The organism is Microvirga splendida (genome assembly GCF_016427565.1).
In the GTDB taxonomy this organism is placed as follows: Bacteria; Pseudomonadota; Alphaproteobacteria; order Rhizobiales; family Beijerinckiaceae; genus Microvirga; species Microvirga splendida.
In genome coordinates this window covers 168,556-225,040 of the sequence record NZ_JAELXT010000006.1, presented here as the reverse complement: position 1 = coordinate 225,040, position 56,485 = coordinate 168,556, and the positions used below count along the sequence as shown (strand labels likewise).

General features: G+C 65.3%; 52 protein-coding genes (2 of these 52 running past the window's edge). 18 read left to right on the top strand and 34 right to left on the bottom strand.

The window, feature by feature from the left end:
* The 3 genes in view from JAO75_RS08920 to coaD are tightly spaced (at most 31 nt apart) and all read right to left on the bottom strand, a layout consistent with a single transcriptional unit that may run on beyond the window.
* A protein-coding gene (locus JAO75_RS08920; RefSeq protein WP_199048425.1) for a hypothetical protein crosses the window boundary here: on the bottom strand, positions 1-12 show its beginning. The gene continues 498 nt to the left of window position 1, outside the view; 12 of the gene's 510 nt are visible here — the first part of the coding sequence; its start codon is at positions 10-12; its stop codon lies beyond the left edge, outside the window.
* A complete protein-coding gene (locus JAO75_RS08915; protein WP_199048424.1) occupies positions 12-560 on the bottom strand; it encodes a peptidylprolyl isomerase in 549 nt (182 codons plus the stop codon). Before JAO75_RS08915 ends, JAO75_RS08920 begins: the two co-directional genes overlap by 1 nt.
* Positions 561-591: 31 nt before the next feature.
* Positions 592-1,092, bottom strand: a complete 501-nt coding sequence (coaD, locus tag JAO75_RS08910; protein WP_199048422.1) for a pantetheine-phosphate adenylyltransferase — start codon at positions 1,090-1,092, stop codon at positions 592-594.
* Positions 1,093-1,370: 278 nt separating this feature from the next.
* On the opposite strand from coaD, the gene JAO75_RS08905 reads away from it, so the two are divergent.
* The gene (locus tag JAO75_RS08905; RefSeq protein WP_199048421.1) at positions 1,371-1,916 is read left to right on the top strand and encodes a hypothetical protein; all 546 of its coding nucleotides are present in this window, start codon (positions 1,371-1,373) and stop codon (positions 1,914-1,916) included.
* Between the two features lie 93 nt (positions 1,917-2,009).
* Here JAO75_RS08905 and gyrA read toward each other — a convergent pair whose 3' ends face one another.
* A complete protein-coding gene (gyrA, locus tag JAO75_RS08900; RefSeq protein ID WP_246742429.1) occupies positions 2,010-4,691 on the bottom strand; it encodes a DNA gyrase subunit A in 2,682 nt (893 codons plus the stop codon).
* 1,585 nt (positions 4,692-6,276) lie between these two features.
* Positions 6,277-7,131: a PP2C family serine/threonine-protein phosphatase gene (locus tag JAO75_RS08895; RefSeq protein ID WP_199048419.1), complete on the bottom strand. Its 855-nt coding sequence runs from the start codon at positions 7,129-7,131 to the stop codon at positions 6,277-6,279.
* Positions 7,132-7,200: 69 nt separating this feature from the next.
* On the opposite strand from JAO75_RS08895, the gene JAO75_RS08890 reads away from it, so the two are divergent.
* Positions 7,201-7,839, top strand: a complete 639-nt coding sequence (locus tag JAO75_RS08890) for a MarC family protein (protein WP_199048418.1) — start codon at positions 7,201-7,203, stop codon at positions 7,837-7,839.
* A 9-nt stretch (positions 7,840-7,848) separates the two neighbouring features.
* Here JAO75_RS08890 and JAO75_RS08885 read toward each other — a convergent pair whose 3' ends face one another.
* The 3 genes from JAO75_RS08885 to JAO75_RS08875 are packed head-to-tail and all read right to left on the bottom strand — an operon-like array spanning position 7,849 to position 9,940.
* Positions 7,849-8,358 (bottom strand): RNA pyrophosphohydrolase, encoded by a 510-nt coding sequence (locus tag JAO75_RS08885; RefSeq protein WP_199048417.1) that lies wholly within the window; start codon positions 8,356-8,358, stop codon positions 7,849-7,851.
* Positions 8,355-8,816, bottom strand: a complete 462-nt coding sequence (locus tag JAO75_RS08880) for a GNAT family N-acetyltransferase (protein WP_199048416.1) — start codon at positions 8,814-8,816, stop codon at positions 8,355-8,357. The genes JAO75_RS08885 and JAO75_RS08880 overlap by 4 nt, the downstream gene beginning before the upstream one ends.
* A 5-nt stretch (positions 8,817-8,821) precedes the next feature.
* Positions 8,822-9,940, bottom strand: coding sequence for a M20 family metallopeptidase (locus JAO75_RS08875; protein ID WP_199048414.1), 1,119 nt, complete (start codon positions 9,938-9,940; stop codon positions 8,822-8,824).
* 196 nt (positions 9,941-10,136) lie between these two features.
* Between JAO75_RS08875 and JAO75_RS08870 the strand changes: the two genes are divergently transcribed.
* Positions 10,137-11,567, top strand: coding sequence for a calcium-binding protein (locus JAO75_RS08870; RefSeq protein WP_199048412.1), 1,431 nt, complete (start codon positions 10,137-10,139; stop codon positions 11,565-11,567).
* 224 nt (positions 11,568-11,791) lie between these two features.
* Here the strand turns inward: JAO75_RS08870 and JAO75_RS08865 are convergent, their stop codons facing one another.
* Positions 11,792-12,019 (bottom strand): DUF6894 family protein, encoded by a 228-nt coding sequence (locus JAO75_RS08865; protein ID WP_199048410.1) that lies wholly within the window; start codon positions 12,017-12,019, stop codon positions 11,792-11,794.
* Positions 12,020-12,230: 211 nt separating this feature from the next.
* Entirely contained in the window at positions 12,231-12,761 is a 531-nt protein-coding gene (ssb, locus tag JAO75_RS08860; protein WP_199048408.1) for a single-stranded DNA-binding protein, read from the bottom strand.
* A 223-nt stretch (positions 12,762-12,984) separates the two neighbouring features.
* On the opposite strand from ssb, the gene JAO75_RS08855 reads away from it, so the two are divergent.
* Positions 12,985-14,316 carry a calcium-binding protein gene (locus tag JAO75_RS08855; RefSeq protein WP_199048406.1) on the top strand — a complete coding sequence of 444 codons (1,332 nt, stop codon included), beginning with the start codon at positions 12,985-12,987 and terminating at the stop codon, positions 14,314-14,316.
* Positions 14,317-14,546: 230 nt separating this feature from the next.
* Here the strand turns inward: JAO75_RS08855 and JAO75_RS08850 are convergent, their stop codons facing one another.
* Complete coding sequence (locus tag JAO75_RS08850) at positions 14,547-16,571, bottom strand: PD40 domain-containing protein (RefSeq protein WP_199048404.1); 2,025 nt, start codon at positions 16,569-16,571, stop codon at positions 14,547-14,549.
* Positions 16,572-16,862: 291 nt separating this feature from the next.
* Between JAO75_RS08850 and uvrA the strand changes: the two genes are divergently transcribed.
* The 4 genes from uvrA to JAO75_RS25345 all read left to right on the top strand — a co-directional run bounded on the left by uvrA (position 16,863) and on the right by JAO75_RS25345 (position 24,900).
* Complete coding sequence (gene uvrA, locus JAO75_RS08845) at positions 16,863-19,859, top strand: excinuclease ABC subunit UvrA (RefSeq protein ID WP_199048402.1); 2,997 nt, start codon at positions 16,863-16,865, stop codon at positions 19,857-19,859.
* Between the two features lie 1,098 nt (positions 19,860-20,957).
* On the top strand, positions 20,958-21,698 hold the full coding sequence (locus JAO75_RS08840) for a DUF4336 domain-containing protein (protein ID WP_199048399.1): 741 nt from the start codon (positions 20,958-20,960) through the stop codon (positions 21,696-21,698).
* A gap of 77 nt (positions 21,699-21,775) precedes the next feature.
* On the top strand, positions 21,776-22,585 hold the full coding sequence (locus JAO75_RS08835; protein WP_199048397.1) for a class I SAM-dependent methyltransferase: 810 nt from the start codon (positions 21,776-21,778) through the stop codon (positions 22,583-22,585).
* 185 nt (positions 22,586-22,770) lie between these two features.
* Positions 22,771-24,900, top strand: coding sequence for an ATP-binding protein (locus JAO75_RS25345; protein ID WP_199048395.1), 2,130 nt, complete (start codon positions 22,771-22,773; stop codon positions 24,898-24,900).
* Positions 24,901-24,932: 32 nt separating this feature from the next.
* Here the strand turns inward: JAO75_RS25345 and JAO75_RS08825 are convergent, their stop codons facing one another.
* Positions 24,933-25,160, bottom strand: a complete 228-nt coding sequence (locus JAO75_RS08825; protein ID WP_199048393.1) for a DUF6894 family protein — start codon at positions 25,158-25,160, stop codon at positions 24,933-24,935.
* 208 nt (positions 25,161-25,368) lie between these two features.
* Positions 25,369-25,764: a hypothetical protein gene (locus tag JAO75_RS08820; protein WP_199048391.1), complete on the bottom strand. Its 396-nt coding sequence runs from the start codon at positions 25,762-25,764 to the stop codon at positions 25,369-25,371.
* 457 nt (positions 25,765-26,221) lie between these two features.
* Between JAO75_RS08820 and JAO75_RS08815 the strand changes: the two genes are divergently transcribed.
* Positions 26,222-27,955, top strand: a complete 1,734-nt coding sequence (locus JAO75_RS08815; protein ID WP_199048389.1) for a glycosyl hydrolase family 28-related protein — start codon at positions 26,222-26,224, stop codon at positions 27,953-27,955.
* 22 nt (positions 27,956-27,977) lie between these two features.
* On the opposite strand, the gene JAO75_RS08810 is transcribed toward JAO75_RS08815, so the two are convergent.
* Entirely contained in the window at positions 27,978-29,102 is a 1,125-nt protein-coding gene (locus JAO75_RS08810; RefSeq protein WP_199048387.1) for a GGDEF domain-containing protein, read from the bottom strand.
* A gap of 197 nt (positions 29,103-29,299) precedes the next feature.
* Here JAO75_RS08810 and JAO75_RS08805 point away from each other — a divergent pair, with 197 nt between their 5' ends.
* The 4 genes from JAO75_RS08805 to JAO75_RS08790 all read left to right on the top strand — a co-directional run bounded on the left by JAO75_RS08805 (position 29,300) and on the right by JAO75_RS08790 (position 31,728).
* Positions 29,300-29,851, top strand: a complete 552-nt coding sequence (locus tag JAO75_RS08805) for a DUF2231 domain-containing protein (RefSeq protein WP_199048384.1) — start codon at positions 29,300-29,302, stop codon at positions 29,849-29,851.
* 55 nt (positions 29,852-29,906) lie between these two features.
* Positions 29,907-30,206 carry a hypothetical protein gene (locus tag JAO75_RS08800; RefSeq protein ID WP_210340205.1) on the top strand — a complete coding sequence of 100 codons (300 nt, stop codon included), beginning with the start codon at positions 29,907-29,909 and terminating at the stop codon, positions 30,204-30,206.
* A gap of 93 nt (positions 30,207-30,299) precedes the next feature.
* Positions 30,300-31,418: a mechanosensitive ion channel family protein gene (locus JAO75_RS08795; RefSeq protein ID WP_199048380.1), complete on the top strand. Its 1,119-nt coding sequence runs from the start codon at positions 30,300-30,302 to the stop codon at positions 31,416-31,418.
* Between the two features lie 154 nt (positions 31,419-31,572).
* Positions 31,573-31,728 (top strand): DUF1127 domain-containing protein, encoded by a 156-nt coding sequence (locus JAO75_RS08790; RefSeq protein WP_199048378.1) that lies wholly within the window; start codon positions 31,573-31,575, stop codon positions 31,726-31,728.
* A gap of 68 nt (positions 31,729-31,796) precedes the next feature.
* On the opposite strand, the gene JAO75_RS08785 is transcribed toward JAO75_RS08790, so the two are convergent.
* Positions 31,797-32,555: a glucose 1-dehydrogenase gene (locus tag JAO75_RS08785; RefSeq protein WP_199048376.1), complete on the bottom strand. Its 759-nt coding sequence runs from the start codon at positions 32,553-32,555 to the stop codon at positions 31,797-31,799.
* Positions 32,556-32,782: 227 nt separating this feature from the next.
* On the opposite strand from JAO75_RS08785, the gene JAO75_RS08780 reads away from it, so the two are divergent.
* Both JAO75_RS08780 and trmFO read left to right on the top strand, forming a co-directional pair.
* Positions 32,783-33,355, top strand: coding sequence for a calcium-binding protein (locus JAO75_RS08780; RefSeq protein ID WP_199048374.1), 573 nt, complete (start codon positions 32,783-32,785; stop codon positions 33,353-33,355).
* A 153-nt stretch (positions 33,356-33,508) separates the two neighbouring features.
* Positions 33,509-34,927, top strand: a complete 1,419-nt coding sequence (gene trmFO / locus JAO75_RS08775; RefSeq protein WP_199048372.1) for a methylenetetrahydrofolate--tRNA-(uracil(54)-C(5))-methyltransferase (FADH(2)-oxidizing) TrmFO — start codon at positions 33,509-33,511, stop codon at positions 34,925-34,927.
* Between the two features lie 264 nt (positions 34,928-35,191).
* On the opposite strand, the gene JAO75_RS08770 is transcribed toward trmFO, so the two are convergent.
* The 5 genes from JAO75_RS08770 to yajC all read right to left on the bottom strand — a co-directional run bounded on the left by JAO75_RS08770 (position 35,192) and on the right by yajC (position 39,350).
* Complete coding sequence (locus JAO75_RS08770) at positions 35,192-36,034, bottom strand: phytoene/squalene synthase family protein (RefSeq protein ID WP_199048370.1); 843 nt, start codon at positions 36,032-36,034, stop codon at positions 35,192-35,194.
* Between the two features lies 1 nt (position 36,035).
* The gene (locus tag JAO75_RS08765; protein WP_199048369.1) at positions 36,036-36,422 is read right to left on the bottom strand and encodes an Mth938-like domain-containing protein; all 387 of its coding nucleotides are present in this window, start codon (positions 36,420-36,422) and stop codon (positions 36,036-36,038) included.
* 4 nt (positions 36,423-36,426) lie between these two features.
* Complete coding sequence (secF, locus tag JAO75_RS08760) at positions 36,427-37,365, bottom strand: protein translocase subunit SecF (protein WP_199048368.1); 939 nt, start codon at positions 37,363-37,365, stop codon at positions 36,427-36,429.
* A 12-nt stretch (positions 37,366-37,377) separates the two neighbouring features.
* Positions 37,378-38,985 carry a protein translocase subunit SecD gene (gene secD, locus JAO75_RS08755; RefSeq protein WP_199048367.1) on the bottom strand — a complete coding sequence of 536 codons (1,608 nt, stop codon included), beginning with the start codon at positions 38,983-38,985 and terminating at the stop codon, positions 37,378-37,380.
* Positions 38,986-39,071: 86 nt separating this feature from the next.
* Positions 39,072-39,350 (bottom strand): preprotein translocase subunit YajC, encoded by a 279-nt coding sequence (yajC, locus tag JAO75_RS08750; RefSeq protein ID WP_199048366.1) that lies wholly within the window; start codon positions 39,348-39,350, stop codon positions 39,072-39,074.
* Between the two features lie 352 nt (positions 39,351-39,702).
* Here yajC and JAO75_RS08745 point away from each other — a divergent pair, with 352 nt between their 5' ends.
* On the top strand, positions 39,703-40,593 hold the full coding sequence (locus JAO75_RS08745) for an ATP-binding protein (RefSeq protein ID WP_199048365.1): 891 nt from the start codon (positions 39,703-39,705) through the stop codon (positions 40,591-40,593).
* An 86-nt stretch (positions 40,594-40,679) separates the two neighbouring features.
* On the opposite strand, the gene JAO75_RS08740 is transcribed toward JAO75_RS08745, so the two are convergent.
* The 14 genes from JAO75_RS08740 to JAO75_RS08675 form a co-directional block, all read right to left on the bottom strand.
* Complete coding sequence (locus tag JAO75_RS08740) at positions 40,680-41,696, bottom strand: peptidoglycan DD-metalloendopeptidase family protein (protein ID WP_343234577.1); 1,017 nt, start codon at positions 41,694-41,696, stop codon at positions 40,680-40,682.
* A gap of 279 nt (positions 41,697-41,975) precedes the next feature.
* Positions 41,976-42,662: a protein-L-isoaspartate O-methyltransferase family protein gene (locus JAO75_RS08735; protein WP_199048362.1), complete on the bottom strand. Its 687-nt coding sequence runs from the start codon at positions 42,660-42,662 to the stop codon at positions 41,976-41,978.
* A gap of 16 nt (positions 42,663-42,678) precedes the next feature.
* Complete coding sequence (surE, locus tag JAO75_RS08730) at positions 42,679-43,440, bottom strand: 5'/3'-nucleotidase SurE (protein WP_199048361.1); 762 nt, start codon at positions 43,438-43,440, stop codon at positions 42,679-42,681.
* A 2-nt stretch (positions 43,441-43,442) separates the two neighbouring features.
* Entirely contained in the window at positions 43,443-44,804 is a 1,362-nt protein-coding gene (gene serS, locus JAO75_RS08725; RefSeq protein WP_199048360.1) for a serine--tRNA ligase, read from the bottom strand.
* A gap of 101 nt (positions 44,805-44,905) precedes the next feature.
* Positions 44,906-45,709 carry a twin-arginine translocase subunit TatC gene (gene tatC, locus JAO75_RS08720; RefSeq protein WP_199048359.1) on the bottom strand — a complete coding sequence of 268 codons (804 nt, stop codon included), beginning with the start codon at positions 45,707-45,709 and terminating at the stop codon, positions 44,906-44,908.
* The gene (gene tatB / locus JAO75_RS08715; protein ID WP_199048358.1) at positions 45,706-46,266 is read right to left on the bottom strand and encodes a Sec-independent protein translocase protein TatB; all 561 of its coding nucleotides are present in this window, start codon (positions 46,264-46,266) and stop codon (positions 45,706-45,708) included. The genes tatC and tatB overlap by 4 nt, the downstream gene beginning before the upstream one ends.
* A gap of 74 nt (positions 46,267-46,340) precedes the next feature.
* Positions 46,341-46,586 carry a twin-arginine translocase TatA/TatE family subunit gene (locus tag JAO75_RS08710; protein ID WP_199048357.1) on the bottom strand — a complete coding sequence of 82 codons (246 nt, stop codon included), beginning with the start codon at positions 46,584-46,586 and terminating at the stop codon, positions 46,341-46,343.
* A 58-nt stretch (positions 46,587-46,644) separates the two neighbouring features.
* The gene (locus JAO75_RS08705) at positions 46,645-47,769 is read right to left on the bottom strand and encodes an ABC transporter ATP-binding protein (RefSeq protein ID WP_199048355.1); all 1,125 of its coding nucleotides are present in this window, start codon (positions 47,767-47,769) and stop codon (positions 46,645-46,647) included.
* Entirely contained in the window at positions 47,766-48,485 is a 720-nt protein-coding gene (gene scpB, locus JAO75_RS08700) for an SMC-Scp complex subunit ScpB (RefSeq protein ID WP_199048353.1), read from the bottom strand. Before scpB ends, JAO75_RS08705 begins: the two co-directional genes overlap by 4 nt.
* 1 nt (position 48,486) lies before the next feature.
* Positions 48,487-49,287: a segregation and condensation protein A gene (locus JAO75_RS08695; protein ID WP_199048351.1), complete on the bottom strand. Its 801-nt coding sequence runs from the start codon at positions 49,285-49,287 to the stop codon at positions 48,487-48,489.
* 154 nt (positions 49,288-49,441) lie between these two features.
* Positions 49,442-50,461, bottom strand: coding sequence for a beta-N-acetylhexosaminidase (nagZ, locus tag JAO75_RS08690; RefSeq protein WP_199048349.1), 1,020 nt, complete (start codon positions 50,459-50,461; stop codon positions 49,442-49,444).
* A gap of 74 nt (positions 50,462-50,535) precedes the next feature.
* On the bottom strand, positions 50,536-51,978 hold the full coding sequence (locus JAO75_RS08685; protein ID WP_199048347.1) for an SPOR domain-containing protein: 1,443 nt from the start codon (positions 51,976-51,978) through the stop codon (positions 50,536-50,538).
* Positions 51,979-52,085: 107 nt separating this feature from the next.
* Positions 52,086-53,846 (bottom strand): arginine--tRNA ligase, encoded by a 1,761-nt coding sequence (gene argS, locus JAO75_RS08680; protein WP_199048345.1) that lies wholly within the window; start codon positions 53,844-53,846, stop codon positions 52,086-52,088.
* Between the two features lie 48 nt (positions 53,847-53,894).
* Positions 53,895-55,109, bottom strand: a complete 1,215-nt coding sequence (locus JAO75_RS08675) for a deoxyguanosinetriphosphate triphosphohydrolase (protein WP_199048453.1) — start codon at positions 55,107-55,109, stop codon at positions 53,895-53,897.
* An 88-nt stretch (positions 55,110-55,197) separates the two neighbouring features.
* Here JAO75_RS08675 and erpA point away from each other — a divergent pair, with 88 nt between their 5' ends.
* Complete coding sequence (erpA, locus tag JAO75_RS08670) at positions 55,198-55,524, top strand: iron-sulfur cluster insertion protein ErpA (RefSeq protein WP_199048343.1); 327 nt, start codon at positions 55,198-55,200, stop codon at positions 55,522-55,524.
* Between the two features lie 83 nt (positions 55,525-55,607).
* Positions 55,608-56,485: the start of a hypothetical protein gene (locus JAO75_RS08665; RefSeq protein ID WP_199048342.1), read on the top strand. It continues 1,003 nt past the right edge of the window; the window shows 878 of its 1,881 coding nt (coding positions 1-878); its start codon is at positions 55,608-55,610; its stop codon lies beyond the right edge, outside the window.

The following is a 56,485-nucleotide window of genomic DNA, read 5'->3' as shown; positions in this document are numbered from 1 at the left end:
CCCGTGCCGCATCACTTCGCGTCGGCGGCGAGCTGCATCTTCACGATCTTGTCGGGGTTCGACACCATGCCGTTGGCAGCCTGATTGCCCTTCTTGATCTTGTCGACCACGTCCATGCCGGACACGACTTCACCGAAGAGCGTGTACTGGCCGGTGAGCGGGCCGCAGCCCTCGTAGCAGATGAAGAACTGGCTGTTGGCCGAATCCGGGCTCTGGGACCGGGCCATGCCGACCGAGCCGCGCTTGAACTGGGTCTTGGTGAACTCGGCCGGGATGTTGGGCAGGTCGGACTTGCCGGTGCCGGTGCCGGTCGGATCGCCGGTCTGGGCCATGAAGCCGTCGATCACCCGGTGGAAGACCACGCCGTCGTAAAAGCCGCGCTTCGTCAGGGCCTTGATCTGCTCCACATGCTTGGGGGCGAGATCCGGGCGCAGGCGGATGGTGACGCGACCGTCCTTGGTGTCGAGGAAGACGGTGTTCTGCGGGTCAGCGGCCTGCTGGGCGGCGGCGGGAACGAGGCCGGCGAGCACGAGCGCTCCGGCTGCAAGCAAAAGCTTCATGGGTGGGTATCTCCCTGTGGATGGTAAAACCTTATGGCCGCCTGAATTTGGCCTTCAGGCGCTCGGCGACAAGCCCCGGCACGAAAGCCGAGACATCGCCGCCCATCCCGGCGATCTGCCGCACAAGCGTGGCGGTGATGGGGCGCACGGCAGGCGAAGCCGGGAAGAAGAGGGTCTGGACCTCCGGCGCCATGGTGGCGTTCATGGACGCCATCTGGATCTCGTAGTCGAAATCCGTGCCGTCGCGCAGGCCGCGCACGATCAGCGTGGCGCCGTGCCGGCGGGCGGCGTCCACGGCGAGGTCATTGAACGTCACCACGTCCAGCGCCACGCCCCGCGTCTGCAGCATCGGCCCGCAGACCCCGCGCAGCATGTCGGCCCGCTCATCCGCCGAAAAGATCGGAGCCTTGGAGGAATGGACGCCGATGGCCACTACGATCCTGTCCGCCACGCTGCAGGCCTGGCGCAGGACGTCCAGATGGCCGTTGGTGACGGGGTCGAAGCTGCCGGTATAGAGGGCGGTGCGTGTCATAAGGCCAAGGCGTAGCCGGATTGGGGCCGCCCGGCAAGCCGTGCGTTGGCGCACGGCGGGCTGGACAGCGGCGTGGAATACTCCAACTAACCTAAAGTCAAGGTTTCAGGAACGCCGCCATGATTGTCCGCCTCTGCATCGTCTTTGCCACCGCCATCGCCGTGCTGAGCCCGGCCGCGTTCGCGAGCTTGGCTGTCCAAAGCTTCTAAGACTAGCCTCAGCGAGACTCGCCAGCGCACTCGCTTCCCTATAACTTAGTTACAAATAGGGGAGCTGCGATGCTGAAGTTTCTGCGTATGTCCGTCCTCGGCGGCTGCATTCTCGCCGTCCTGCTTGTGGCAGCGGTTCTCCCCGCCCAGGCGCAGCCCGTCCGCAGCGCGATCTCTCCTGCCCTATCGGTGGCGGAGATCGAAGGTTTCTCCTTTCCAAAGACTCTCGGCAATTTCACTCGCCAGTCGAAGGTGGACTATAAGACGCCGGGACTGGGCTTCAGCGTGACCTATCTGGCCCCCGGTGGCGCCTGGGCCGACATCTATGTTTACGACAAGCAGCTCAAGCTGCCGACCGGTCCCGCGCTGCCACAGGCCAAGCGGGAATTGGATGTGGCGATCAGCGATGTCGGCAGCGCCTTGAAAAGCGGCGCCTACCAGGATGCCGAGCTTCTCGACAGCTCCACATTCGGCTCCTTTGCCATGGCCCACATGAAAATCACGCAGCGCGGGACGGAGCGTGATTCCTACATCTTTGTCACCCTCCACAAAGGCATGTTCGTGAAAATCCGGGTGACGGCAGATGCCGGCGCAGGTGCGCGCCGGATGGCATAGGGCTTGGCGGCGGACTACGGGCGTATTCTCGATAAACGATAAAAAGAAAGGGCGCCGAATGCGCCCTTCCCGTTTGAAACTTAGATAAATTACTTATTCCTCGCCGCCCTCGGTCGCAGCATCGTCGAGACCTTCGACGTCTTCGGCGTCCTCGCCCTCGATGTGCTCCACCGAGACCACCTTCTCCTTGTCGCGGGTGGAGAAGACGGTGACGCCTTGCGAGTTGCGGCCGACGACGCGGATGCCGTCCACCGGCACGCGGATCAGCTGACCGCCGTCGGTGACGAGCATGATCTGGTCCGAGCCCTCGACCGGGAACGAGGCCACCAGCTTGCCGTTCCGGCTGTTCACCGCCATGGCCGTGATGCCTTTGCCGCCGCGGCCGGTGATGCGGTACTCGTAGGAGAGCGTCCGCTTGCCGTAGCCCTTCTCGGACAGGGTCAGGATGCACTGCTCCTGCGCACTCATCTCGGCATAGCGCTCCTGCGAGAGCGAGACGTTCTCGGCCGAAGCCTCCTCCGCCTCGTCAGCCGCATCGGCATCCGAGCCCATCTGCTCGCCGGTGACCGCGCGGCGCATCTTGAGATAGGCCGCCCGCTCCTCGCCAGTCGCTTCCACGTGGCGCAGGATCGCCATGGAGATGATGTCGTCGCCCTCGGCCAGGTTGATGCCGCGCACGCCCATGGAATCGCGGCCCTTGAAGACGCGCACGTCCGTGACCGGGAAGCGGATGCACTGCCCCTTGGCCGTGGTGAGCAGCACGTCGTCGTTCTCCGAGCAGATCTGCACGTCGACGATATGCTCGCCCTCACCCAGCTTCATGGCGATCTTGCCGCCGCGATTGACCTGGACGAAGTCCGACAGCTTGTTGCGGCGAACCGTGCCGCGCGACGTGGCGAACATCACGTCGAGCTTGTCCCAGGACGCCTCGTCCTCGGGCAGCGGCATGATGGTGGTGATGCGCTCGCCCTGCTTGATGGGCAGCATGTTCACCAGGGCCTTGCCCTTGGCGTTGGGAGCCGCCAGCGGCAGACGCCACACCTTCTCCTTGTAGGCCTGACCCTCGGACGAGAAGAAGATCACCGGCGTGTGGGTGTTGGCCACGAACAGGCGGGTGACGAAATCCTCGTCGCGCGTCGTCATGGCCGAGCGGCCCTTGCCGCCGCGGCGCTGCGCCCGGTAGGTCGAGAGCGGCACGCGCTTGATGTAGCCGGCATGGGACACGGTGACGACCATGTCCTCGCGGGCGATCAGGTCCTCGTCGTCGAGGTCCGATTCCCAATCCACGATCTGCGTCTTGCGCGGGGTCGCGAAGGTGTTGCGGACTTCCGTCAGCTCGCCCTTGATGATGCCCATGATCCGCTCGCGCGAGCGCAGGATCTCGAGGTAGTCCGAGATCTCGGCCGCGAGCTTCGACAGTTCGTCGCCGATCTCGTCCCGGCCGAGTGCGGTGAGGCGCTGCAGGCGCAGGTCGAGAATCGCGCGGGCCTGGGTCTCGGAGAGACGATAGGTGCCGTCGTCGTTGATCTTGTGGCGCGGATCGTCCACGAGCGCGATCAGCGGCGCGATGTCGTGCGCCGGCCAGTCACGGCCCATGAGGGACTCGCGGGCGGCGTTCGGATCCGGCGCCGTGCGGATGAGGCGGATGACCTCGTCGATATTGGCCACCGCGATGGCAAGGCCGCACAGCACGTGGGCGCGCTCACGGGCCTTGTTGAGCAGGAACTTGGTGCGACGCGACACGACCTCCTCGCGGAAGTCGACGAAAGCCTGGATCAGGTCCTTCAACGTCATCAGCTCGGGACGGCCGCCGTTAAGCGCCACCATGTTGCAGCCGAAGCTCGTCTGCAGCGGCGTGTAGCGATAGAGCTGGTTGAGCACCACGTCGGCCATGGCGTCGCGCTTGATCTCGACCACGATGCGCATGCCGTCGCGGTCGGATTCGTCGCGCAGGTCCGCGATGCCTTCGATCTTCTTCTCGCGCACGAGCTCGGCGATCTTCTCGATCAGCGAGGCCTTGTTCACCTGATAGGGAATCTCGGTGAAGATGATCGCCTCGCGGTCCTTGCGGACCTCCTCGATCTCGGACTTCGCCCGCATGATCACGGAGCCGCGGCCCGTCGTGTAGGCAGAGCGCGCGCCGGAGCGGCCGAGGATCAGCGCGCCGGTCGGAAAGTCCGGACCGGGAATGATCTCGATCAGCTCTTCCGCCGAGATGCCGGGATTGTCGATAAGCGCCAGGCAGCCGTCGATCACTTCCCCTAAGTTGTGGGGAGGCATGTTGGTGGCCATGCCGACCGCGATGCCGCCGGCGCCGTTGACGAGCAGGTTCGGGAAGCGCGCCGGCAGAACCGACGGCTCGTCCTTGGACTCGTCGTAGTTGGGGGTGAAATCGACCGTGTCTTTGTCGATGTCGTCGAGCAGCGGCATCGCCGCCTTGGCGAGGCGGGACTCGGTGTAGCGCATGGCCGCCGGCGGGTCGCCGTCCACGGAGCCGAAATTGCCCTGCCCGTCCACGAGCATGAGGCGCAGCGAGAAATCCTGCGCCATGCGCACCAAGGCGTCGTAGATCGCGCTGTCGCCGTGCGGGTGGTACTGACCCATCACGTCGCCGACGATGCGGGCGGACTTCACGTATTTCTTGTCGGGCGTATAGCCGTTCTCGTGCATCGAGTAGAGGATGCGCCGATGCACGGGCTTGAGGCCGTCGCGCGCATCGGGCAGAGCGCGGCTCACGATCACGCTCATGGCGTAATCGAGATAGGAGCGCTTCATCTCGTCGACGATGGAAATCAGCTTGATGTCGCTGGCCGGCTGGTCCCCGCCGGGGCCGCCGGAGCGGATATCGTTCGGATCGGTCAAGGTTGGTCTTTCTTAAAACGGTCTGCCCTTTCGCGAGAGGCGGCTTTTTTCGTGCCGCTTCGTCAAGCCATCCGGCAGGCCCGCGAATCCAATTGAAATCAGGCTCTTACATGGGGGAGAACGCCGCCTTTTTCAAGCGTTTTGACGGGTTTTCCAGAGGCAACGGGAGAGCCGAAATTCTTTTACGTTTCAGCAACTTATTGCGGGGTCGAGCGTGACCTGGGGAAGCTTTGGACGCGCGGCACTTTCGCCGGGCCGGCCGGATGGGAAGGCAGCGGCGGAGGCATACCCTCTAATTCCTTGTCCGGATTAGGCTTTTTCACCTCCGTCATCCCGGACGCCGAAAGCGACCCGGGATCGCGCGCAGAATGAGGCGCTCGACCCTCCGCAGTGTCATCCCCGCTCAGGTGGGGATCCAAAACCACAGCATTTCAGGAAAGGACGATCGGCGTCGCGCTTCTTTCGGGGCCGTCAGCGGTTCTGGATCCCGGGCTCGGCTGCGCCGCCCCGGGATGACAGTGCTGGAGTGGTATGCCCGATCCCGGATCTGCGCTGCGCTTCGTCGGGAATGACCCGCCGCTCGTCATCACCGGCCTTGTGCCGGTGATCCCTGTCGGTGAGGCGCGGCGCCTGAGAGGATCGGGATGGCCGGCACAGGGCCGGCCATGACGCGGGTGGGTCGAGGACGACGCCTGTGTCAAAGAGCCAGCACCTTGTGGCCCGCAGCTTGCGCTGCGAGCCTGAAGGTCAGTCGAGGGTGGCGTGCTGGGCAGCCCGGCTCGCTATGTGATGGTGAATGGAAGAGCCAGACTGCTCGTCACGCGCGGTTTGTTTCAGCGGACCTGGTCGGAGCCAGGATCGGCCACCCGCGATCACAGGCGTGCGAGACCTGCGGCGGGACCGCTTCCCACCCCACCTCTGCGACGCCTCGCGAGCGCGCCCCTCGAAGGGCGGGAATGCACAACGATATAGCAGAGCTTGCAGTAGCTGTCAAGAACAAAGTGAGAACATTGCTCCTGCCGCCCCGGTGTCATTCCCGGAAGGACGCGTCAGCGGAGGGGAAGGGAATCCACTCACACGCACACCGCCATGGATCCCCTTCCCGGTCCTGCAGACCGCCGGGGATGACACCGGAGAATCCCCTCTCCCGGGCGGGAGAGGGGCAGGGGTGAGGGCGTGCGGCCTCACCAGCCAAGCGCCGTCGTCTCCGCTGCAGCGCGTCACGCGCAGCATCTTCTCCGGCACCGGACTTCCCTCACCCCAGCCCTCTCCCACACGGGAGAGGGAGACGTGCCATGCTGGTTCCAGGCTCCGCCAGGTCGAGGCACCCCATCAACGCCTCATCCTGCACCCGATCCCGGATCGCCGCTGCGCTGCGTCCGGGATGACGGCGGAGGGGAAGGGAAGCTACGATCAGGTACCGAGCTATGGATCCCCTTCCCGGCCTGCGGCCGCCGAGGATGACAACCCCATCATGGCCGAACATCCGCGAGGAAGCTCAAGCCCTCAGCAAAATTGCCGTCGTGTCGTCGCTCAGCTTGAAGCGCGGATAAAGCCTCCCGTCGGGATCGCGCTCCGTCTCGATCTCGCGCGCCAGCCTCGCCAGGGGTTCGAGGCCGGAGGTCAGGGCCGCTTCCATCAGCGCGGCGGCATCCAGGGCGCGGTAGAGATCGACCAGGGCCGAGAAGCCGTCGGAGGCCAGCAGGATCGCCGTGCCGTCCTCGCACGGCGCCGTCTCGTGCCGCAGCCTCTCAGTAGCGTCCGGGTTGAGGCTCAGGAGGGCCGCCGGGATGCCGCTTTTGCGCTTGCGCTCGCGGCGCTCCCCGAGCCAGGCGAGGAAGACGGGCTCGTCGAGGATGGCCGTGGGCCTGGAGCCTGCCTGCCCCATCAGCTCCGCCGCCTTGGCGGACTCGAAGTCGCGCAGGCCGGGCGCATCGCCCAGGACCTGCACCGTGCCGTCGGGGTGGCGGAGATAGGCCGTGGTGTCGCCGAAGGTCCAGGCATCGAGCACGCTGCCCCTGCGGCGCACGAGGGTCATGGCCCCGAGGGGCCAGGTGACGAAATCCTCATGCCGCTCCACGGGCGCGACGGCCCGGTAGGCCGTGCGGGCCTCCTCCATGACGCGGCGCAGGAGGGTGGCGCCGTCCTGCGCCTGGGGCGCGAGGTCGGAGAGCCGCTCGTCCGCGAAGGCCGCGAGCCAGGCGGCATCGCTGGCCTTGTGCATGACGGGGGCGGTGCCGGGGAAGATCGAGGTGTCGATCACCCAGGCCCAGGCTCCGCACGCGCCGCAGATGTCCTCGTTGGGCTTGTCCGGATGCCCCGGCCAGCTGATCCGATCCAAAACCGTGAACATCGTTGCCCCGCCCCTCGCCAAACGCCGCCGGGGACGCCATAACGCAAAGCTTGCGATAAGGTCCAGCCGATGCTCTTCGACTACATCTCCGCCGCCCTCGTGACGCTGCTCGTCACCCTCGACCCGCCGGCGCTCGCGCCCATGTTCATCTCCCTGACCCGGGGCATGAACGCCGAGGAACGCCGGCGCGTGGCGCTGAGGGCCGCAATCATCGCATTCAGCATCCTGGCCTTCTTCGGCCTCGGCGGCGAGCTTCTGCTGCGGCTTCTCGGCGTCGGCATTCCCGCCTTCCGCATCTCGGGCGGCCTGCTGCTGTTCTGGATCGCCTTCGAGATGGTGTTCGAGCGCCGCAACGAGCGCAAGCAGCACACCGCCGACATCGCCATCACCGAGGACCATATCCGCAACGTGGCGGCCTTCCCCCTGGCCATTCCGCTCATGGCCGGTCCGGGCGCGATCACCGCGACGATCCTGCTCGCCGGCCGGGCGGACGGCAACCCGGTCTATCTCGGCTTCCTCATCGCCCTCATCGCCCTCGGCGTCGCCAGCTGCTTTGCCGTCTTCATGGCGGCCGAGCGCGTCTCGCGCATGCTCGGCGTGACCGGCAACATCGTGCTCAGCCGCCTGCTGGGCGTGATCCTGGCAGGATTGGCCGTGCAGTTCATCATCAACGGCGTGCTGGCGCTCGTGCAGCCGGCGGCGCTCTAGCCGTTTGCCTCAGACGCCCGCATAAGCCCGGAACTCGCGGGCGACGTGCTCATAGACGGCGCGCTTGAAGGGCACCACCAGTTCCGGCACGCGCTCGAGGCGCTCCCAGCGCCATGCGCTGAATTCCGGCACCATGCCGCCCCTGATCCCCGCGACATCGATTTCCCCGTCCTCGCCCGTGAAGCGGAACGCCACCCAGCGCTGGCGCTGGCCGCGAAAGGGCGACAGCCGGTGCGGCGGCCCGGCATAGGGCGGAAAATCGTAGCTCACCCAGTCGGAGGTTGCCCCGAGCAGTACGGCGCTCGTGACGCTCGTCTCCTCCCACAGCTCGCGCCGGGCCGTCGTCAGAAGGTCTTCCCCGCCGTCGATCCCACCCTGCGGCATCTGCCACTCATGTCCAGGCAGGACGATCTCGGGGCCGTCGTCGCCCAGGCGCCGGGCCATCAGAACCAGGCCGTCCCGGCTGAAGAGCGCAATGCCCACATTGGGGCGGTAGCGAGCCTCACGCTCGGGGTTCATGCCGAGCCGCCCGCATCTCGGGTCAGAACGAACATCCCATCGCTGAGCGTCTCCAGCACCGACCAGCCCAGGCCCTCATAGAACGACCGCCGGTGCGGCCCGGCCAGAAGGTAGACGCGCCCTGCCCCGGCCCCGAAGGCGAATTCCGCAGCGCGGGCGATCAGGGCCGCGCCGATCCCTTGCCCGCGATGGTCCGGCTCCACCCAAACGGCTGCAATCCAGGGCGTGTATTGCGGCCTCGTCTCCTCGTCGCAGGCGATCAGGGACGCCGTGCCGAGAAAGATATCGCCGTCATGGGCGACGAAACAGCTGGGGACCGGCCCCTCACCCAGGCTCTCCTGCACGAGGCCGGTGAGAAGGCTCAAGGGGTGCCCCTTGTCCTTCCAGAAGGCGCGCCAGACGCGATCCGCGACCGGCTCGGCAAAGTCCGGCCGGTTGCGCAGGTCGCTGATCGCCATGGGGCTCAGCGCAGGGTCTCCAGCAGGCGCGTCATCAGCTTCTGGCGCGGCGCGATGGAGGAGACGAGGCCGTATTCCTGGAGCGTGTGCGCCCCGTCGCCGTCGATGCCGAGGCCGTCGAGAGTCGGGATGCCGAGCGCCGCCGTGAAGTTGCCGTCCGAGCCGCCGCCGACGCGGGGCGCGGAGACGAGGTCGAAGCCGATCTCGGCCGCAAGCGACTTGGCATGGTCGAAGAGTTTGGCAGTCGCCTCGCTCCGCTCATAGGGCGGTCGGTTCATGCCGCCCGTGATATTGACCTTGAAGTCCGGATTGTCGGGCCGGAGGCCCAGGATCGCCGCCGTCACGGCCTCCCCGTCGGCCACGGTCTCAACCCGCAGGTCAACCGGGAAGCGGCAATGCTGCGGAATGGTGTTCATCGCCGTGCCGCCGGACACCATGCCGACCGTCGTGGTGATGCCGCGCGCATAATCCGTCATGGCCTCGATGGCGAGAATCTGGCGCGCCGCCTCGTAGACGGCGTTGCGGCCTTCCTTGTGGCGCGACCCCGCATGAGCGGGCCGGCCTTCCACATGCACGTCGAAGCGCCCCACCCCCTTGCGGGCGGTGACGATCTGGCCGCCGTCGCGGGCGGGTTCGGTCACGAGGGCATAGGCCGAGCGGCGGCCGAGATCCTCGATGATGGGCCGGGTGATCGGCGAGCCGATCTCCTCGTCGGGCGTCACCAGGAAGGTGACAGGCCGCGCCGCCGTGCCCCGGCGGGCCACGTCCTTGAAGGCCTCGAGGCAGAACCAGGCGCCGCCTTTCATGTCGTAGATGCCGGGTCCGTAGAGCCGGTCGCCCTCGACCCGCAGGGGCAGGTCGTGCTCGATGGTGCCGATGGGGTGGACCGTGTCGAGATGCGACATCACCAGGATGCCGGGCTCGCCCGTCCGAGGCCCGGCCCGCAGCACCAGCACGTCGCCCAGGCCGTCCGTGCCGGGGATGCGCTCCACCGCCACCGGGGCGTCCTGCATCTGCGCGACCACCAGATCCATCATCAGGTTGACGCCGGCCCGGTCGGAGGTCGGGCTCTCGGTGCGGATCCAGGTGAAAAGCGTATCGAGGGATGGGGAGGAGCGGCTCATGACGTTCTCGTACCGGGGGATCGTATCCACTGGCTAAGCATCCCTGACCGGAAACTTCAAGCCTGCTTGATCGCTGATGCCGGCCACAGGATTGGGAACGTATGTCCATATGACGCATCCATGCCGTATGGATACCTTGTAACGGTATAATTAGGTAGGCTCTCCAGCGAAGCAGCAGGAATCAGGTGCAATAAGAATGGCTCGCAAAGTCGGTTCATTGGGCAGAAATTTTCTCGAAGGCAGCAGCACTTCGGACAGCATCTACGGCGACAGCAGCGGCACCCGCAGCTCGCGCACTGCCGGAGGAGACTCGATCCACGGCTACAGCGGAGCCGACTACCTTTACGGCGATGCGCGGACATTCAGGGGAACGGCGCGCGGCGGCGCCGATACCATATGGGCCGGGGCCGATCGCGACAGCGTCTATGGCGATGCCTACACGATGAGCTACTCCTCCGCCGGCGGATCGGACAGGATCTGGGGCGAAGCCGGCTACGACATTCTCTATGGCGATGCGCGCACCATGTCGGGCGCGGCACGGGGCGGCGCCGACAGGGTGTACGGCGGCTCCGACAACGACATGCTTTTCGGCGATTCCTATGCGATGTCGGGAACCGCCTCCGGGGGCGCGGACAAGCTCTACGGCGAGGGCGACAACGACTCCCTCTACGGCGACAGCCACTCCATGACCGGCGCCGCGAGGGGCGGCGGCGATCTGTTGTCCGGCGGCCACGACAATGACCGTCTCTTCGGTGACAGCTACAGCCTGCGAAGCCGGGCGAAGGGCGGCGCCGACACACTGAACGGCGACGGCGGGCAGGACACCCTCTACGGGGACGCGCACTCCCTTGTCCACTCGGCGACCGGCGGGGCCGACATCCTCAATGGCGGCAGCTCAGACGATGCCCTCCACGGCGACGGCTATACTCTGCGCAACTCCGCCATCGGCGGAGGCGACACGCTCTCTGGCAGCAGCGGCCATGACCGTCTCTACGGCGATGCCTATGCCCTGTACGATTCCGCAGCGGGCGGCGCAGACTACCTCTCGGGCGGGAGCGGCAACAATCTCCTGTACGGCGATGCCTACACCATGGCGGGCTTCTCGGCCGGCGGGAACGACTCGCTCTACGGAAGCTCAGGCAAGGACACGCTCTATGGGGATGCCGTGTCCCTGAACGACCAGAGCCGTGGCGGGCACGATTACCTGAACGGCAGCTCGGGCAACGACATTCTCTACGGAGACGCGCAGGTCACGAGCGCCAGCGCCGGCTATGGCAACGACAGCCTGTACGGCGGCTCCGGCAACGACCGCCTGGTAGGCGATTCCTCCTATGGCGGCACCGGGGCGGATTACCTCAACGGCGGCAGCGGCAACGACACCATGGACGGCGGCGGCGGACGCGATCTCTTCGCCTTCGACCTCTCGTCCGGGCGTGACACGATCCAGTATTTCCAACCGGGAGAGGACCAGATCGACCTGCGCGCCTGGCGCATCGGCTCCTTCGAGGCGCTGAACATCGCGCAAAGAACGGATTACTCGGTCGTCTTTCTTTCCGGCACGAGCCACTACATCAGGCTCGAGAAAATCCTGAAGACGCAGCTCTCAGCCGCCGATTTCGTTCTGTAAGGATTTCCGCTCGCCAGAGGCGCCTTCGTATTCGGTCCGCCGCACATTCTTGCGGCAGACCCGCCTCTCCGAAGGATGTCTGCCTGAAAAGCCGGCTTCTGCCGGGCCTTCATGACTGCCTCAAGATCGGGAACGCGCCGGGCAGCGGCGCGGCCGCCCCCGCCAGTCTGGTCGGCCGGCGAGATAGGCACCTGTCGTCACCAGTATTTCAAAAAGCCGGAACGTCAATGCTGCGCCGCGTCCAGAGGAATTGAGAACAGAACTCGGCCCGAGGCGTCGGCGACTTCCAGTTGCCATCCGCGCCAGTCGACATCGTCCGCCTCGCCTTCCTCGCGCAGTTCCTGGATCGCCTTGATGGCCTGATAATGGGCTGCTTCCAGATCCGAGACTTCAATGCCCGTCTCATCGAGGATCCGTTCATGCAGATGCACAAGGTGAAAGAAGCAATGCACTCAGAAGCAGCCTTGGAAATTTCGTCAACCGCCGGATTCATGCCACTCCGGAGGCTGTTCCTAAAGGAGCAGCTTCCGTGCATTGACGCAAGGTAAGTTTTCCGTTTTGCCGGAAACCCGGATGGAACCTGAACGCCTCGCAGAGGGGAAGAGGCTCTGGCCGGCAGCCTCTCCCAAGATTCAAGCGGCAAGTCTCTGGAAGGGCAAGATCCTAGAACGGGATGTCGTCGTCGAGATCGTTGTAGCGGGAGCCCCCGCCTCCAGCGCTGCTGCCCCCACCCATGGACGGCGCCGGGCGCCGGTCCTGGGAAGACGAGCGCCCTCCGAAGTCGCCGCCTCTGGCGATCTGGCCCTGCTCCTCGTCGCTGTACTCGGAGGCGCCACCGCCGCCGCGGCTGTCCAGGATCGTCAGCTCACCGCGGAACCGCTGCAGCACCACCTCGGTCGAGTACTTCTCCACGCCCTGCTGGTCGGTCCACTTGCGGGTCTGCAGCTGGCCCTCCAGGTACACCTTGGAACCCTTCTTCAGGTACTGCTCGGCCACACGGGCCAGGTTCTCGTTGAAGATCACCACCGAGTGCCACTCGGTCTTCTCCTTGCGCTCGCCCGTGGCCTTGTCCTTCCAGGTCTCGGAGGTGGCAATCCGCAGGTTCACCACCGGATCCCCGCTGCCCAGACGGCGGACCTCCGGGTCGCGACCCAGATTGCCCACCAAGATTACCTTGTTCACGCTGCCCGCCATCGGAGCCACTCCTCATGTCATTGGGCTGTTCTGGGGCCGAAGGGGACCGAGGGCAACCCGGGCACGAGGTTCTGCACAGGCCTGTCCCCAATTTACAGGCTCGGCAACCATCCTTCCATCGGAAAGACCATCCTTCGCATACCCTGAAAACCTCCGAGCGATGCAAGCAACAGTTGTTTTTAACGTGATAACGTGTCAAAATTCCTAGGGTCAGGAGGACAGAATGACAACTTATCGCATCACCACGAAGAAAAAGGCGCTGAAGGGAAGCACGAAGGACGACTTCTTCTTCGGCTCAAAGTTCAAGGACATCTTCGACGGCCGCGCTGGCGACGATTACATCTTTGGGGCCGACAGCATTGACAACCTGACCGGAGGCGACGGCGACGACACTATCTTGGGCGGCCTCGGGTCCGATAAGGGGCTCGGTGGTCTCGGCAGGGACAACCTCTTTGGTGGGCTCGGCAACGACAGGCTCTACGGCGGCGATGGCAGAGACTTCCTCAACGGCGACGAAGGCAACGACAGCCTTTATGGCGACGCCGGCAGGGACAACCTCTTTGGGGCAGAGGGGAATGACAAGCTCTACGGCGGCAACGATGACGACCAGCTGGTTGGAGGCGAGGGCAAAGACCGCCTCGACGGCGGCAAGGGCGATGACGACCTATACGGCGGGGCCGGCAACGACTATCTGTCCGGCGGTGACGGCGACGACTATCTTAACGGCTCCGACCCGATCCCCAGCACGGACCCCGCAAATCCAGTCCTGCCGAGCAAGGACAAGCTCCTAGGCGGCAATGGCAACGATAGGGTCACGGTTGACGGTGGAGACAACGCCCTGGGCGGCAAGGGCGTAGACACGCTTGTTCTCCAAGCCTATGGGATTTCGTTCGAAAATACGGTGTACTCCCTTAACTTCGCGAAGGTCACGGGCAAATCTGCCGCCAGTATCGGATACCTCGACATCAAGGCCGGGCAGTTCGAGAAGGTCGACGTTAGAGTCTATAAGATGGATGTCGGCAGTGTTGTCACGGGTACGAAGGGCAACGATGTTATCGAGGGCAGAGGCAAGTCCGGCATGATCAACGGCGGATCGGGCAATGACGACCTTTCTGCATATGCATCTAACGCCGACAATCCGGCCAATGGGATCGTCGTCAACGGCGGTGCGGGCGATGACACCCTAAGCGGCGACGGCGACGTGACCCTCGTTGGCGGCAAAGGCGCCGACCGATTTACCCTGAAGGATCGAGAAGAATGCACGATTGCAGACTTCTCGAGCAAGGACTTCTTCATGATAAACGCCTACAGCTTCACGTCTTGGGATCCCATCCTGAAAAAGGACGTGCCCCTCGCCTTCGATCGGGCCAATCTGCTCGTCGTCGGAGCGGACCCGAAAGCCACCTCGACCCTGGCGCAGTTCCTCTACGACACGGACGACGGTAAGCTCTATTACGACCGCGATGGGGTTGGGACGGAATACGATCTCGATCTCGTCACGACCCTGGCCAACAAGGCTGCCCTCAAGGCCTCCGATTTCGTTTTTGTGATCTGAGGCGACTTCCCATCAGTCAAAGGCCCGCCACCCGGTGGGCCTTTTCTTTTTGGGATCGCCATTTGCGGTTCCGTTTGCTCGCCACATCTCTTCTGCCTGAGTTTGCCATCTCTGGACCATGTGCCCAACGCTTCTGCCGGAAGGGCTAAGCTCTGGGAATCCTCATGGTTGAAACAAGCAGGGCGGAGTTCCTCTGAACCCCGCCCTGCTGAACATCGATTGAACTCAAGTCAAACGACGAAGAAGTCGTGCCAATAGAGCTTCGTCTTGTTGGTGATGGTGGCGATCTTCACCTGGGCTTTTGAGCCGGTGCCGTCCTGGTCGTAGTAGAGCGCGCCCGTCTTCTTGTCGTAGACGATCCGGTCCTCGGCATCCTTGGCCTTCTTGCCCTCGGTGAACATGTCCGACTTGAACTTCTTGCCCTTGGACGAGCCGGAGCCCAGCTTGGTGAAGTACTTGTTCTCCAAGTGGAAGCTGTCGTCCCGCGACTTGAAGTCGTAGATCTTGTCGACATTGGAGCGCTTGTTCGGCCGGGTGTCGAACACGAACACGTCACGGCCATAGCCACCCTTGAGGCTGTCGTTGCCCCAGCCACCCCATAGGATGTCTTTTCCGGAGTGGCCGTCGATCCGGTCGCTGCCGTTCCGGCCGATGATCCGGTTTCCCCACATGTCTCCGTCAAGCCGGTCCGATCCATGGCCGCCGGTGAGTGTGTCGGCCATCGCGGCATTACGCATCATCTGCCCGGACGCGAGATCGATCGTGTAAGGCACTGACCACGAGCGGCCATCTTCCACAACGGTCGCGACTGCATTCTTAGCTCCGCTGTCTGCGAAGACATGACTGAAACTGGCGCTGCCGCCCGAGGGTGAAATGGTGTCGATTGTGCCGTCGCCCCAGTCGATGCTGACGCTGGACGCAGCGCCGGTGCCGAGACGCAGCTCCACGAAGCGGCCCGCCATGACTGCCGGCGCGTGCTTCATGAGTGTCGCGTCGATGAGAAACGTGTCGTACATCCCATTGGTATCACCGGACACCAGGTTGCTCGCCCAGCTGCCGACGAGAGCATACCGTCCGTCGGGACTGACATCGATTCCATAGCCAGTGTGGCCATCCGCGGGCAGGCCTTCCGGAGAGGTCGACAGGCGAATGACTTCGCCCGTCAGGAGGTCCTTCCGAAACAGATTGTAGACTGTCCCGTTGGAGCCGCCCGGCACCACGTCGTTCGCGGTGCTCGCAAAGAACAGATATCGACCGTCATGACTGAGGCGCGGCTCCTCGCTCCAACCATGCACTTCAGCCCCGGTGCTGCTCGTCGACAGCCGAACGATCCTTCCGGTTGCCAGATCCTTCTGAAACAAGTCGTAGTCGCCGTTGGTGTCGCCGGAGACGAGATTGCCCGCGCTGCTGGTGAACACCACGGAGCGGCCATCGGCGCTGAAACGGGCCTGATAGCTGTAGCCGTTGCCTTCGGCGCCGCTGCCATCCGTGGAAATGCGGCGGATCTCGCCGGTCAGGATGTCTTTGAGGAAGACATCGACATTTCCGTTATGATCGTCCGACACGAGGTTCGATGCGCCGCTCTCGAAGAGCACATAGCGCCCGTCCGGACTGATCTGCGCGAACCGGCTCACGCCATTTCCGCCCTGCCCGTCCTTGCTCGTGGACAGACGGGCAACTGCGCCTGTGAACAGATCTTTGACAAAGATGTCGTGCGCATCGTTGGTGTCGCCGGGCACGAGATCGGGCGCATCGCTCTCGAACACCACGTAGCGCCCGTCCGGGCTGATCGCCGCTTGGCCACTATCGCCGCTGACCTGCCGTCTGTTCCCGTCGGTTGAAATCAGTGTCACTCTGCCCGTAACGAGATCCTTCAGGAAGACATCGGCCTTTCCGTTGACATCGCCGGCAACCAGGTTATCCGCCCGGCTCGTGAACACTGCATAGCGCCCATCGGCGCTGAAGCGGGCGCTGAAGCTATCGCCGTTTCCCACTTCCCCGGCAGCGTTGGTCGAAACCCGCACGACCTCGCCCGTGAACAGATCCTTTCGGAAGATATCCCAATCGAACGGTCCATCCTCGCCAACCAGATTGGTCGCCCGGCTTTCGAAAAATACATACCGGCCGTCGGCACTGAGGGCTGATGCCCCGCTCCTCTCATCGGCCTGGGCCCCGTCCCCTGTCACCGAGACGCGCTGGATGATGGATTCGGTCGCTGGGCGGCTGAAGAATTGGATGGTCAGTGTCAGGGTCATGGATCACCGGGGTGAAATTGGCACCATAACGCACCGTTATATGGACCCGTGAAGATTGAAGCTCGAGAAAAGGACACCCTTCGAGACAAGAACGGCCAAGCTCTCCAGTCTCCGACTATCTTTCTGCCCCAAACTTCTCTGTCTCCCCTCTACCCCATTGCCCTCCGTACCCTCTTTGTTCTAGGATCCTGCTCCTGGAATCATCCGCCGCATTGCGCCGGCGGCTGGGGCATCACATATGCGGGAGCCGGCCTGACGAGGCCGGTCCTCCTCAAAAGGCTAAGCTGGGCAATGGCTAAACTCGACGACCTGTTCAACCGCGCCAAGGCGGGCGATCCGAATGCGCGCGTGATCTCCGTGCGTGGGGCGCGGGAGCACAACCTCAAGAACGTCGACCTCATGGTCCCGCGGGACCAGCTCGTGGTGTTCACGGGCCTGTCCGGCTCCGGCAAGTCGTCGCTGGCGTTTGATACGATCTATGCCGAAGGGCAGCGCCGCTACGTGGAGTCGCTGTCGGCCTATGCCCGTCAGTTCCTGGAAATGATGCAGAAGCCGGACGTGGACCAGATCGACGGCCTCTCGCCTGCCATCTCCATCGAGCAGAAGACCACCTCCAAGAACCCGCGCTCGACGGTGGGCACCGTCACCGAGATCTACGATTACATGCGCCTGCTCTGGGCGCGCGTCGGCATCCCCTACTCTCCCGCCACCGACCTGCCCATCGAGAGCCAGACGGTCAGCCAGATGGTGGACCGGGTGCTGGAGCTGCCGGAGAAGACCCGCCTCTTCCTGCTGGCACCCGTGGTGCGCGGCCGCAAGGGCGAGTACCGCAAGGAGATCGCCGAGTTCCAGAAGAAGGGCTTTCAGCGCCTGAAGATCGACGGCGAATACTACGCCATCGACGAGGCCCCGGCGCTGGACAAGAAGTTCAAGCACGACATCGACGTGGTGGTGGACCGCATCGTGGTGCGGGCCGACATCGCCGCGCGCCTGGCGGACTCCTTCGAGACCGCGCTGGAGCTCACGGACGGCATCGCGGTCGTCGAATATGCGGACGAGAAGGACGAGAAGGGACAGGCGAAGCGCATCGTCTTCTCGTCCAAGTTCGCCTGCCCGGTCTCCGGCTTCACGATTCCCGAGATCGAGCCGCGCCTGTTCTCGTTCAACAACCCCTTCGGCGCCTGCCCCACCTGCGGCGGCATCGGCCACGAGATGCGCATCGACCCGGCCCTGGTGGTGGACGAGAGCCTCTCGCTCAAGCGCGGCGCCGTCATGCCCTGGGCGAAGTCCACCTCGCCCTATTACGGCCAGACCCTCGAGGCGATCACCAAGCACTTCAAGGCCTCCATGACGAAGCCCTGGGAGGAGCTGCCGCAAAACGTGCGCGACGTGATCCTCTACGGGTCGGATGGCGAGAACATCCGCATGGCCTATGACGATGGGCTTCGCGCCTACGAGGTCAAGAAGCCGTTCGAGGGCGTGATCCCCAATCTCGAGCGCCGCTACAAGGAAACCGAGAGCGACTGGGCGCGGGAAGAAATCGGCCGCTTCATGAGCGAGACGCCCTGCGAGTCCTGCGGCGGCAAGCGCCTGAAGCCGGAAGCCCTGGCGGTGAAGATCGCCGGCTCCGACATCGGCGATGCCACGGCGCTCTCCGTAAAGGACGCGCAGGTCTGGTTCGAGAACCTGTCGAAGAAGCTCACGAAGAAGCAGAACGAGATCGCCGGCCGCATCCTCAAGGAGATCCGCGAGCGCCTCACCTTCCTGGTGGATGTGGGCCTGGAATACCTGACGCTGGCCCGCGCCTCCGGCACCCTGTCCGGCGGCGAGAGCCAGCGCATTCGTCTCGCCTCCCAGATCGGCTCCGGCCTCACGGGCGTTCTCTACGTGCTCGACGAGCCCTCCATCGGCCTGCACCAGCGCGACAACGAGCGTCTGCTCGGCACCCTCAAGCGCCTGCGCGATCTCGGCAACACGGTTATCGTGGTGGAGCACGACGAGGACGCGATCCTCCAGGCCGATTACGTGTTCGACATCGGCCCGGGCGCCGGCATTCACGGCGGCCAGATCGTGGCGGAAGGCACGCCCGACGAGGTCATGCACAACCCGAAGTCGCTCACCGGCAAGTACCTGACAGGCGAGATGTCAGTGAAGGTGCCGGAAAAGCGCCGCAAGCGCGATCCCAAGCGCATGCTGAAGGTGGTGGGCGCCAAGGGCAACAACCTGAAGAACGTGACGGCGGAGATCCCGCTCGGGACGTTTACTTGCATCACCGGCGTATCCGGCGGCGGCAAGTCGACGCTCGTCATCGACACGCTCTACAAGGCCGTGGCGCGCAAGCTCAACAACGCCCTGGAGCACCCGGCGCCGCACGAGCGCATCGACGGGCTGGAGCACCTCGACAAGGTCATCGACATCGACCAGTCGCCTATCGGCCGCACGCCGCGCTCGAACCCGGCCACCTATGTGGGCGCCTTCACGCCGATCCGCGAGTGGTTCGCCGGCCTGCCCGAGGCGAAGGCCCGCGGCTACCAGCCCGGGCGTTTCTCCTTCAACGTGAAGGGCGGCCGCTGCGAGGCCTGCACCGGCGACGGCGTCATCAAGATCGAGATGCACTTCCTGCCCGACGTCTACGTCACCTGCGACGTGTGCAAGGGGAAGCGCTACGACCGTGAGACCCTGGAGGTGAAGTACCGCGAGAACTCCATCGCCGACGTGCTCGACATGACGGTGGAGGAGGCCCGCGAGCTGTTCAAGGCCGTGCCGTCGATCCGCGAGAAGATGCAGACGCTCGCCCGCGTCGGCCTCGACTACGTGCATGTGGGCCAGCAGGCCACCACGCTCTCCGGCGGCGAGGCGCAGCGCGTGAAGCTCTCCAAGGAGCTGTCGAAGCGCGCCACCGGCCGCACCCTCTACATCCTCGACGAGCCCACCACCGGCCTCCACTTCCACGACGTGGCGAAGCTCCTCGAGGTGCTGCACGAGCTGGTGGACCAGGGCAACAGCGTGGTGGTGATCGAGCACAACCTCGAGGTCATCAAGACCGCCGACTGGGTGATCGACATGGGCCCCGAAGGCGGCAGCGGCGGCGGGCGCATTGTCGCGCAAGGCACGCCCGAGGACATCGCCGAATCAAAGGAAAGCCACACCGGCCGCTTCCTCAAGGAGGTGCTGCAGCGCAGGCCTTTGAAGAAGGACCCGCCGCAGAAGGCTTCAGCCAAGAAGGAGCCGGCGAAGAAGGAAGCACCCAAGAAGGACAAGAAGGTGACACGTCAGGCGGCGGAGTAGGGTTTGTGAAGGACTGAGTTCAAAGCTCTGTTCTAACAATTATATCATGGTTATAACTCACTATTCCCTCGCAACTGAGGACGCGCAAGCTTGCTCCGACCAGGTCTAAATTTGGATTCATACTTCTCAAACCCGGACTTCGATATTGAACTCCGGAAAGTTGAGTATCAATTTCATCCATATTTGGAGAACTTGACGCAAATTGAACTTAACGCACGGTACCTATCTTTACGCCGGAACCTTCTCACCCTTGTTACACCTGAAAGAGATCCCCCGCCCAAAGAATCTTTCCTTAGTTCTTGGTACTGGTTGCGTAAGTACATTCATACTGTAGGTGAATACGAGAGAAGGAGCTTGCCACTTCCTTCATTTGAGCCACCCTTCGATTTGAACCTGCTCTCAGCAAGAATTCCGTGCAAGCCGCGGTTCCCAAATGCCTGTGATTTTGTCGTTCGCTATGGGGAAATGAGTTGGCTGCCTGACATGCTAACTAAAGGGACAGTTATCGTTAAGCTGGCAGCTACATATAGAGATGATGCCATGAATGATGCTCGCAGAGATGACGAGCTAAGGCATCACACATTCCACAACAGTCGCAGGGTCCGTGCAACTGGTCCCGATGGTTCGCCGATCAAGATTGTTGGCGACATGTGCACAATAGTTGAACTAACACACGATTACTACGTCCTATGCACGTCCTCCGAGTTTGACCCAACTCTTTTTCCTGCCTTCAAAGCCGACGGCTGCTTGGTTATCCATGACATAGACGAGTTTGCCGACCGACTTGAAAGAGCGTTTGCTCCATTGATGAAGGGTCGCATCTTTGCGCACTTCCCCATTGAATACCAAGATCCATACGAACCTCACCCTCACCAAATTGACAGTCCAGGCGCCGTTAAGAACATTTCTTACGCGTATCAGAAAGAGTACCGTTTCGCTTGGTCTCCGTCGTCCGATCCTATGCCACCTACAGAACTCCGGGTGAATATAGGAGACCTTAGAGACATTGCTGAACTGTATCGTTTGCAGGAGATTATCGGAGACCAAGCCTCTAACTACACCGCGAAATAAACCGCTTTTCAGGTGAGACAGAACGCAATGCCCAGCGAAGACGTCACCTACCCTCCCCTCGACGTGCTCAAGCCCGTCGCCGAAAACCTCTGGATCGTCGACAGTGGGCCGCAGGAGGCGATGGGATTGAGCCTGCCGGTGCGGATGACGGTGATCCGGCTGGGCAGCGGCGATGTGTGGCTCCATTCGCCCACCCGGTACAATGCGGAATTGCGGCGGGAGATCGAGACGCTGGGCTCGATCCGCCATCTCGTGGCGCCCAACATCGCCCACTGGACGCACCTCAAGGGCTGGCAGGGCGGCTGCCCAGCGGCCAAGACGTCCGCGGCGCCCAAGCTGCGGCAGCGGCCGCAGGTGCGCAAGGCGGGCCTGCGGCTCGACCGCGACCTGACGGATTCGCCGCCGGACGATTGGGGCAGCGAGATCGAGCAGGCCGTCGTGCCGGGCGGCGCGGGCTTTCGTGAGGTGGCGTTCTTCCACCGGCCCACGCGCACCCTCATCCTGACGGACCTGATCCAGAACCTGGAGCCGCAGACACTGCCGCTGGGAACGCGCCTTTTCGCCAGGCTCACCGGCGTCGCGGCGCCCGACGGCAAGGCCCCGGCCTACCTGCGCTTCGTCGTCCGCCTGCGCCGCGAGGAGGCGAAGAAGGCCGTCTCCCGGATGATCGCCTGGAACCCGGAGCGGGTCATCTTCAGCCACGGCCGCTGGTTCGACCGCGACGGAACGGCCGCCCTGAAACGGGCCTTCGCCTGGCTGCTGGACTAGACTGCACTGCCTCTTCTGCGCCCTTGCCGGGTGCTCTCAAAGGAGCAATCATCGCGGCTTTCCCGGTGGAGGGGACGATGAGTGCCACCGATTCAGCCTTCAAAGGCTCCATTCCTGCCGTCTACGAGCAATATCTGGGCCCGCTCCTGTTCGAGCCCTTCGCAGAGGACATGGCGAGACGCCTCGGGGACGTGGCGCAGGGCCGTATCCTGGAAACGGCGGCCGGAACGGGCATCGTGACCCGCGCCCTGGCCAAGGCCCTGCCGGCCCAGGTGGAGATCACCGCGACCGATCTGAATCAGGCCATGCTCGACCTCGCCCGGACCCGCCTGCAGGCGTCGAACGTGCATTGGATGCAGGCCGACGCGCAGGCCCTGCCCTTCGAGGATGCCAGCTTCGATGCGGTCGTGTGCCAGTTCGGCGTCATGTTCTTTCCGGACAGGCTCACGGGTTACCGGGAGGCCTTGCGCGTGCTCAAGCCCGGCGGACGCCTGCTCTTCAATGTCTGGAACGCCCTCGACCTCAACCCGGTCAGCCGCATCGTGTCGGAGAGCGTGGCGAGAGCCTTTCCCGAAGATCCGCCCCGGTTCATCGAGCGGGTGCCCTTCGGCTATTTCGACCCCGACCGGATCCGCGGCGAGGTGCAGCAGGCGGGGTTCGAGAGCGTCGAGATCGAGGTGGTGGACAAAGTCAGCCGGCCCCCCTCGCCCCGGGAGCCCGCCATCGGACTCTGCCAGGGCACGCCCCTGCGGGCCGAGATCGAGGCCCGGGCCCCGGACCGCATCGGGGAGATCACGACAAGCGCCGAGGAGGCGCTCTCAGGTCGGTTCGGCGCATCATCCTTCGAGAACCGGATGAGCGCTCTCGTCGTAACGGCATGGCGATAGGGAGCCGGATCCAGAACGCGGCAACAACCTCGATCGGGCGCCCTTGACACCCTTTCGCACGGCTATATCTGCCCTGCCGGGCATCCATGCCTTCGCCATGGAAGCCGCCGGTTTTACCTCCCGAGCCAGATCGACGCTCAAGTTCGTGAGACTCCCGCCAGGCAATGCAAGGAAGGTCTTCGTTTGTGGGTCGCGTAACGCCGAAGAGCCGCGCCGTTTTCTGGCCCTTGCAGTTGCTGGTCGTTGCAAGCCTGCTCGGCCCTGCCCTGTTTTTCGCCTATACGGCGTGGGACGATTACCGCCGCATCCGCCAGCACGCGGATGAGCGGATCGAGCGCGCCCTGGACGTGGTTCAGGAACACAGCCTCAAGGCGTTTCAGACCATCGAGCGCACGATTGCCGAGACCAACGAGGTGCTGCGCGACCTCACGCCGGAGCAGATTCGGGCCGAGGAGGCCCGGCTCCAGAGCCGCCTGCGGCGCACCCAGGACGTCCTGCCGCAGATCGAGTCGATCTGGGTCTTCGACAAGGCCGGGCGCCCGCTCGTGTCGAGCACCGTCCTGCCCGTCCCCCGCGATCTCGACAACTCGGACAGGGACTACTTCAAGGCACAGGCCGAACAGGATTCCGGCACCTATATCGGCAAGACCATCACGTCCAGAATCGGCGACATTCGTTTCTTCGTGGTCAGCCAGCGCCGCGCCGGCGCGGACGGGACCTTCGACGGCGTCGTGGCCATCTCGGTGCGGCCCGAGCATTTTCGCGATTTTTACGGTCGGATTGCGAGGGGCATCGCCGATTCCTTCGGCATGATCCGCGCCGACGGCGAGTTCCTGGCCCGCTACCCGTCCCGTGGAAACGAGCCGATGCGCCTCAACGCCCGGAGTGGCTTTGCCAGATCGATCGAGCAGGACCCGCTCTCCGGGCGCTTCCTCGCCGTCTCCCAGATCGACGGGATCGAACGGCGGATCGGCTATCGCAAGGTTCCCGGCTATCCCGTCTACGTGCAGGTCGGCGTCGAGACAGCCGCCGTCTGGCGGGAACTCTGGTCGCAAATGAGCTGGCTGCTGGCCTTCGGCATTCCGGCGACCCTCGGCCTTTTCGCCATCAGCCTCCTGGCCCTGCAGCGCACCCGCAGCTTTCAAGCCGAGGTCGAACGGCGCGAGATGGCCGAGGCCGCTCTCAAGCAGGCCCAAAGGCTGGAGGCCGTCGGCCATCTCACCGGGGGCGTCGCCCACGACTTCAACAATCTGCTGATGGTCGTCAAAGGCAATGTGGACCGGCTGCGGCGCTACGCCATGGAGGAGCGGCAGAAGCGGTCCCTCGACGCGATCGAGACAGCGGCCGGACGCGGCGCAAGCCTCGTGCGCCAGCTCCTGTCCTTCTCCCGCCAGCAGACGCACGAGCCGGAGGTGGTGGACCTGTCCGGCTACCTGCTCGACCTGCAGGACATGCTCCGCTCGTCCCTGCGCGGCGACATCGCGATCGAGATGCGGGTGCCGCCCGGTCTGTGGAACACCAAGGTCGATCTCAGCGAGCTCGAACTCGCCATCCTCAACATCGCCGTCAACGCCCGGGATGCCATGCCCGACGGCGGACGGCTGCTGATCGAGGCCTGGAACCTGAACCTGCGCGATCCCGACGTTCTGGGCCTCCAGGGGGAGTTCGTCGCGCTCAGCCTCACGGATACGGGCAGCGGCATCCCCGAGGACGTGCTGCCCCACGTGTTCGAGCCGTTCTACACCACCAAGGCCGTCGGCAAGGGAACCGGCCTGGGCTTGAGCCAGGTCTATGGCTTCGCCAAGCAGTCGGGCGGCACGGCGACGGCGCTGGCCGAGGCCGGGCGCGGCACCACGATCACGCTCTACCTGCCACGCACGACAGAGGTTGCAACCGGCGCGCTCCCGCAGGTCGCGGAACCTCCGGTTCGAAACGCACATGGCCATATTCTCCTGGTGGAGGACAATGGCGACATTGCCGAGGTGACCCGCGCCAGCCTCGAGGAGATCGGCTTCCAGGTCACGCATGCGGCCGATGCCCGTGCGGCGCTCGCGGTCCTCCGGTCCGGAATCCGGGTCGATCTGGTGTTCAGCGATATCGTGATGCCGGGCGATCTCAATGGGGCCGACCTGGCGCGCATCGTTCGCAGCGAGCAGCCTTCCCTGCCCGTCCTGCTCGCCACCGGCTACAGCAACGTGGCCCAGGCGGCCATGGACGACGGGTTCACGATCCTTCGCAAGCCCTATGACTCGGCGGAACTGAGCGCCTGCATTCACCGGGCCATTGGGATCGTCCCGCTCAAGGCGAGCGCGTAGGCAGGCTCACGAGACCCGGAGGCCGCGAGCGTTCAGTGCAGGGTTTCCATCAGCTGCATGGAGTGGAGAAGGGTTCCGTGGGGGCAGACGATTTCCAGCCGCCACCCTGACCAATCACCGGCCTCGGGGCCGATTTCCGCCCTCAGTTCCTCAATGGCGACGAGAGCCTGCGCCTTGGCGCTCTCGAGATCACGGACCTCGATGCCTGTATCGTCGACAATCTCGTCATGATTGCTCACGAGGTGGAAGAAGCAAAGCATGTCAGGCCGTCTACCCACTCGGGAAGGATGGAAACTGCTAGCGGGTTTTGCTGGCGAAGTGAAGAGGCCTTGCGCCTCCTCTCTGCTTATTCGCCTTTCGCCTAAAGCATCGGACCCAAAAGTGGACTTGCACTTTTGGGATCCATCCGATGCCTTCTTCTTGGAGAAGAGCATCGTGTGGCCCGGACCCAGCGGGCCGGACGATGCTCTAGGCCTCCGAATCCAGCGGCTGAAGATTGTCCAGGGACACCCAGCCGATATCCGGCCGGGGCACGGGCGCCAAGTAGGCCCGGCCTTCCTCAACCCGCTCGATGCGGCAGGTGATGGCCCTCTGATCGCCAGGAGGACGGTAAACCACGATGCTTCCCGCCTGGATCCGGTCGGGGTGCTCGGACGGAGCCGGCACACCGGACGGCAAGCTCTCCGCCGCCGCATCCCGTCCGGCCCTGACCCGCTCCAGCGCGGCGATGGCCAGCTTCGCCCGATCCCGGTACCGCTCGCTGACCGGCCTCAGGAGCGCCCCCCGTGTTCGTCCCGGATACCACGAGACGCCGCCCGCCTTGGCGAGTTCCTCTGCAACGGCTTCGATTTCTTCGTCTGTCACACCCGCCCCCGCGATGACTAGCCCAGCGAAACGTCTCACAATCTGATCGTAGAGACCTTAACGCAAAGTAATACACATATTCATCTCTCGACCGAAAGTTTTCTTCGCTCACATCTTCGTTCTGGAAATGAGGCGATCCTCGGCGGCCGGAGATCCGCGACGGCGGCTTGCGGCGCCGGTGAGTATCCCTGTTACAAAGGCATTAACGGTGCAGGAGTGAAACGATCTGCCTCATCGAAGGGCCGATGGGCCGTGCAGGGCGGCAAGTAACATTGCGGTAAATCTCGAATAATTCCTGCATCGTGAGCCGGATAACATATTGGCCGCGGGAGCCGATCCTCATCTTCCGTACCTGATGATTACCTCCAAAGCTATCGAATGCTCAAAAATAGCCGCTCCCATCTGTCGCGAACGCATTTAAGCATTCTGGCTCCTTTCCTTATGAGGGATATTCGGCATGCCTGTCATCAACGCCTCGAGTTTCGGCGCAACCGCAAACGATACGAGCGATGATTCAGCCGCTATCAATGCAGCCGTGAAGGCGGCACATGCGGAATACATCAAGAACCCTGCCGCCGGCCGTGTGACCGTCGTCCTGCCGGCCGGCACCCTGCTCGTCAAAGGCAGCGGCGACAAGAGCGACGGCGCCGTCTCCATGCTCAGCGGCACCGCGCTTCAGGGCGCCGGCATGGGCCGGACGATCCTCAAGGTGGCTGACGGTTGGGCGGGCGACATCACCGGCGTGGTGCGCACCCCATTCAACGAGGTCACGTCCAATGTCGGTGTCTTCGACCTCTCCATCGACGGCAACCGCGATGCCACGACGGGTAAGATCGACGGCTTCTACACGGGCGTGAGGCCCGGGAGCACCGAGCAGGACAGCGACATCCATGTGTCGCGCGTGGAGATCCTCGACTGTTCGGGCTACGGCTTCGACCCGCACGAGCAGACCCTGCGCCTGATCATCGAGAACAGCGTGTCCCACGGCAACGGGCTGGACGGGTTCGTAGCCGACTACATCGTCAACGGCATCTACCGGAACAACATCGCCTACAACAACGACCGGCACGGCTTCAACGTCACGACCACCACCACCGGGCTGCTGCTCCAGAACAACGTCGCCTACGGCAATGGATCCACCGGCGTGGTGGTGCAGCGAGGGTCGGAGGACATCCCCTGGCCGAGCAACATCCAGATCGTCGGCGGCCACTACTACGGGAATCAGAAGGAAGGCATCCTTCTCAACATGGCCGACAACGTCACCATCGATGGTGCCAGGATCTACGGCAACTTGAGCAACGGCGTTCGGGTCGAGGGCTCGACCGACACCGTCGTTCAGAACAGCCGCATCTTCAACAACGCGCAGGGCGGCGACAACACGTTCGACGAGATCAGCATCCGCATGCGGGTGGATGCGACCACGGGGCAAACCTACTATTCCGTGAACACCCAGATCCTCAACAACACGATCTATTCCGACGGCGCAATCGATGCCCGCTACGGGATCCGCGAGGAGCGGACGAACACGGCCGGCGGTCCCACCCTCATCAGCCTCTACGGCAACACCATCTCCGGAATGGACTCCGGCGCAATCTTCACCCTGGTCCAGAAGTGGATCGGCACAGCCGGATCCAACGTATTCCGCGGCACCTCGTTCGACGAGGATCTGAGCGGCCGGTCCGGCAACGACACGATCCGGGCCATGGGCGGCAACGATCACGTGTTCGGCGATGGCGGCAACGACCGGCTCTACGGCGGCGATGGGCGAGACTGGCTCCACGGCGGCAACGGAAACGACAGGCTCCATGGCGGGCGCGGGAACGATACCCTGTTTGGCGACTCGGGACGCGATGTCTTCGTCTTCGACGCGAAGCTCGGGTCGTCCACCACGGACCGGAAGGTCAACTTCGACACCGTGGCCCAATACAGAGCTAAAGACGACTCGATCTGGCTCGACAACGCCATCTTCCGCAAGCTCGGCCCCGGCAGCGCCGGCAAGCCACAGAAACTGGATGCCGACCATTTCAACGCGGGCAACAGGCCCAAGGACCTGGACGACTACATCCTCTACAACAGGAAGACCGGGATCCTGTCCTACGATTCCGACGGCTCCGGGTCCCGCAAGCCGGTGGAGTTCGCTCAGTTCAAGAAAGGGCTCGCCCTGAGCCACAACGAGTTCTTCGTGGTCTGAGGCCGGGCGGGAGGGCCCGCATTCAAGCCATCACGACGATGTTCCGCCCGCTCTCCTTGGCGCGATAGAGCGCGCGGTCCGCGCGACGCAGCAGATCCTCGGTCATGGATCGGGACACCGTCGCGCAGCCGATGCTGACGGTCACTTCTTCGTTCGTCGCAAGGGCAGCCCTTCCGGCTTCGGCGAAGGCGTGGCGGATGTTCTCGGCGAGCCTCGCGGCGTCCTTCTCCCCCATGGGGAGGATCGCGGCGAACTCCTCACCGCCCAGCCTGCCGAATGTCCCCTTCGGCAGGTTGTCGGAGAGCGTGCGGGCGAAGACGCCGAGGATTCGGTCGCCGGCGGCATGGCCATGACGGTCGTTGATGGCTTTGAAGTTGTCGAGGTCGAACAGCAGGCAGCTCGCCGGCCGGTCGTGCAGGCGATCGAGCAGCCTGGAGGCCGCCTGCAGAAAGGCGCGCCGGTTTGGAATGCCGGTCAGGTCGTCGACGAGAGCGGCCTGCTTGTACTCGAACTTCAGGCGTTCCTTGGCCATGGACAGGAACATGAAGGCGAGCGTCGGACCGATCACCACCAGGAACAGGGCCATCTCCGACGACCAGCGCCGGCCGAAGCTGTCGATCCAGGGAACGGAGGTCAGCGAGATGCCGAGCAGGCCGCGCAGGAGATTGAAGACGGCAAGACCCGACAGCAGCACCACTGCTACTCGCTGAGAGGCGAGCGGCTGCACGGCATGGCGCCACAGCTCCCAGGCGGCCAAGCCCGAGTAGCTCCCCGTCAGAATACAGGCCAGGATGAGCCTGTACCCCTGCGAGTCGTAGATGAAGGGAAAGGCTGCCGCCCAGATGGCAACGCCGAGCCCGAGCGGAATGATGAGGCCGCGGCGGTCGTTGAAGATGCGGCAGCCGACATAGAGAGCGCCATAGGCCAGGATCCCGGCGGCATTCGCCAGCAGAAGGACCGGATAGCTCGGAGGCCCCTTCCCGAGATTGGCCGTGCCGATCCCGATTCCGATCAGCCAGAAGGCGCTTCCCCACCACGCCATGGCATTGAGCCGGCGATTCAGGGTCCATGAGAATATCAGCAGCGTGCCGAGCACGGCCGACAGGAGCACGAATGCGACAGTGAGGGTGGCAGGATCAAGAACCATCGGAAGTGTCGTCATCCGTTCGATCAGACCGCCGCAAGGATGACCTCCGCAGGTCATTCCCCTGCGGAATGCGGGGCAGGCTATCTCCCATAGCCGTCCGGATGTCCAGCGCCATCGCATGCGGCGGATCGGCGTGCGCTCGGAACGAAGGCTTGGCCGGAGCATTTTCCTCAAGCCAAGCGTGAGAGGAGCATATTATGGGCCGGTATCATCGTCACGGGGTGCAGAGCACGGCGGCCATCGCCGGACACCCGCTTCATCACATGCTGATCGTCTTTCCCGTTGCCTTCCTGATCGGAGCCTTCGGCACGGACATCGCCTTCCTGGCTACCCAGGATGCCTTCTGGGCTCAGGCTTCCTACTGGCTCCTCATCGCCGGCATCGTCACCGCCCTCGTGGCCGCCGTTCCCGGCATGATCGACTTCGTGACCATCGACCGGGTGCGCAATGTCTGGGTCTCATGGGCGCACATGGTGGCCAATCTCGTGGTGGTCGCCCTCGCCCTCGTGAATGTCGGCGTGCGCCTGGACGATCCGGCGGCCGGGGTTCAGGGCTGGGGCATCTGGCTCTCGGGCATCCAGACGGCCCTGCTGCTGTTCAGCGGCTGGCTCGGCGGCGAGATGGCCTATCGCTACGGTATTGGGGCGATCCAGGACTACAGCCCCAAGGCCGAGCAGTTCCACGTGGAGGTGGATCGTCCGGACGTCGCTCCGCATTACGGCCGCCGGAGCGGAACGGACAACCTCTGAGGGCTGCGCCGGGAGCTTGCCACGGCGCCGGCAGGAATCTAAACTTCTCCCTGCTATGAGGCCCCTTCTGCTCGCCCTTGCTCTCCCAAGTCTGATCCTCGCAAGCCTGCTCCTCGCGAGCCAAGCCGAGGCGGCCTCTTCCTGCCCTCCCGGCTTCGCGATGCTTCAATCCTCCGACACCTGCGTCCGCATCAGCGGCCGGGTGCGGTCCGACACGCTCACCCGGTCGTCGGGCCTGCGCTCCTCCGGCAGGTTCGAGACCAGAACGAGCGGGCGCATTCAGCTCGATGTGAGAAAGCGGACGGATTACGGCCCCTTCCGGGCGGTGGTGCGCATCGATACCCACGGACGCTGACGCAGGCGCGGGCACCGGGTCGCTCGTCCATGGTGCGCTGCAAAGTCCGGCGCGGGATCGGGAACACGCGCTGCGACCCTGCGTTGCGTCCCTATGCAGAACATCACCGTAACCATAACCGACGCCTTGGAGCGGTGGCAGAACCTATGGCCCGACTGGCTGATCAGCATCGCCTTCCTGAGCGTGGCCGCCATCCTGCTCCTGTTTCTCCACTCGCTGATCATGAGCGCCCTTCAATGGGCGCTGCGGGGCCGTCTGGCTGAGTTCGGGCGCAAACTCCTGAATCGGATCGGGCCGCCGACCCGCCTCGGCCTGCTCGTCCTCGGCCTGGGGGTGATGCTGCAGGCCGTGCCGGATCGCGGGCCGGGCTATCAGGTCCTCGAATGGGGATTGCTCTTCGGCTTCATCATCTTCCTGGGCTGGAGCGCAATCACCATCGTCAACACCGCCTCGGAGATCTACCTGCGCCGGGCGCTCAGGGGCTCCGAGGACAGCGTGCTCAGCCGCAAGCTCCTGACCCAGGTGCGCCTCCTGCGCCGGATCGTGGTGTTCGGCCTGGGCTTCCTGACCCTGTCGGCCATGCTGATGACGATTCCGTCCGTGCGCCAATACGGGGTCAGCCTCTTCGCCTCGGCCGGCGTCGCGGGCTTGGCCATCGGCCTGGCCGCCCGCCCGATGCTGTCCAGCCTCATCGCGGGCGTCCAGCTGGCGATTACCCAGCCGGTCCGCCTGGGGGACGAAGTGCTCGTCGAGGGCGAGTTCGGCACCATCGAGGAAATTCAGACCACCTACGTGGTGATTCGCCTCTGGGACTGGCGCCGACTGGTGGTGCCCCTGTCGTACTTCATGGAGAAGCCGTTCCAGAACTGGACCCGGCAGACGAGCTCGATCCTCGGGAGCGTGTTCTGGTACCTGGATTACTCCACCCCTATCGAGGCCGTCAGGGAGAAGTTTCAGGAACTCCTGAAGGCCTCGGAGCTCTGGGACGGCCAAGTCGGCCTTCTGCATGTGACCGACACCAAGGAGCGAACCATCGAGCTGCGCGGATTGATGAGTGCGGCGTCATCGGGCAATTCCGCGAACCTGCGCCACGAGATCCGCGAGAAGCTGATCACATGGCTGCAGGAGACCTACCCCCACGCCCTGCCGCGCGAACGGATCGAGTTCGGGAACCTGCCGGCAGCTCCGCCAGCCATGCCTGTCCGGCACTAGGGTTAACGTGGCATTAGCCCGCTATGCTACTAAAGCATAACAGCCCTACATTATTACCACTCCTCTTCGGCAGTGCACACACTTATATCCGCACTGCACACGCAAGAACAAAAGCAACCGGCCACAGGGGCCGGTAACTGATGAGGAGCTTCCCATGTTCGTGTCCTACATTCTGTCTAAGGTCCGCTCTTACCTGCGCTATCGCGAGACCGTCCGCGAACTCTCGCTGCTCTCCGACCGCGAGCTCGACGATCTCGGCATCTCGCGCTTCCAGATCGAGAGCATCGCTCGCGAGCACGTCGCCGCGTAAATCTCCGCTGCACTGCAGCAAAGGCCCTCGCCCGCCCCTCAGGCGGGCGTTCGCTTGTCTGGAGCCCGTCAGCGCCCGCCGGAAACCGGCATGTTCGCCCCGGTGATGTAGGAGGCGGCATCGGACATCAGGAATAGCACCGCCTCGGCCACCTCCCCCGGCTCGCCGATCCGGTTGAGCGGGATGTAGGACCGAAGCCGCTCCAGGCGCCCGGCATCCTGGGTGCTCCGCTCGTGGATGTCCGTTCTGGTCATGCCCGGCGAGACCGCATTGACCCGGATCCCCTCGGGCGCCAGCTCCTTCGCCATTCCGATCGTCAGCGAGTCGATGGCGCCCTTCGAGGCCGCATACCAGACATACTCGTTCGGGCTGCCGAGGGATGCGGCCACCGACGAGATGTTGACGATGCTTCTCGAGATCCCGCCGGGGCTGTTCGGCAGCCTTCGCGCGGCCTCGCGCGCGACCCACAGGGCACCCAGGACATTGATGTCGATGCAATCGCGGATGGTCTCGCTGGATGTCTGCGCCAGCTTGCCGGACTTTCCCGTGATGCCCGCGTTATTGACCACATGCGAGACCGGCCCCAGGGCCGCCTCGGCCTCGTCGAACAGGCGCCCCACGTCGCCCTCCACGGCCACGTCGCCCTGACAGGCCACGGCTTTCGCCCCGGCAGAACGGCAGGCGGCAAGGACCTGCTCGGCCGCCTCGCGCTCGGACCGATAGGTAATCGCCACATCATAGCCGCGCTCGGCCGCGAGCCGAGCCACCGCAGCCCCTATGCCGCGGCTTCCGCCTGTAATGAGGACGACCGAGCGTTGAACTGGCATGTTGAGCTTCCCCTAAAGAACTCAAGCTGACCGAACTGTCGGATCCATCAGCTGAGCCGACTTGTAACATTTCGCACAGCCTAAACCACGGGCTTATGCATGGCCAAGCTTTGGCGAGACAAGTCCATTGAAGCAGGTTTTTTTAACGTTATTTCGCTGCGACCTTCGCCGACAGACGTATGTTCCATGGCGAGGGCTAACAACTGCAATCTTCAATGGAGACAACAATGGCTTACAAGAAAATCAGCACCAAGGGCTATTCACCGTTCGGACTGAACTTCGATGGTGATGGGTTCATCTTCAAGGGCGATTCCGCCGATGACAGGATCGTGGGAACCAGGGCCAATGACCGTTTGCATGGGGGTGGCGGCGATGACGTCCTGAATGGCGGCGCCGGGAACGATCTCATCAGCGGCGGCGCTGGAAGTGATGTTCTGACAGGCGGTTCCGGCGTGGATACGTTCAGCTTCGGTGGAGAGCTGGGCAAGAGCATCGACCGAGTGACCGACTTCAAGAGCAAGATCGGCGAGAAGATCATCCTGAATGCCTATGAATTCGAAGCTCTTGACGTTTGGCCAAAGCAGCCCGTGGATCAGGACGCCAGGGACAGCGGCCCACTTGCCGCCTCGAACTTCTGTATCGGCAAGCGCGCCAAGGATGCGGACGACCGGCTGGTTTACGACAAAGCGACAGGCGCACTGTATTACGATGCCGACGGCAATGGCGCCGGCGCCGCGATCCAGTTCGCGCAGTTCAAGGCAGGCACGGCTCTGTCGGCCGATTGCTTCTTGATCTACTAAGACGAACGCTCCGACCTTCGCATGGAAGGAGTGTCGGGAGGGCGTGGCCGCAGGACGGCCATGCCCTCCCGTGGCATTTGGACCTCATAAGCCTCGCTTTCTCCTTATGAGATAATGGTTGATTGCCCCATCGGCGCTCGTTACTTCAGGCCCATGAGCAAGCTTGAACCCATTCACGTCATCGGCGGCGGCCTCGCCGGTTCGGAAGCGGCTTGGCAGATCGCCCAGGCGGGCGTGCCCGTCGTGCTTCACGAGATGCGCCCTGTCCGCGGTACCGATGCGCACAAGACGGACGGCCTGGCCGAGCTCGTCTGCTCCAACTCCTTCCGGTCGGACGATGCCGAGACCAACGCGGTCGGCCTGCTGCATCAGGAGATGCGCTCGCTCGGTTCGCTGATCATGGCCAAGGGCGATGCCAACCAGGTGCCCGCCGGCGGCGCGCTCGCGGTGGACCGCGACGGCTTCTCGGCGGCCGTGACGGCAGCCCTCGAGGCCCATCCCCTCATCACCATCGACCGCGGCGAGATCGCCGGGTTGCCGCCCGAGGACTGGTCCTCGGTCATCGTCGCCACCGGCCCCCTCACCTCGCCGGCTCTCGCACAGGCCATTCTCGATCTCACCGGCGAGACGTCGCTGGCGTTCTTCGACGCCATCGCGCCCATCGTCTACCGGGAGTCCATCAACATGGACGTCGCCTGGTTCCAGTCGCGCTACGACAAGGTCGGGCCGGGCGGCACGGGCAAGGACTACATCAACTGCCCCATGACCCGGGAGCAGTACGAAGCCTTCATCGATGCGCTGATCGCGGGCGACAAGACCGAGTTCAAGGAATGGGAGGCCAACACCCCCTATTTCGATGGCTGCCTGCCCATCGAAGTGATGGCGGAGCGCGGCCGCGAGACCCTGCGCCACGGCCCCATGAAGCCCGTCGGCCTCACCGACCCGCGCAATCCGGACAAGAAGCCCTACGCCATCGTGCAGCTGCGCCAGGACAATGCGCTCGGCACCCTGTTCAACATGGTGGGCTTCCAGACCAAGCTGAAATACGGCGCCCAGAGCGCGATCCTGCGCATGATCCCGGGCCTGGAGAATGCCGAGTTCGCCCGCCTCGGCGGCATCCACCGCAACACGTATCTGAACTCGCCCAAGCTCCTCGACCCGACGCTGCGCCTGACGGCGATGCCGCGCCTGCGCTTCGCCGGCCAGATCACCGGCTGCGAGGGCTATGTGGAAAGCGCGGCGGTCGGCCTGATGACCGGCCGCTTCGCCGCCGCCGAGCGGCTGGGCCGCCCGATCCAGCCCCTGCCGCATACGACGGCACTCGGCGCGCTCATCAATCACATCACCGGCGGGCACATCGAGACCATCGACGAGGGGCCGCGTTCCTTCCAGCCGATGAACGTCAATTTCGGCCTCTTCCCGCCGATAGATTTCACGCCGAAAGCCGAGGACGGCAAGCGCCTGCGCGGACCGGCCAAGGCCGTTGCCCGGAAAAAGGCGCTGACGGACCGGGCTCGGGCGGATCTGGCCGCGTGGCTGTCAGGCGGCGCCCTGCCTCAGGCTGCTGAATGAGTGAGCGGTCATCCCGGACGGCGTGAGCCGATCCGGGATCGGGTGCAGAATGTGGCACCCGAACCTCAACACTGTCATCCCCGCGCAGGCGGGGATCCATAAACACGAGGTCTCAAGAAGAGGCGGTCAGCGTCGCACTCTTTTCTGCATCGTCAGCGGTTATGGATCCCGGGCTTCGCTACGTGGCCCCGGAATGACAGTGCTAGGCTGGTTCTAGCGATCCCGGATCTCCGCTGACGCTCCGTCCGGGATGACCAAAATCTGCTAGAACGGTCCGCGCCAGAGCGCCCAGACCCGGCGCCATTGCGGAATGTCCACCACCGTATGGAACGGTTCGTAATCCGCACGCTCCATGGCCTTGAGATAGGGCTCCACCAGTGCCACGGGCTGGAAGGCTGGCTTGGCCGCGTTCGGGATCGTGCTGCGCAGCGCCCGCGCCTGTTCGAGATGCCTGCGGGCGACGGCGCGCAGATCGGCGAGCGCGCCCTTGAGCCCGGGTCCGCCGCGCCCCGTGACGATGTCCTCCCGCACGACGCCGTGCTTCGCCAGGATATCCGCCGGCACGTAGACCTGCCCCTGGCGCGCATGGATCGGGAAGGCCCGCAGCAGGCCCGCGATGGCATAGGCCACGCCGGCATGCCCGGCGGCATCGGCCGTGCCGGGGTTCGCGCCATCGGAGAGGATGAGGCTTGCAAGCTGGATCAGGCTGGACGAGGTCTCGCCGCAATAGCCCTCGAGGTCGTTGAGGCTCGGCATCGGATCCTCGTAGAGATCGAAGATCCGGGCATCGATCAGGTCGACCAGCGACTGGCGCGGCAGGCGGAACTTGACGATGGTGTCGTCGAGCGCGGCCGCCACGGGGTTGGCCCGCACGTCGCCCCGCGCCTCGCCCTGCAAGGCGTCGCGCCACCATTGCAGGCGGATCTCGCCGACGAGCGCCTCGCGCACCGCCTCGCGCACGCGGGCGATCTCGAAGTTGAAGGCATAGAGCGCGTAGAGATGCGGCCGCTTCTCGACGGGAGCGAACAGGCTCGCCCAGTAGCGGTCGGGATCGGCTTCGCGCACGAGGGCTTCGCAATGGGCGAAGTTGGAGATCGCTTCCGCCATCTTAAGGGACGGCGATGAGGGCGGCGCCGACCTTGCGGTTCTCGGCGAGCAGGATGTTGTAGGTCCGCGCGGCCGCTCCCGTCTGCATCACGTCGAGCCCGATCCCAGCCTCCCGGAACCGCGTGCGGAACGCGGCCGGCAGCGCCGCGATGTCGGCGCCCGTACCGAAGAGCAGGAGTTCGAGCGCATCGCCCTCGGCGAAGATCGGATCGAGCACCTCGTCGGTCAGGTCGGCCATGGACGCGACCGGCCATGCCCTGACCCCCGACGGCAGCGCCAGCACGGAGCCGCGATGGGACATGTCCCCGAAGCGGAAGCCGCCATTGCCGTAGGCGTCGAACTGGTAGCGTCCCGGCAGGAACCCGTCATAGAGGCGGCCGGCGTTCATGAGCTTACTCCGCTGCGGCGGCCCTGCCCTCCGGCACTTTCACGGCCTCCGAGCCGCGCAGACCGATATAGATCAGCATGGGAGACGAGATGAAGATGGCCGAATACGTGCAGATGACGACGCCGTAGAGCATGACCTGGGCGAAGCCCTGGATCGCCTGTCCGCCGAACAGCACCAGCGCCAGGAGCGACAGCGCCGTGGTCATCGCCGTCATGATCGTGCGCGACATGGTGTGGTTGATCGAGAGGTTCAGCAGTTCCTCGGCCGGCATCGTCTTGTAGCGGCGCATCAGCTCGCGGGTACGGTCGAACACCACCACGGTCTCGTTGAGCGAGTAGCCGACGATGGTCAGGATCGCGGCGATCGAGGTCATGTTGAACTCGTGGCCGGTGATCACGAAGAACCCGATGGTGAGCACGATGTCGTGGAGCGTGCCGATGATCGACGCCATCGCCAGCTCCCGCTCGAAGCGGAACCAGAGATAGAACAGAACCGCGATGACCGAGAGCACGACGCCGATGGTGCCGGACTGCACGAGCTCGCCCGAGACGCGGGGGCCCACGGTCTCGACGCGGCGGAAATCGTACTCGGCGCTGAACGTGTCGCGCGCCTTCTGCACCACGGCAGCCTGCGCGGCTTCGCCGCCCTCCTGGATGGGGAAGCGCAGGGAGACCTCGCCGGCGGAGCCGAACTCCTGCACCTCGACATCACCGAAGCCGAAGCCTTGGGCGGTCTGCCGGATCTGGCCCACATCGGCCTGGCCGGACCGGGCCTGGATTTCCATGAGCGTGCCGCCCTGGAAGTCGATGCCGAAGTGGAGGCCGCCGGACAGAAGCATCACCGCCGTCAGGATGGAGATGACGGCCGACAGCGGGAACGAGAAGCGCCGGAAGCGCATGAAGTCGAAATGGGAGTTTTCGGGCCAGAGGCGGATGAGGCGCACGATACGCACTCCTTAAAACGGAAGAGCTTTGGGACGCATCCAGTGATACCAGAGCGCGATCATCATGCGCGTCAGGGTCACGGCGGTGAGAACCGTCGTCAGGATGCCGAGAATGAACACGACCGCGAAGCCGCGCACGGGGCCGGAGCCGAGGAAGAACAGGATCACCGCCGCGATGGCCATGGTGCTGTTGGAGTCCACGATGGTCGCGAAGGCCCGGTCGAAGCCGGCCTGGATGCCCGACACGATGGACCGGCCCGCCCGCACTTCCTCGCGGATGCGCTCGTAGATCAGCACGTTCGAGTCGACCGCCGTGCCGATGGTGAGCACGATGCCGGCGATGCCCGGGAGCGTGAGCGTGGCTTCCAGAACCGACATGAGGCCGAAGATGAGGCCCACATGGACGATCAGCGCGATGTTCGCGAACAGGCCGAAGAGGCCGTAGGTGGCGAACATGAAGATGACGACGAACACGGCCGCCACGTAGGTGGCCATCTTGCCGGCCTCGATGGAGTCGCGCCCGAGGCCTGGGCCGACGGTGCGCTCCTCGACGATGGTGAGCTTCGCCGGCAGGGCGCCGGAGCGGAGCAGCACGGCGAGATTGTTCACCTGCTCGACCGTGAAGCTGCCGGAGATCTGGCCCGAGCCGCCGGTGATGGGCGACTGGATCGTCGGAGCGGAGATCACCCGGTTGTCCAGAACGATGGCGAGCTGGCGCCCGAGGTTCTCCGTCGTCGCCTGGCCGAAGCGCTGCGCGCCGCGGATGTTGAAGCGGAAATTCACGATGGGCTGGTTGGTCTGCGTATCGAAGGCCGGCTGCGCGTCGGTCAGGTCGCCGCCTTCGGCGATGACCCTGCGCTCGACCGGGACCCGCTGGCCGCCTGCATCCTCCATGGGCAGCATGTCCACATCCGTCGCGCCCTGTTGAGCGAGCAGGCGGAACTCGAGATTGCCGGTCTCGCCGAGGAGCGCCTTCAGCTGCTGCGGATCCTGGAGACCCGGAACCTGGACGAGGACGCGGTCGGCGCCCTGGCGCTGGATGCTGGGCTCGGTCGTGCCGGTCGAGTCCACGCGGCGGCGGATGACCTCGATGGACTGGTCGACGGCGCGGCGCACGCGCTCGTTGATGCCGGCCTCCGTGTAGGTCATCGTGATCACGCCGTCCGGGGACGTGTTGATCTCGATGGAATTGCCGCCCGCCTGACCCAGCATGGCATTGCCGATCGGCTGCGACAGCTCGCGCAGGCGCGGCAGGAGCCGGTCGCGGTCGGCCGCATCCGGCACGCGGATCTGCACGCCGCGCTGGATGGTCTGGATGCCGTTCTGGGACGAGACGCGGGTGTCGCGCAGGATGCGGCGGACGTCGTCGCGCAGCAGGGTGATCTGGCCGCGCAGCAGATCCTGGTTGTCGACCTCGAGCAGAACGTGCGAGCCGCCCTGCAGGTCGAGGCCCAGCACGATGGCGCGGGACGGCACGAGCCAGGATGGCACCCAGCTCGGAATGGCATTCAGGTAGCCCTCACGCTGCTCGCGGGACATCATGCTCGGAACCGCCAGGAGCAGACCGATCAGGATGACCGCCATCGTGGCGATGATCTTCGATTTGGAGAAGCGCAGCATCGTCAGCTCAACCTTTCACACACTCTGCCGCAGCCCGCTGCGGCGAACCGGCCCATCCCCATGAGGAAGGGCCGGCCTTGTCTCAATCAGGCCTTCACAGGCTCGCTCTTGGAGCGGACGTCGGAAATCATGGCGCGAGCCACCTTCACCCGCACGCCGTCGGCGATCTCGACCTCGATATCCGCCGCGTCCTCGGTCACCTTGGTCACCTTGCCGATGATGCCGCCGGAGGTGACGACCGTATCGCCGCGACGCACGTTCTTGATCATCTCCTGGTGAGCCTTCACCCGGCGCTGCTGGGGCCGGATGATCAGGAACCACATGATGACGAATATGAGGATGAACGGGACGAATTGAAGGATCATCTCCATTCCGCCGGCCGCGGGGGCCCCTTGTGCGTAGGCAGGTGAAATGAACAAGCGGCTCTCCATGGATAAAGGCGCGTGGCAGGCACATGTGGGGCCTACCCGCGCCGGACGGGATACAAAGCGTGGCGGACTATACCCATCGACTCCGCGAAATCAATGAAGTTGCAGGCACATCGTGCGGAAAAGTGGGCACCGGTTTTCCGCGCCCGACGATGTGCCTTTCTATGAAAGAAGCATCGGATTTCCCCAAAAGTGGCCTCCACTTTTGGGTCCGATGCTCGGTTTCCAAAGGCCTCTCGGTGGACCGTTTGACGCTTTCTGCGCTAAGCAATCCCCTCACCCACTCTGGATGGCCTTGTTCCCGATGCCTGCAGACCTGAATTCTCCTGAATCCCTGGCGCTTCTGACCCGCATTGCCGATGCCCTTGAGAGGCTCACCCCTACCGGAGCCGCTCACGCCGATTTTACGGCGGCCGACGCCTTCGTCTGGCAGGCGGTGGGGCGCAGGCTCTCCCCCGTCCCCAAGGTGAACCGGGTCGAGATGAGCCTCCTGCGGGGCATCGACCGGGTGCGGGACCAGCTGGCGGAGAACACCGGGCGCTTCGCCAGGGGGCTGCCGGCCAACAACGCCCTGCTCTGGGGCGCCCGGGGCATGGGCAAGTCGTCCCTGGTCAAGGCGGTCCATGCGGAGATCAACCACACCCGGCCGGCCGATTCCCGCCCCCTCAAGCTCATCGAGATCCATCGGGAGGACATCGAGACCCTCCCGGACCTCATGGGCCTGCTCCGGGCCGATCCGCACCGCTTCATCGTGTTCTGCGACGACCTGTCATTCGATGCGGACGACACCTCCTACAAGTCGCTCAAGGCGGTTCTGGAGGGCGGGATCGAGGGGCGGCCGGACAACGTGATCTTCTACGCCACCTCCAACCGCCGCCACCTCCTGCCCCGCGACATGATGGAGAACGAGCGCTCGACGGCGATCAACCCCGGCGAGGCCATCGAAGAGAAGGTGTCCCTGTCCGACCGCTTCGGCCTCTGGCTCGGCTTCCACAAATGCAGCCAGGACGAGTATCTCGACATGGTCTTCGGCTATGTGGACCATCTGGGCCTCAAGGCCGACCGTGAGGCGGTCCGCGCCGAGGCCCTCGAATGGGCCACCACCCGCGGCGCCCGCTCGGGCCGCACCGCGTGGCAGTTCATCCAGGACCTTGCGGGACGTCTGGGCAAGGCGATCTGAAACGACAAAGGGACGGTGGCTGAGCTCCACCGTCCCCTCGTTGGGCCAGCCTCGAAGTTCGAAGCCGACCGAAGTTCTATCCAGGATCAGCCGCCGAGATACTTCAGCGGATCGACGGGCTGCGCGCCCTTGCGGATCTCGAAGTGCAGCTGGGGCGAGGTCACGTTGCCGGTCTGGCCGGAGGTGGCGATCACCTGGCCGCGCTTCACCTGCTCGCCGCGCTTCACGTTCAGAGAGCCGTTGTGGGCATAGGCTGAGACGTAGCCGTTCTCGTGCTTGATCAGGACGAGGTTGCCGTAGCCCTTCACCTCGCTGCCCGCATAGGTCACGGTGCCGGCCTCGGTCGCCTTCACGGGCGTGCCTTCGGGGACGGCGATGTTGATGCCCTCGTTGCCGCCATTGGCGCCGAACCCGGCGATCACGCGGCCGCGGGCGGGCCAGCGGAAGTCGCCGGCCGGAACGCTGGCGGTCTGCTCTGGCTCCGGCGCCGGAGCTTTCGCGGCCTCCGGCTGCGGGGCCGGTGCCACAGGCGCGACGGGCTTCACCGCTTCGGGTTGGGTCAGAGCCGCAACCTTGGGCTGCTCGACGACCGGCTTCGGCGCGGAAACGAGCGGCTTGGGCGCCGAAACCAGAGGCTCATCGACGGCCGACGCGACCTGCATGGGCGCCGCCTTGGCGGGAGCCGGAGCAGCGGGAGCCTGCGCCGTCATGGTTGTGCCAGGGCGAACGCGCCGGGCCGGCTCGGCATCGGCGACCGGAGTCGTGGCGGCCGGGACCTTGGACGTGTCGACGAGGCGGAACTTGGGCTGGGCAGCCGCCGTCTGAGCGGCCGGCACGGGGCGCGGCTGGACGGGGGCGGGAGCCGAGGCGATGCGGGCGGGCTGCGAGAGAGGCTGGGCCTGCACCGGCGGCAGGGCCTGGGCCTGGACCGAAGCGGTCGGCATCGGAGCGGCCGCATAGGCCGGGGAAGCCTGAGGCTGCGAGGGAACTGACGCGCCGGATTCCATCCGCTCGCTGGCCGCGAATGGATTGGAGAATGGGTTCTCCGCGAACCGCGCGCTGTCGGTACTGCACGCCGCCGCGGCACTGCCGATCAAACTCACCAGAGCGATCCGAGACACCGCACCCCAATGCTCAGAACCCATACGCAAACGCATCACTCAACCCCAATCGAACGCAACTCGATGAAGCGATTAAAAGCCTGTTCAGGTTAAGCAACGGTTGATGGTGCGCACTTTCTCGTAACCTTGTCGAAAAAATTTCGATTCGGCCGAGCCTCGGGCCCAAAAGTGGCGTGCACTTTTGGGATTCACCCGATGCTCTTGATTCTCTGGCGCATCGTCGAGCGCGAAAAACCGGGATCCACTTTTTCGCACGATGCGCTAGAGAGTCGCCGCAATCCCGGTGACGAGCGGGGAAATCCGCAGAGGCACGCCGAGGCTCTGCGCTAGTTCTCCGTCGGCACCGCGCTCGATCTTCACGAGGCGAGGCATGCCCTCGACGGTGAGCGCCCCGACGAGGCGCCCACCGGACCCTAGGAGAGGCATGAGGGTTTCCGGGAGCTCCGCGCGCGCGCCGTTCAGCAGAATGCGGTCGAAGCGATCCCGGATCCGCGTGGCGAGCCCGTCGCCCACCTCCAGGCGGACATTGCCGGCCTCGACGATCTTGAGGTGCTGGGCCGCGGCAGCCGCCAGGGTGTTGTAGCGCTCGACGCTCGTCACCTCCGCCCCGAGCCGCGCCAGGAGCGCCGTCACGTAGCCGCTGCCCGTGCCCACCTCCAGCACCCGCTGGCCGGGCTGCACGCCGAGCGCCAGCAGCATGGCGGCCACCGTTCTCGGCCCCGTCATGGTCTGGCCGCAGGGCAGAGGCAGGGCGACGTCGGTCCGAGCGAGATCGGTGAAGCGGCGCGGCGCGAAGACCTCGCGCGGCACGAGTTCCATGGCCCGCAGCAGCGCCGTGTCGCGGATGCCTTTCGCCCGCAGGGATAGGATGAAGGACGCGGCCCCGATCGCCGCCTGCTCGTCGCGGGCATCGTCCGCTTCGGGCCAGTATGGCAGATCCTGGTTCATCGCGCCCGCGCCCTCCTCAGCCGAAGGCCTGGGCGTAGCGGGTTAGGGTCGGCTCGTCGGTCATGTCGACGCGAAGAGGCGTCACGGCGATGCGCCGGTTGGCGATGGCCCAGAGATCCGTGCCGTTGCCGGGCGTGAAGGGACGGCGCTCGAACGCGATCCAGAAGTAGGGATTGCCGCGCCCGTCCCGACGCTCGTCGAGGCGCAGAAGCTCCTGGGTGCGCTGCCCCTGGTTGGCGAGGGCCGTTCCCTCGACCTCTTGAGGCTCGCAATCCGGGAAGTTCACGTTGACGAGAATCCCCTTGTCGATCCCGGCTTCGAGGATCTTGCGCACCACCTTGGGGCCGTGATGTTCGGCGCATTGCCAGCGCGGCGAGTTGCGTGTGTCCGGGCCATAGGCCTGGGAGAGCGCGATGGACGGAATGCCGAGGATCGTGCCCTCGATGGCTCCGGCGACGGTGCCGGAATAGGTCACGTCCTCGGCCACGTTCTGCCCCCGGTTGACGCCGGAGAGCACGAGGTCGGGCTTGGCGTCGCGCATGAGGTGGCGCACACCCATGATCACGCAGTCGGTCGGCGTTCCCTTGACGGCGAAGTGCCGGCTGGAAATCTCGCGCAGGCGCAGCGGATCGTTGAGGGAGAGCGAATGCGCGACGCCGCTCTGATCGGTCTCGGGCGCGACGACCCAGACATCGTCCGACAGCTCGCGCGCGATGGCCTCCAGGCTCTTGAGCCCGGGAGCGTGGATGCCGTCGTCGTTGGTGCAGAGAATGCGCATGTTCAGCCCTGACGCTCGATGCGGGCGAGACCGCCCATGTAGGGCTGGAGCACCGACGGGACCGTGACGCTGCCGTCCTCGTTCTGGTAGTTCTCCAGCACCGCCACGAGGGTGCGGCCGACCGCGAGGCCGGAGCCGTTGAGCGTGTGCACGAAGCGCGGCTGCTTCTCGCCCGCGGCGCGGTAGCGGGCGTTCATGCGCCGCGCCTGGAAGTCGGAGCAGACCGAGCAGCTCGAAATCTCGCGATAGGCCCCCTGCCCCGGCAGCCACACCTCGATGTCGTAGGTCTTGGTCGAGGAGAAGCCCATGTCGCCAGTGCAGAGCGTCATCGTGCGGAACGGCAGCTCCAGCTTCTTCAGCACGTTCTCGGCGCTGGTCAGCATGCGCTCGTGCTCGTCGGCCGAGGTCTCGGGCGTCGTGATCGAGACGAGCTCGCATTTCACGAACTGGTGCTGGCGGATCATCCCGCGCGTGTCGCGGCCGGCGGAGCCCGCCTCGGCGCGGAAGCTCGGGGTGAGCGCGGTAAAGCGCAGGGGAAGCTCCTCCTCGGAGAGGATCTGCTCGCGCACCAGATTGGTGAGCGTCACCTCCGCGGTCGGAATCATGCCGTAGCGCGTATCCCTGATCATTTTGGCGATAGCGTCGCGCGGCTGGCCTTCGAGGGCGGCGGACACAACCTGTTCGAGGGAGTTGCCGGGGAAGGCCCAGAACTGATCGTCCTCGAACTTCGGCAGCTGCGCGGTGCCGAACATGGCGTCGTCGCGCACCAGCAGCGGCGGGTTCACTTCCGTGTAGCCGTGCTCGGTGGTGTGCAGGTCGATCATGAACTGGCCGAGCGCCCGCTCCAGGCGCGCAAGGCCGCCCTTGAGCACGACGAAGCGCGAGCCGGAGAGCTTCGCGGCCGTCTCGAAATCCATCAGGCCGAGGGCTTCGCCGATCTCGAAATGCTGCTTGGCGGCGGCCAGGTTCCTCGGGTTGCCGACGCGGTGACGCTCCACGTTGCCGTGCTCGTCGGCACCGACCGGCACGCCCTCCTTCGGAATATTCGGGATCGCGGCCAGGGCATCGAACAGGGCCTTCTCGGCCACGCGCTCGGCCTCCTCAAGCTCCGGCATCGTCTCCTTGATGCGGGCGACTTCGGCCATCAGATCCTGCGCCCGCGCCTCGTCCTTCTTCGCCTTGGCCTGCCCGATCTCCTTGGACATGGCATTGCGGCGCTCGGTGGCGGCCTGCAGGGCCGAGATGGCGCTCTTGCGCTGGTCGTCGAGGGCGATCAGGCGGGCGGACAAGGGCTCCATGCCCCGGTTCCGGAGGCCTTGGTCGAAAGCCGCGGGATTCTCGCGGATGGAACGGATGTCGTGCATGGGATGAGGACCTGCTTCGTCAGGCAGCCTCGCCCCGATGACAAGACCGCCCCTTCAATCTTGTGCCGAGGACGGCGGCCTCTGTGTAGAGCCTGTAGGCCCTACTCCTCCGCCGCGCGCGCGGCCTCGGCTTCCGCACGCTTCTTCTCGACCATGCGGACGGAGAAGATGGACGCCTCGTAAAGAAGCAGGGTTGGGATCGCAAGGGCGAACTGGCTGATGATGTCCGGCGGGGTCAGGATCGCGGCGATTACGAAGACGATCACGATGGCGTAGCGCCGCTTGTCCTTCAGGAACTGCGAATCGATGATCCCGGCTCGCGCCAGCAGGGTCAGGATCACCGGCAGCTGGAAGCAGATTCCGAAGGCGAAGATCAGGGTCATGATCAGCGACAGGTATTCGCTGACCTTGGGCAGGAACTCGATGGTCGGTCCCGCCTCCGTCGCCAGCTGCTGCATGCCCACCGAGAACCGCATGAGGAGCGGCATGGCGATGAAATAGACGCATGCCGCCCCGATGGCGAAGAGGACCGGCGTGGCGACCAGATAGGGCACGAAGGCCCGCCGCTCGTTCTTGTAGAGGCCCGGCGCCACGAACTTGTAGACCTGCATGGCAATCACGGGAAACGCCAGGAAGCCTGCCCCGAAGGCCGCCACCTGGATCTGTGTGAACAGGTACTCGAGGCCGTGGGTATAGACGAGACGGGCCAGCTCGGGGGAGCCGACCGCCAGGACGTAGGGCCATACCAGGGCGTTGTAGATGTATTTCGCGACGGCAAAGCAGAGGAAGAACATCACCACGAACGCGACCAGCGCCTTGATCAGGCGGGAGCGCAGCTCGGTGAGATGCTCGATCAGAGGCGCGCGCGACGACTCGACCTCATCGTTTTCAACGGCAGTGGTCATCCGACTTTCGCGTCCGGTTTTTCTGAGAGGTGCTCGGCAAGGGCAGCCTGCTGGGCTTCATACTCGGCTTCCCGCCGCAGGGAATCGGCAATCTCCGCCGCCGGATCGACGCTCGGCGGAAGCGGCAGCTCGACGAGCGGATCGGCGGCGCGCCCTTCCACGGCGGCCTGAACCGACGCATCTGACGCGGCCTGCGGGCTCTCCGCGGTCGTTTCCGGTCCGGCTATCTGCGGGTCTGCCGGCTCCGGAGCCTTCTCCGGGGTCGCGGGCGCCTCAATGGAGGTCTTCAGCTCGTCCCGGATGGTCTGGATCGGGTTGAAGCTCGTGTTGAGCGACGGAACGGAATCGTTCACGCCCTGGAGCTGCTTCTTGACCTCGTCGAGCTCGGCCTCCCGGATGGCCTCGTTGAACTGGCCCTGGAACTCCGACGCCATGCGGCGGAGCTTGCCGGTCATCTGGCCCACGGTGCGCAGCGCCTTCGGCAGATCCTTCGGGCCGATCACGATCAGCGCGGCGGCGCCGATCACCATGATCTCACCCCAGCTCATGTCCAACATGACGCGGCCTCGAACCTGCCTCTTAGGTACTCACACGGACTCACGCGCCACGTCCTGCGGCGCGCGCACACAGCTTAGCCGACCTTGTGATCCGTCGAGACGGTGGTCGTGGTGGTCGTGCCGTTCTGATGGTCGATGGTCCGAACCGGCTCGGAGGGCTGCGCCGGCTTGGCCGGGGTGTCGTCCTCGGACATGCCCTTCTTGAAGGCTTTGATGCCCTTCGCGACATCGCCCATCATGTCGGAAATCTTGCCGCGTCCGAACAGCAGGACCACGATCAGACCCACGACGATCCAGTGCCAAATACTCGTGCCACCCATGGCAATCCTCCTGCGCCCCGGAGGGCGCGGCGTTTCAGGTTAATAACTTGCCGCCAACCTATGCGTCGGACGCGGCGAAAACAAGGACATCCTTCGTATCGACCTCGATGCCCACATCCTGCCCCTCCTTCACGTCAACGGGATCGTGAACACGGGCCTGGAGCGGACGGTCGACGCCCTGCACGTCGATATGGACAAGGTCGACCTCCCCGAGGAAGCGGCGCGCGACCACCCGGCCCGGCAGGCAGAAGCCCGCAGGCTTCAGCCTCACCCCCTGCGGACGCACGCACACGATGGCGGGGCCGTCCGGCATGTGCGGGGCCGGGAAGACCCCGACCGGACAGGTCACCTGACGGTTCCGGACCGTGCCTTCGAGCTCGTTGAAGTCGCAGAAGAACCGGGCGGCGAAAAGGCTCGCCGGCCGCCGGTAGATCTCCTCGGCCTCGCCCTGCTGGATGATGGCGCCGGCGCGCATGAGCACGATCCGGTCGGCGATCCGCATCGCCTCCTCCGGATCGTGGGTCACCACGATGGTCGTAGCCCCGGTTTCCCTCAAGATGGCGACGGTCTCGTCGCGGACCGCATCGCGCATGCGCCGGTCCAGGTTCGAGAACGGCTCGTCCATGAGCAGCACGCCGGGGCGCGGCGCGATGGAGCGGGCCAGCGCCACCCGCTGCTGCTCGCCGCCGGACAGGGTGTGGGGGTACTCGCCGGCATAATGCTCCAGGCCCACACGGGACAGGGCCCGGCGGGCGGCGATGCCGGCTTCAGAGGCCGACATGTCCTTCAGGCCGAACATGATGTTCTGCTGGATCGTCATGTGCGGAAACAGGGCATAGTCCTGAAACATCAGGCCGATGCCGCGCCGCTCGGGCTCCAGGAACGCCTTCGGCCCGCTGACCTCAAGGCTGTCCATGAGCACGCGCCCGGAGGTCGGAGCCTCGACCCCCGCGGCGATGCGCAGCAAGGTGGTCTTGCCGCAGCCGGAATGGCCGAGCAGGCACACGATCTCCCCCGGCTCGATGGTGAGCGAGACGCCGTCGAGGGCGCGCTGGCTGCCGTAGGCCTGCACGATGTTCTCGAAGGAGAGCTGGGCGGGAATCGACGCGCCCGCCGTGCCGCGCTGGCCCCATCGGGGCAAGCGGAACCGGTCGCGGGCGGAGCCGGCGGGCCTGCCGGTCATTCCTCGCCGGCCTCGGTCTGGTGCATGTCCAGGGGCTGCAGGAGATCGTCCTCCAGCGGATCCTCGTCCTCGCGCAGGATATCGGCGTCGGACGGGATCGGCACGGAGAAGTCGGAGGGCACGCGGCCCTCGATGAAGCCGGCGCCTTTGAGCTCCTCGAGGCCTGGCAGGTCCTCGATGGCGTCGAGGCCGAAATGCTCCAGGAAGGCCGGCGTCGTGCCGTAGGTCACGGGGCGGCCCGGCGCCTTCCTGCGCCCCCGCAGGCGGATCCAGCCCGTCTCCAGGAGCGTGTCGATGGTGCCCTTCGAGGTGGCCACGCCGCGGATCTCCTCGATCTCGGCCCGGGTCACCGGCTGGTGATAGGCGATGATGGCCAGCGTCTCCATGGCGGCGCGGGAGAGCTTGCGCTGCTCGACCACGTCGCGGGCGAGCACGAAGGACAGGTCGCTCGCCGTGCGGAAGGTCCATTTCCCCGCCACCCTGACGAGGTTCACCCCTCGCGGGGCATAGAGCTCGGTCAGGTCCTGCAGGATCCTCTCCACGTCCGCCCCCTCCGGCAGGCGGCCGCCCAGCTCCTCGGCGCTCAGGGGAGCCGCGGAGGCGAAAAGCAGCGCCTCGGCGACGCGCATGGCCTCGCCGTGATCGGGCACATGGATGGCCTCGGGAGCCTCATCGTCGAGGGTTTCGGGGGTTTCGTCCTGCATGTCGGGCAGCATCCTAAACTCCTGCCTCGGCCGGGTCGGCGACGGGCTTGACCCAGACCGGTGCGAAGGCCTCGTCCTGGCGGACCGTGAGCTTGCCCTCGCGCACCATTTCCAGGGTGGCGGACAGGGCCGAGGCCAGAACGGTCGGGCGCATGGCGGGCTCGACCATGTATTCCACGAGATAGGTGTCGAGGGTCACCCAGTCGCTCAGGTGCCCGACCAGGCGCTCCAGGGCCTCCCGGGCCTCGACCAGGGACCAGACGTTGCGCTTGTGCAGGGAAACCCTGGCGTTGAACTGGATCTGCCGCTGATGGGCATAGGCCTTGAGCAGATCGTAGAGGCTCGCCTCGTACTGGGACTCCCGGTGGACGACGACCGGCTCCGGGGCGCCGCGGGCGAAGACGTCGCGGCCGAGCCACTGGCGCTCGCCCATCTTCCTGGACGCCTCGCGGATCGCCTCCAGGCGGCGCAGGCGCAGGGCGAGCGCGGAGGCCAGGTCCTCGGCGCTCGGCTCCTCGCCCTTCGGCGGCTCGGGCAGCAGCAGGCGCGACTTGAGATAGGCGAGCCACGCCGCCATCACGAGATAGTCGGCCGCCAACTCCAGGCGCAGGCGGCGGGCCTCCTCGATGAAGGCGATGTACTGCTCGGCCAGGGCCAGGATCGAGATGCGGTGGAGGTCCACCTTCTGGCGCCGGGCCAGTTCGAGCAGGAGGTCGAGCGGCCCCTCGAACCCGTCCACGTCGACGAGCAGGGCGGGCTCGCCCTCGGCGCGCTCGTTCAGCTCGACTTCGTCAAAGGGTAAGGGCTTTGCCATGGACGCTACTCAACTCAATGGGCTTTAGCATCGGGCCCAAAAGTGGAAGGCACTTTTGGGATCCACCCGATGCTCTCATTTTTCAAGAGCGCATCGTCCGATGCAGAAAACCGGAACCACTTTTCTGCACGATGCGCAGTCAGCTTCACGGGCTTTAGGCGATCATCGCAAGAGCAGAATCGAGCCGCGCCCGCGCATCCACAGGATCCAGGGGCTCCGGATCGTGGGTGATGCGCGCTAACGCTGCGTTAGCCCGGCGCAGGGACTCGCCCGCCAGGACGGGGGCAGCCTCGGCCACCGCGCTCATCTCCTCCATGCTGCCGTTGCAGTGGAGACCCATGTCGCAGCCGGCCGCGAAAGCCGCCTCGGTCCGGCTCCGGAAGGAGCCCGACAGGGCGTGCATGGAGAGATCGTCGGTCATCACCAGCCCGTCATACCCGATATGGCCCCGGATGATCTCCTCCATGACGACGCGGGAGGTGGTGGCGGGATTCTCCGGGTCGAGGGCCGTGTAGACCACGTGCGCCGTCATCGCGAGGGGCATGTCGGTGAGCATGCGGAAGGGCGCGAAATCGTGCCGCTCCAGCTCCTCGCGGGACGCCTCGACGATGGGCAGCGCCAGATGGCTGTCGGCCCCGGCCCGGCCGTGGCCCGGCATGTGCTTGACCACCGGCAGGACGCCGCCTGCCAGCAGGCCCTCGGCGGCGGCCCGGCCGAGGATGGCCACCTGGGCGGGCGTCCTGCCATAGGCCCGGTCGCCGATGATGTCGTGGGAGCCCGGCGACGGCACGTCGAGGACGGGCAGGCAATCCACCGTGACGCCGACGGAGCGCAGATCGTGGGCGATCAGCCGCGCACCGAGGCGGGCGATCTCCCGCTGGACCAGAGGATCGTTGGCGTGGAGCTGCCCATAGGTGCGGCCGGAGGGGTATTTCGGCCAGTGCGGCGGCCCCATGCGCTGGACCCGGCCGCCCTCCTGGTCGATCAGGATCGGGGCATCAGTTCGGCCGACCGTGTCCCTCAGGGAGGCGCAGAGCGCCCTCACCTGCTCAGGGCTGTCCACGTTGCGGCGGAACAGGATGAAGCCCCAGGGCTGCGCCTCCCGGAAGAAGGCAGCCTCGTCGGGGGTGAGTGTGAGGCCGGAGCATCCGGCAATGAAGGCGCGGGTGGTCATACCCGCGCCTTACGTCCCCTGCCCGGCAGGGTCAAGAAATCTCGATGGCCAAGCTGTCTCAGTTCCAAGCTGTTTCAGTTCTTGGCCACGAAGCACTGGCCGCCCTGGCCCTGAAGCCTGGAGCAGAGCGAAGAGGCCTCCTCCCGCGACATGGGCCCGACACGGACGCGATAGAGCGTGTTGCCGTTCACCTCGGCCTTGCGGATCATCGAAGGCATACCCTCGAGATCGGAGTACTTGCGCTGGAACGAGGCAAAGACCGACTGGGCCGACGCTTCGGTGTTGGCGATGCCCAGCTGCACGGCGAAGCCGCCGGTCGGGGTCGTCTCGGCTGCGGCCGGTGCCGTCGGCTCGACCGAAGCCACCTGCTGCGGCGCAGGCGCGGCGGCGGGCGTTGCTGCCGCCGGAACGGGCTTCGGGGCCGGAGCCGGGGTGGCCGGAGCCGGGGCGGCCGGAGCCGCCACCGGGGTGCTGGCCACAGGCGTCGGCTGCGCCGGCACGGCGGGAGCGGAGGCCGTCTGAACCGGCGCGGGCTGGGCCTGGGGCGGCAGGGTCATGGCGGCCGGAGCCGCGGGCTGCGGAGCCGGAGCCTCGCCGGCCGTGGTCCCGTCGGGACGGATCGTGACCGTGCGGACCTTCTTCGGCTCGCCGAGGTTCAGGCTGGCGGTCTGCTGCGGCTTGACCGACGTGCCGATGGCGCCGCCGGTGGCATCCGCCACGGCGTTGCCGTTCATGCGCACGGCCTGCTGCACGTCGACGGGCTGCTCCTCGCGGTTGACCACCTTGGTGGCGCCGCTCTGGTTGGCCCGCTCGTAGATCTGCTTGTTCTGGTTCGGGATCTCGACCCCGCCCGGGTTCTGCGGCTGGACCTTGGTCGGCTCGTTGTCGGCCTTGATCAGCGGCGGCTCGCCGCCCGTGACCGCAGAGGAGCCGGAAGCCAGGTAGGCCCCGCCGCCGCCGAGCACCAGAGCGCCGACAACGGCCGCGATGGCGATCGGGCCCTTGCGCGAGCGGGTCTTCTCCACGGGCGGATAATCGAGGCGCTCGCCGTCGTCATAGCCCTGGTCGGGATACTGGGCGGCCTGATCCAGGTAGTAATCCTGGGCATAGGCCTCGTTGCCGTAGGAATCCTGCTCGTCGTAAGCCTGGCCCTGGCCGGCATAGGCCGGCTCGGCCGCGCGGGCATGGGCCTGCGGGTAGCTGTCCTGATGATAGGAATGCTGCGCCTGCCCCGCGTGAGACCCGCGCACCGGGACCTCGCGGGCGGCGGGCGTCATAGTGTCGCGGACGGCAAAAAGGTCGTCCACGGACGCGGTCTGCTGGCGCGGACGGGACGCGCCGTCACTGGCAAGAATCGACTGAAATGGATCGTCTTGCCCCACAATACGGGCCAATTCCGCCAACGGATCGCTCCGCGTGGCCGAGGCCTGCTGGTGCTGCGGGGTGCCCGCCTGGGCGAGTTGCCGTTCGATCTCGTTGAGGTCGACGGCAAAACGGGGCTTTGGTGATTCGCTCATGCGCCGGATCTCCAGTTACGCGACAGGAGCACCTGCTGCTCCGCCGGCACGACGTGACAGACCCGACGCGACCAAACCCCTAAGCGGTTGATCCGCCTCGGGAAACACTATCGCATTTCGTCAGGTGCCGTAACGCCCAGGATTGCGAGGCCAGATGCGAGCACGCCCTTCAGGGCATGCACGAGAGCGAGCCTCGCTTGTGTTGACTCTTTATCAGTTAGATTAACAAAGCGTAATTGCGGCAAGTCTTTGCCCTTATTCCATAAACTATGGAAGGCGCTGGCCAGATCGTAGAGGTAGAAAGCGACCCGGTGCGGCTCGTGAGCCTCCGCCGCCGCCTCGATCACCCTGGGGAACTGGGCGATGCGGTGGATGATGTCCATTTCCGCTTCGTCAGCCAGGATCGACAGATCCGCCTTCTCGAGCTGGGCCGCCGAGAAGTCTGCGCCTGGGAACGCCTCGGCCGCCTGCCGGAACACGGAAGCGCAGCGGGCATGGGCGTACTGGACGTAGAAGACCGGGTTGTCCTTGGACTGCTCGACCACCTTGGCGAGGTCGAAATCCAGGGTCGCGTCGTTCTTGCGGAAGATCATCATGAACCGGGTGGCGTCCCGGCCCACCTCGTCGACCACCTCGCGCAGGGTGACGAAATCGCCCGAGCGCTTCGACATCTTCACCGGCTCGCCGCCGCGCAGCAGCTTCACGAGCTGGCAGAGCTTCACGTCGAGGTCGGCCTTGTTGTCGGACACCGCCTTCACGGCCGCCTGCATGCGCTTCACGTAGCCGCCGTGGTCGGCGCCCCACACGTCGATCATCGAGGCAAAGCCGCGCTCGAACTTTGAGCGGTGATAGGCGATGTCGGAGGCGAAATAGGTGTAGGAGCCGTCGGATTTCAGCAGCGGCCGGTCCACCTCGTCGCCGAACGCGGTGGCGCGGAACAGGAGCTGCTCGCGATCCTCCCAATCCTCGTCCTTCTGGCCCTTGGGGGGCGGCAGGCGGCCCATATACACCAGGTCGCGCGAGCGCAGCCTCTCGATCAGCGCCTTCACCTGATCCTCGGCGCCGAGCTGCAGGGAGCGCTCGGAGAAGAACACGTCGTGGTGGATGTTGAGCACCGCGAGATCGCTGCGGATCATGTCCATCATGGCGTTAATGGACGCCTCACGCACCAGCGGCAGCCACTCGGCCTCGGGCTTGTCGAGCAGGCTTTCGCCATGCTCCTTCGCCAGGCGCTCGCCGACGGGCTTGAGGTAGTCGCCCGGATAGAGCCCCTCCGGGATCTCGCCGATCTCCTTGCCCAGGGCTTCCCTGTAGCGGAGATAGGCCGAGCGGGCGAGGACATCGACCTGCGCCCCGGCATCGTTGATGTAGTATTCGCGGGTGACCTTGTATCCGGCGAAATCGAGCAGCCCGGAAAGGGCATCGCCGAACACGGCGCCACGGCAATGGCCCACATGCATCGGGCCGGTGGGGTTCGCCGAGACGTATTCCACGTTCACGGGAGCGCCCGCGCCCTGGTCGCTGCGGCCGAAGCCGTTCGCATCCAGGACGGCTGCGCGCAGCACCTCGTGCAGCACCCCCGGGTTCAGGCGGATGTTGATGAAGCCGGGGCCGGCGATCTCGACCTTGGTGACGCGCGGATCGTCCTGAAGGTCCGTGACGAGCAGTTCGGCGAGCGCGCGCGGGTTCATGCGCGCTTCCTTGGCCAGCACCATGGCGGCGTTCGTGGCGAGATCGCCGTGGGAGGGATCGCGCGGGGGCTCGACCACCACGCGGCTGACGTCCAGCCCCGATGGAATTTTGCCCGCCTCGGCCAACCGGCCAAGCGCATCCGCAACCCGCGTCTCAAACAGCCCGAAAATGTTCATGGTTCTTTGTCTCTGAAGGGCCCATGGCCCTGAAATGCTGTGGTGCGCCTAACGCAGGTCCGGCGTCACGTCAAACAGGCGGCGATGCTCGAGGATCGCATAGCGGTCCGTCATGCCGGCGATGTAGTCCGCCACCCGGCGGGCGAGGCGGGGCTCATCGTCCCTCGGCAGGTCGGCCCGCCACTCCTCCGGCATCAGATCCGGCTCGGCCTTGAAGCGCCGGAACAGGTCCCGCAGCACGTCGTCGGCCTGGGCCCGGACCCGCATCACGTCCGGGTGGCGGTACATGCGGGCATAGAGGAAGCGCTTGATCGAGGCATCCGCCTCCGTCATGGCCTTCGAGAAGCAGACCGCCGTGGTCCCCGCCTGCCGGATGTCGCCAGCGCTCTGCGGCGCCAGGGCCGCGATCCTGCGCTCCCCTTCCGCCACCACGTCCTCGACGAAACGGGTGATCACGCGCCGGGTCAGCTCGTGGATCCGGCGGGAGAGGTCGAGATTCGGATAACGGCTCTCGATCTCCCTCAGGAGTTCGGCGAGGAACGGCACCTCGCGCAGATCCTCGATCCCGAACAGCCCGGCTCTCAGGCCGTCGTCGATGTCGTGGGCGTCGTAGGCGATGTCGTCTGCAATGGCCGCGGCTTGGGCCTCGCCGCCGGCATGGGTGGCGAGCTCCAGGTCCTGCTGGGCATTGTATTCGAGGATCGCCAGCGGGACGCCCCGGGCGGCGTAGCGCAGGGTCGGCTTCCCCTCGGCATCGAGGAGCGGGCCGTTGTGCTTGACCAGGCCCTCCAGGGTCTCCCAGGTGAGGTTCAGGCCGTCGTATTCCGCATAGCGGCGCTCCAGGCGGGTCACCACCCGCAGGGCCTGGGCGTTGTGGTCGAACCCACCGAAACCCGCCATGCACTCGTCCAGCGTATCCTCGCCCGTATGGCCGAAGGGCGTGTGGCCGAGGTCGTGGGAGAGCGCCAGAGCCTCGGCCAGATCCTCGTCGAGGCCCAGCGACCGCGCCAGCGCGCGGGCGATCTGGCTCACCTCGATGGTGTGGGTCAGCCGGGTCCGGAAATGGTCGCCCTCGTGATAGACGAACACCTGCGTCTTGTGCTTGAGCCGGCGAAAGGCCGAGGAGTGGATGATCCGGTCCCGGTCGCGCTGGAACTCGCTGCGGGTCGGGGAGACCGCCTCGGGGAAGAGCCGCCCGCGGCTCCCCCAGGGATCGCAGGCGTAAGGGGCTCGCCATCTCTCGCCAAAGGGCCGCACAGATATCCCCGGGTTGAAGCCTTGTCAGGGCGCACTTACCTTGCTCTTAACAGATAGCGCAAGAACTGCGTCCTTCGATGGACTGGAAGTGCTCATGGCCGATATCACCCTGACAGACCGCGCCGCCCGCCGCATCACCGAGATCATGGCCACGGAACCTGCCGGATCCCACCTGAGAATCAGCGTCAACGGCGGCGGCTGCTCGGGCTTCCAGTATGCCTTCGACGTGGACCGCACCCGGCAGGACGACGACCTCGTGATCGAGAAGAACGGGGCCACCGTGGTCGTGGACGAGGTGTCGATCCAGTACATGGACGGCTCCGTGATCGACTTCGTGGACGACCTGATCGGCCAGTCCTTCAAGATCGAGAACCCCCACGCCACCGCCTCCTGCGGCTGCGGCACCTCGTTCTCGTTGTAAAGCAGCCGGCCCCCGGCCTATTCTACCCAGCACGTTTCAAGAGAAAGGGTGCGGCCCGGATCGGGCCGGCCTCGGGGGATCTTATGAGAATTCGTTACCGCGCGGGCGTCTGCGCGCTCGCCCTCATGGCCGGCTCGGCTGCCCTGCAGTTCGAACCAGCGGTCGTTCGCAATCTGGTCTCCGGTCACGGAAACCAGCACGTCTCCGTCGGGGCCATCCGGGTCCCGCTCTGGAGCGCGGCCTTCGCCCAGTCCGCCGACAGCTACAGCCTGGACGATGTGCGCTTCACCTGGGGCGACTTCACCTATGAGGCGAAGCGGATCGACTTTTCCGGCGTGACCGTCTCCCGCAGCGAGGTCGAATCGCTGTTCTCGTCCGCCTCCGAGCCGCTCGCCGACCGCCTCATGCGGATCGGCGCCCGGCAGGTCACGGCTCCCGAGATCAAGGTGATCCACAAGCTGGGGCAGGAGACCCAGACGATCTTCTACAGGAACGTCTCGCTGAATGACGTCGTCCAGGGGCAGGTCGCGAAGGCCGTCATCGGAGCCATGGCGATCGAAAAGACCGGCGCAAAGGGCAACGTCCTGTTCAGCTATGGTCAGACGACCGTCACCGACCTGAACACCCCGGCTTTCGTGCGGCTCTACGAGACGAAGGACGTCGCCGCCTCCGCGCCGATGACCAAGGTCTACGGGGCCGTCACCATGGAAAACCTCGACATGGTCGACAGCGCCGAGAACCTCTCGGTGCAGATCGCCCGGGTTGCGGCACGGGACGTCATGGCCCGGCCCACCCGGGATTCCTGGGGCGGCACCATGGCGCTGCTCTCGGACATGCGCGGCAAGGACGACCTGACGCCCGGGGAGGAATCCCGCCTCACAACGGCGGTGGTCGATCTCATGGGAGCATTCGACATCGGCTTCATGGAGGCCACCGGCATCCGGTTCAAGGGACGCCCCGA

Coding starts and splice junctions, on each gene's coding strand:
- JAO75_RS08915 (WP_199048424.1), bottom strand. CDS start 560: ATGAAGCTTTTGCTTGCAGCCGGAGCGCTCGTGCTCGCCGGCCTCGTT.
- coaD (WP_199048422.1), bottom strand. CDS start 1,092: ATGACACGCACCGCCCTCTATACCGGCAGCTTCGACCCCGTCACCAAC.
- JAO75_RS08905 (WP_199048421.1), top strand. CDS start 1,371: ATGCTGAAGTTTCTGCGTATGTCCGTCCTCGGCGGCTGCATTCTCGCC.
- gyrA (WP_246742429.1), bottom strand. CDS start 4,691: ATGAAGCGCTCCTATCTCGATTACGCCATGAGCGTGATCGTGAGCCGC.
- JAO75_RS08895 (WP_199048419.1), bottom strand. CDS start 7,131: ATGTTCACGGTTTTGGATCGGATCAGCTGGCCGGGGCATCCGGACAAG.
- JAO75_RS08890 (WP_199048418.1), top strand. CDS start 7,201: ATGCTCTTCGACTACATCTCCGCCGCCCTCGTGACGCTGCTCGTCACC.
- JAO75_RS08885 (WP_199048417.1), bottom strand. CDS start 8,358: ATGAACCCCGAGCGTGAGGCTCGCTACCGCCCCAATGTGGGCATTGCG.
- JAO75_RS08880 (WP_199048416.1), bottom strand. CDS start 8,816: ATGGCGATCAGCGACCTGCGCAACCGGCCGGACTTTGCCGAGCCGGTC.
- JAO75_RS08875 (WP_199048414.1), bottom strand. CDS start 9,940: ATGAGCCGCTCCTCCCCATCCCTCGATACGCTTTTCACCTGGATCCGC.
- JAO75_RS08870 (WP_199048412.1), top strand. CDS start 10,137: ATGGCTCGCAAAGTCGGTTCATTGGGCAGAAATTTTCTCGAAGGCAGC.
- ssb (WP_199048408.1), bottom strand. CDS start 12,761: ATGGCGGGCAGCGTGAACAAGGTAATCTTGGTGGGCAATCTGGGTCGC.
- JAO75_RS08855 (WP_199048406.1), top strand. CDS start 12,985: ATGACAACTTATCGCATCACCACGAAGAAAAAGGCGCTGAAGGGAAGC.
- JAO75_RS08850 (WP_199048404.1), bottom strand. CDS start 16,571: ATGACCCTGACACTGACCATCCAATTCTTCAGCCGCCCAGCGACCGAA.
- uvrA (WP_199048402.1), top strand. CDS start 16,863: ATGGCTAAACTCGACGACCTGTTCAACCGCGCCAAGGCGGGCGATCCG.
- JAO75_RS08840 (WP_199048399.1), top strand. CDS start 20,958: ATGCCCAGCGAAGACGTCACCTACCCTCCCCTCGACGTGCTCAAGCCC.
- JAO75_RS08835 (WP_199048397.1), top strand. CDS start 21,776: ATGAGTGCCACCGATTCAGCCTTCAAAGGCTCCATTCCTGCCGTCTAC.
- JAO75_RS08825 (WP_199048393.1), bottom strand. CDS start 25,160: ATGCTTTGCTTCTTCCACCTCGTGAGCAATCATGACGAGATTGTCGAC.
- JAO75_RS08815 (WP_199048389.1), top strand. CDS start 26,222: ATGCCTGTCATCAACGCCTCGAGTTTCGGCGCAACCGCAAACGATACG.
- JAO75_RS08810 (WP_199048387.1), bottom strand. CDS start 29,102: ATGGTTCTTGATCCTGCCACCCTCACTGTCGCATTCGTGCTCCTGTCG.
- JAO75_RS08805 (WP_199048384.1), top strand. CDS start 29,300: ATGGGCCGGTATCATCGTCACGGGGTGCAGAGCACGGCGGCCATCGCC.
- JAO75_RS08800 (WP_210340205.1), top strand. CDS start 29,907: ATGAGGCCCCTTCTGCTCGCCCTTGCTCTCCCAAGTCTGATCCTCGCA.
- JAO75_RS08795 (WP_199048380.1), top strand. CDS start 30,300: ATGCAGAACATCACCGTAACCATAACCGACGCCTTGGAGCGGTGGCAG.
- JAO75_RS08790 (WP_199048378.1), top strand. CDS start 31,573: ATGTTCGTGTCCTACATTCTGTCTAAGGTCCGCTCTTACCTGCGCTAT.
- JAO75_RS08785 (WP_199048376.1), bottom strand. CDS start 32,555: ATGCCAGTTCAACGCTCGGTCGTCCTCATTACAGGCGGAAGCCGCGGC.
- JAO75_RS08780 (WP_199048374.1), top strand. CDS start 32,783: ATGGCTTACAAGAAAATCAGCACCAAGGGCTATTCACCGTTCGGACTG.
- trmFO (WP_199048372.1), top strand. CDS start 33,509: ATGAGCAAGCTTGAACCCATTCACGTCATCGGCGGCGGCCTCGCCGGT.
- JAO75_RS08770 (WP_199048370.1), bottom strand. CDS start 36,034: ATGGCGGAAGCGATCTCCAACTTCGCCCATTGCGAAGCCCTCGTGCGC.
- JAO75_RS08765 (WP_199048369.1), bottom strand. CDS start 36,422: ATGAACGCCGGCCGCCTCTATGACGGGTTCCTGCCGGGACGCTACCAG.
- secD (WP_199048367.1), bottom strand. CDS start 38,985: ATGCTGCGCTTCTCCAAATCGAAGATCATCGCCACGATGGCGGTCATC.
- yajC (WP_199048366.1), bottom strand. CDS start 39,350: ATGATCCTTCAATTCGTCCCGTTCATCCTCATATTCGTCATCATGTGG.
- JAO75_RS08745 (WP_199048365.1), top strand. CDS start 39,703: ATGGCCTTGTTCCCGATGCCTGCAGACCTGAATTCTCCTGAATCCCTG.
- JAO75_RS08735 (WP_199048362.1), bottom strand. CDS start 42,662: ATGAACCAGGATCTGCCATACTGGCCCGAAGCGGACGATGCCCGCGAC.
- surE (WP_199048361.1), bottom strand. CDS start 43,440: ATGCGCATTCTCTGCACCAACGACGACGGCATCCACGCTCCCGGGCTC.
- serS (WP_199048360.1), bottom strand. CDS start 44,804: ATGCACGACATCCGTTCCATCCGCGAGAATCCCGCGGCTTTCGACCAA.
- tatC (WP_199048359.1), bottom strand. CDS start 45,709: ATGACCACTGCCGTTGAAAACGATGAGGTCGAGTCGTCGCGCGCGCCT.
- tatB (WP_199048358.1), bottom strand. CDS start 46,266: ATGTTGGACATGAGCTGGGGTGAGATCATGGTGATCGGCGCCGCCGCG.
- JAO75_RS08710 (WP_199048357.1), bottom strand. CDS start 46,586: ATGGGTGGCACGAGTATTTGGCACTGGATCGTCGTGGGTCTGATCGTG.
- JAO75_RS08705 (WP_199048355.1), bottom strand. CDS start 47,769: ATGACCGGCAGGCCCGCCGGCTCCGCCCGCGACCGGTTCCGCTTGCCC.
- scpB (WP_199048353.1), bottom strand. CDS start 48,485: ATGCTGCCCGACATGCAGGACGAAACCCCCGAAACCCTCGACGATGAG.
- JAO75_RS08695 (WP_199048351.1), bottom strand. CDS start 49,287: ATGGCAAAGCCCTTACCCTTTGACGAAGTCGAGCTGAACGAGCGCGCC.
- nagZ (WP_199048349.1), bottom strand. CDS start 50,461: ATGACCACCCGCGCCTTCATTGCCGGATGCTCCGGCCTCACACTCACC.
- JAO75_RS08685 (WP_199048347.1), bottom strand. CDS start 51,978: ATGAGCGAATCACCAAAGCCCCGTTTTGCCGTCGACCTCAACGAGATC.
- argS (WP_199048345.1), bottom strand. CDS start 53,846: ATGAACATTTTCGGGCTGTTTGAGACGCGGGTTGCGGATGCGCTTGGC.
- erpA (WP_199048343.1), top strand. CDS start 55,198: ATGGCCGATATCACCCTGACAGACCGCGCCGCCCGCCGCATCACCGAG.